Genomic DNA, 43,550 nt, shown 5'->3' with positions numbered 1-43,550 from the left:
GGCAAGACCAATCTGCTCATCGGCACGCAGATGATCAGTAAGGGGCTGGATTTCGACAAAGTAAGTGTCGTAGGCATACTTGACGCCGACTCCATGCTCAATTATCCCGACTTCAGGGCCTACGAGCAGGCCTTCATGATGATGAGTCAGGTGAGTGGAAGGGCAGGGCGGAGAGGCCGCCGCGGGCTGGTCATCCTGCAAACCAAGAGCCCTGACCTGCCCGTAGTGGGGCAGGTGGTGCGCAACGACTACACTTCGTTTTACCAAGAGCTGCTCGAGGAGCGGCAGCTTTTCCACTATCCGCCTTATTATCACTTGGTTTACGTTTACCTGAAACACCGCCATGAGCATGCGGCCGAGGGCGGAAGCACGGAAATGGGGGCGCAGTTGCGTCGTTATTTCGGCGCTCGTGTGCTCGGACCGGACAAGCCTTCCATCGCCCGAGTGAAGTCCATGCACATCAGGAAGATTGTTTTGAAATTGGAAAACGGTATCAACCTGCCCAAGGTAAGGGAGGTTTTGGCCTATGTACAAAAACAAATATTGCAGGACAAGCGTTACGCTGCCCTGCAAATATATTACGATGTAGACCCTTTATAAGTTACAGTTAGGGGATTCTTGTCAGAATTTGATGTCTACACCTGCTCCAAATACATTGTTACTTCTTGTGAAGTCAGCCTTATAGTCAAGCTTTTTGCCGGCCAATTCTTCGGTCTTGTCGCCATTGAAATGACCGTAGAAAGTGTGGAAGTAAGCCAAGTTAAGGTCGACTTTCTTGCTGAGGTGCAAGCAAACACCTGCTGCCACAGAGTTTGAGTTTACCACGAATGACTTGTCATCCATGTATTCCTTGGTCAAGCCATAGCGTGTGTTCTGCCATCCGGCGCTCACGGTGACGAGCTTGCTGGCGTCATATTCCACGCCGGCGTTCCACTCTATCGTACCACGTTTGAGCAACTTCTGACGCTGGTTGTACGCTTCGGCCTGCTTATCGAAGAAGTAGTGGAAGCCCACATTTATCTTCAGCGGGTCGATGGGGTTGTAACCTACGCCCAAAGCGAGGTAAGCCGGGAGGTCGCCCGCAACCTTCTTGCCGTCTGCGTATTCGCCTGTGGCCTCTTCAAGTTTCTGATCGAACTGTCTCTTGATGGCCTGCATGGCGCCTGCTACCTGCGGACTTGACAATACGGCCTTGGCTTGTTCGGCGGTCATACCTTTGCTGATGAACAGCGCACCCAGTGTTTGGGGCAGTGTGCCAATGCTTGGCGCATGGTTGACAGCTTCGTTCTTGAGGCGCATGCGGGTACGGAACTCATACTTGGCAGCGAAGTTCCAGCGGCCCGTTTTGTAGTCAATACCGATAATGGGAGTGAAACCTATGCCGCTCTGGTCGCAGTTCAACTCAATGTCGGCACTGTTTTCCTTCGTCTTATCAATCATGGTGTAGAGGGGAACGTTGCCCACTTTGATGTTGCGAACGTAGCCGTAGTAGTTGCTCATGGCGTAAACGCCACGCACACCGGCGTAAACGCTCAGGTCATCGCGTACCTTATAGGCCGCACCGAGTGAGAGACTGTAGTAATATTGGCGGCCACGCATGTAGCTGTCGTAGCTGTATGAGCCTTGCTTACCAAACATTTGGTCGCTCGAAAGGCCGAGCTTACCGCCTGTAGCTTGGTCTAAAGCGCCTGCCAATGCACTTACGCCGACGCCGGTTTCGCCTACTATCTTCTCGAAAGAGCCGAGACCGTTGTCAAATTCGCACTTGCCACCGCCGCCGGTGATACCGAACATGGCCTGAAAAGAAAAGTTGTTCCAGTTGTAAGCTGCCTGAATAGAAGGCAGTACGGGGGCAAAAGCCTTACCCTTAAAGGTGCGACTTGTGGTGTGGTCGTTCTGATTAGCCGCGAAAAGGGGGAACTCATTCTTGACGGTTCTGGTCTGAGAAATAACTTGCCAGTTGAGAGAAAGATGGAAACCATCGTTCAAAAACGCCACGCCGGCAGGATTAGAATAAACTCCGTCAATGCCAATGGAAGCCTCACGGCTAAGCATTCTGTCAAAAGCAACATTCTGATTGGTGTTTGTCAGCAGGCCACCTGCCCAAGCTGACCGGGTCGCTGTCATTGCAATTGCAATGATTGCGAATTTTAATTTATTCATCTTAAATAGTTTAAATTAATTTGGTTGCAAAGTTATGGGCATTGTTCTAAAATACGGGAAAAATGCTTCTGTATTTAAAATCCATTAACAATTATTGGGCCGTTTCTTGCACGTTTTGGCGTTTTTGTGCAATAATTTTGGCACAATTCTTTGTTTTTTGTGCAATGGGTTAGGGCGGTCGGGGGAGCGAGTTGACGAGTGAACGAGTTGACGGTGTATAGTTGACAAGTGAACGAGTTAACAAGTAGACAAGTTGGTAGTTAAAGTGGACGAGTGGATGGTTGACGAGTTGTTAGTTTAAAGCTAACGAGTGGAGAACTTTTAGTTGCCAAGTTTACGGTTGCCAAGTTAACAAGTTATTGGTCTTTAGTAGGAGAGTAAGCAAGCAGATGGTGCGAATGAATAGGCTCTTAGTGAGGGGTAAATGAGAAAGGGGTACATAAATAAATAGCGAAAGGGCTGCTTTCATCGCTTCATAGTGGGCCTTTGACCTTCTCAAAGTGGCCCTTTTAGGCGATGAAAGCAGCCCTTTTATATGGCAACTCGCACACTCTTGTTATCTATGTGTTAATATATTCTGCATTATCTTGTTGACGCCTATTTACAACTCGTTAATTTGTTTACTTAAAAATAACAACTTGTTAACCATCCACTCGTCCACTATACACCGTAAACTCGTCCACTTCAACTAACAACTTGTTAACTTGTCAACTCGTTCACTTGTCAACTATACACCATCCACTCGTTCACTTGTCAACTAAAAAATGTCCCCTTACTTCTCCGCGTGTCCGCCTTTGAGCTCGGGGTAAGATATGCGTGTGTGGTAAATAGCTTTGAGTCGTTCGGTCAGAATGAGCTTGGCTTGCATGATGTCACGGAACGTTATGGGGCAGTCGGTGAAGTTTCCGTTGGCCACTTGTTCATCGATGAGCTTGTTGACGAGGGCACTGATACTCTCCTCGGTGTACTCGGGGAGTGATCGGGAGGCCGCTTCCACGGTGTCGGCCATCATCAGTATGGCTTGTTCTCGGGTAAAAGGATTGGGTCCGGGATAGCTGAATGCCTCCTTGTCGACCTCTTCATCGGGGTGCTCATTTTGATATTTAATGTAGAAATACTTGGTAAGTCCCAGCCCGTGGTGGGTGAGTATAAAGTCCTTAATGAAGGGAGGAAGGTTGTGTTTCTCGGCCATCTTGACGCCTTCGGTCACGTGGCTGATAATGATGTGTGCGCTTTGGGTGTATGGCATGTTCTGATGCGGGTCCACGCCCACTTGGTTTTCGGTGAAGAAGACGGGATTTTGCATCTTTCCTATGTCGTGGTAGAGGGCGCCGGTACGCACCAGCAGGCTGTTGGCACCAATCTTATTGGCGATTTCGGCGGCCAGATTTCCCACGGTAATGCTGTGCTGGAAAGTGCCCGGAGCTATCTCGCTAAGGTCGCGCATGAGACCTTTGTTGGTATTGGAAAGCTCAAAGAGCGTAACGTTGGATATGAATCCAAAGGCTTTCTCGATAAGGTACATCAGCGGATAGGCCAGCAGGAGCAGCACGCCATTGACCGCAAAATGGTAGTACATGGACTGATCCATCTTCATGAGGTCGTAGTTCTGCATCATCTGAAGGGCAAAGTAAACCAAGCATGAGCTGACAGTCACGAAGAGAGCGGTCTTGAACAACTGCGCACGTTTCGACAACTCACGGAGCGAATAGATGGCCACGAGGCCCGCAACTAGCTGAATGATGATGAATTCGTACTGATATTTCACCGTCGCGGCGCAGATAAGGATGATTACGGCGTGGGCTATGAAGGCCGTTCGGCTATCCATGAACACTCTGATAAAGATGGGTACCATCGCAAAAGGAATGATGTAGACACTGAAGAAGTTGTGAAGCATCATTTCGGAAACGATGATTGGGAAGAATGTTATCATGGAATAGAGCATGAGAATGCTGCGTTGATTATCGAAATACTCCTTTCGGAACAAGGCCAAAAAGAGCGTGAAGAGCGATACGAGAATCGTAACATAGACGATTTGGCCTATCACCGTGTTGGTGATGGTGGTCTTGGTGGCGTTGCGACGCAGCATTTCGCGGTCGAGCGAGTTGAGCACCCGATAGGTGTAATCGCTGATAATCTCGCCCCGGTCAATGATTTTCTGCCCGCTCATCACCATGCCGCTGGCGATGGGAATGCTGCTCATGAGGTCGTTTTCCTCCGTTTCTGACCGGTCCTTGTCGTACGTCAGGTTGGCCGAAATGTAGTTGGTGAGGTTCATTCGTTGCAGGATGTGGCGCTCTTTGGCCAATACCTCGTCGTTGAAAATCATTTCGTAGGCCGACATGGTGGAGTAAATACAGTTGATTTGTTGGCTTGTGGCCTGCTTGCCGTTTACCATTCGTACCATGCTTGTCGAGTCTTTGGATATGTTGTTGTACTCGGGCGTGTTCATGATACCGGCTTGGTAGAGTCTGTGAAGCCTGTCTACGATGACATGCAGATAGGCGGGCGGCAGGTTGGCGAAGCCGTCTTTGAAATCGTTTTTGAACTTGGCGATTTCTTGTTTCTCAATTTTCGGATTATAATTATAATACGGTTGAAACATTTCCATCACCGAGTCTTGCTCGGCTTTGATGGCTTCGTCGGTCTTGTAGATGGGAAAGTCGAAATTGGCAATGAACGAACCATACATCCATGGCTTGCCAATGTCGTATCTGAACTGTTGTTTTTCGTTGCGTGGCATGAACCAAACAATCAACGCGACGGTGATGATAACCAATGAAAGGCGCGTGATGAAATTGCGCCAGTAGTGCTCTTCTTGTCTTATACCCATGTTATTAAAGTGCTCTTGTCACCATATTATATATGCGAAATTACAAAAAATCTGTGCAATAGTCGAAAAATTGTATTAATTTTGCACAAAATATGTCTTATATTAGTGTAATAGGATGGTAGAAAGAAAAGTACGGGTGCGTTTTGCACCCAGCCCAACCGGGGCCTTACACATCGGCGGTGTCCGCACAGCTTTATATAATTATCTGTTCGCTCGCCAGCATGGAGGCGATCTTATCTTCAGAATTGAGGATACAGACTCCAACCGTTTTGTGCCGGGAGCCGAGGAATACATCATTGAAGCATTCCGTTGGTTAGGTATAAAGTTTGATGAGGGTGTGAGCTTTGGCGGAAATCACGGCCCATATAGGCAAAGTGAGCGCCGCGAAATCTATAAACAGTATGTCAATCAGTTGCTTGCTGAGGGCAAAGCTTACATCGCTTTCGACACGCCGGAGGAGCTTGAGGCCAAGCGAAATGAGGTTCAGAACTTTCAATATGACGCCCATACACGTTTGCAAATGCGCAATTCGCTGACGCTTTCCAAGGAAGAAGTCGACAGTTTGGTGGCTGATGGCGTGCAATACACCGTTCGTTTCAAGATAGAACCGGGCCAAGAAGTGCATGTAAACGACATGATTCGTGGCGAAGTGGTGGTCAAGAGCGACATTCTTGACGACAAAGTGCTTTATAAGAGTGCCGACGAATTGCCCACATATCACTTGGCTAACATCGTCGATGACCATCTGATGGAGGTTACCCACGTCATTCGTGGCGAGGAATGGTTGCCCAGCGCGCCGCTCCATGTTTTGCTTTATCAGGCTTTCGGATGGCAAGATACCATGCCGAGCTTTGCCCATTTGCCGCTTCTTTTGAAGCCCGAAGGCAAAGGAAAGCTCAGTAAGCGCGACGGAGATAGGCTCGGTTTCCCGGTATTCCCCTTGGAATGGCATGATCCGAAGACCGGTGAGGTGTCGTCAGGATACCGTGAAAGCGGTTATTTTCCGGAGGCTGTAGTCAATTTCCTTGCGCTTTTGGGATGGAATCCGGGCACGGAGCAGGAGCTCTTTTCTTTGGAAGAACTTGTTAATGCCTTTGATATTAGCAAGTGCTCATTGCACGGTGCCAAGTTCGATTACCAAAAAGGAGCGTGGTTTAATCATGAGTATATCCTGCGAAAGAGCGATGACGAAATCGCCAAACTCTTCGCTCCAATCGTTGCCAATAACGGTATTGACGAATCGATGGAACGCATTACGCTGGTCGTTCACATGATGAAAGACCGCGTGAGCTTCGTTAAGGAGCTGTGGCCGTTGTGCTCTTTCTTCTTCGTTGCGCCCACCGAATATGATGAAAAGACCGTCAAGAAGCGTTGGAAGGAGTTTTCTGCCCAGCAGATGACGGAGCTTGGAGCGGTTTTGGAGGCCATTGACGACTTCTCAATCGAGGGTCAGGAAGCTGTTGTCATGAAGTGGGTAGAAGATAAAGGCTACAAACTTGGCGACGTGATGAATGCTTTCCGCTTGGCCTTGGTTGGCATAGGAAAGGGTCCGGGCATGTTCGACATCACGGCATTCCTTGGTAAGGAAGAGACCTTACGGCGTTTATCTCACGCCATTGAGGTATTAAAATAATTATTCTTATTCAGAAGTTTCCCCTCCAAAGCACGGGAAACTTCTGGATTTTTTGTATTGTCAAAATCGTAAAGCGTGTATCAAATATTCATTTCTCTGTATCTTTTAGGAGTCGCCATAGCAAGTCTTTTTAGCAAGAAAGTCAAGAAGATGTGGGCCGGTGAGCGTCAGGCAATCCGTATTTTGAAGGAAAAAATGGTTCCCGGGGCACGCTATATTTGGTTTCATGCAGCCTCCTTGGGCGAGTTCGAGCAAGGAAGACCGCTGATAGAGCGTATCCGTGAGCAATATCCAGAGTACAAAATACTGCTTACTTTCTTCTCTCCGTCGGGCTATGAGGTACGAAAGAACTACGAAGGAGCTGACATTATATGTTATCTTCCTTTGGATACGATGCGTAACGCACGCCGTTTCTTGCGCACGGTACGGCCCGTTATGGCGTTCTTTATCAAATATGAGTTTTGGTATAACTACCTTCACATCCTCAAACACCGTAACATTCCCACTTACAGTGTGAGCAGTATATTCCGTCCGGAGCAAGTTTTCTTCCGTTGGTATGGCCGCGGTTACGCGCAAGTGTTGAAGTGTTTCACGCATTTCTTCGTACAAAATGAGGAGAGCAAGGTGCTTTTGAGCCGCTTGAACATTCATGATGTCAGCGTGGTTGGTGACACTCGGTTCGACAGGGTGCTGCAAATCAGGGACGCCAGCAGGCAGTTGCCGTTGGTGGAACAGTTCGTTGGTAATGCGACAAAGGTGTTCATAGCCGGTTCTTCATGGCTTCCGGACGAGGAAATCTTCATTCCCTACTTCCAAAAGCATAGCGATTGGAAGCTCATCGTGGCTCCCCACGTCATCGGTGAGGACCATCTGTCGCAGATAAACGGGTTGTTGGAAGGAAAAAAGGTCGTTCGTTACACCATGGCCGACGATCGTCAGGTGGCCGACGCTGATGTCCTGATCATTGATTGCTTCGGTTTGCTGTCATCCATCTACCATTATGCCACGGTAGCTTATGTGGGTGGAGGCTTCGGAGTGGGCATTCACAACGTGTTGGAGGCTGCCGTTTGGAATATCCCCGTGGTCTTCGGACCCAACAACCAACGCTTTCAGGAGGCACAAGGACTGCTGAAAGCCAAGGGCGGATTTGAGATAACAGACCATCAAACCTTTGCCGAATTGATGCAAAAGTTTGAGAATGATTCTGCGTTCACCGCTGTTTCCGGCAACAACGCCGGCGGTTATGTCAGCCGTTGCGCAGGAGCTACATCCCGAATCTTGTCAGATATAAAGTTTTAAATAGGCCGGAAGGTTACTTTCCGGCCGTTTTCCGGTTGAGCCATTGGCGTATCGGAAGGTCAAAGAACTTCAGACAGAGGTAGGCCAAGACGATGTTTCCCGCCATCACTCCCATGGAGAGCCACGGGCAGGAAGCGAAGTTGTAGGCTTCGTGGCGTATCATCCACGCGTAGAAAAGATACATGAAAGGATAGTGGATGATGTAAAGCGGGAAGGAAATGTCGCCCAAGAAGCGGCAAATTCTCGTACTACGGTCGTCCGTTGTCGTGCCCGAGGCGCCCAGCCACACCAAAACGGGAAATACCAAGATGATACATGCAGCCTCGAAAAGTCCGTTCCAACAGAAGGGTTGCGTGCCATTGATATAGGGAACGGCAAACAATAACACCATAACGAGAGAGCAAATCCAAAACGCACCCCGTACTTTCACGGGCTTGAAGATACGTGACAGGAACATGCCCATGGTATATGGGAACATCATTCTTAACATTCCACCCCAAAAGTTCAGCCCATCGAGCGTCCAACCCACGCCAAACGATCCCGTGCCGGCTACGTCTCCCATCGTGAACCACGCCAAGAGAGCACCCAATATGGCCGTAAGCACGCCCAACATCTTGGTCGACAGCCGGTGAAGGAGCAGCGCATAGAGGATATTTCCTATGTATTCAAAGAACAAAGACCACGCTGGACCGTTCAGAGAGAACATCTCCGCGTTGCCCCGCACGTCGTAACTGCTGCCCGGAAAAGCCGGAATCATGAACATGGCGCAGAGCAATGCCAACATCGTTAGTGACAAAGGAACCGACGTCCCGTCCCATTTGACGCCGCCTTGCAGCAGAAACGTAGCCAAACCGATAACCGCTCCCAAGACCACCATGGGATGCAGGCGAATCAATCGACGGCGAAAGAACTCCTTGTTGGTGAATCCTTGTCGCCAGCGGTCGTCATACGCGTAGCCGATAACGAAGCCCGAGAGGATGAAAAAGAAATCAACCGCCAGATAGCCGTGGTTGAAATGGGTGATGGAACCATCGCTGACGCCATTTACATAGCCCGCGAAACCGTAGCCTTCGTTGACATGATACCATAGAACAAGCAGCGCCGCGACGCCCCGAAGGCCATCGAGCAGTTGGTAATGGGGCTTGCTGTCGGCAAACACCGTGGAAGTTTCAGATTGCATATTGTTTAGTTTTGCGGGCAAAGGTACTAATAATAATCTTGAAAAAAGTATAAAAAGAAGCGCTAATTTTAGGCTAAAGTTGGCCGATTGTCTTGATATTCATACTTTTGAAAGTGGTTTTGTGATAAATCGGTATTCAAATGTGTTGTTTTATGAAACATTTTCTTATTCTTTCCTTTTCTTTCTTTTTAGCCCTTGCGGCTCATGCCGATGACGGCCATGGCCTGCGTGTCGTAGAACGGAAGTTGAGCAATGGCATGACCGTATGGCTCAATCCCGACACCACCCAGACCAAAGCCATAGGCTATGTTGTGGTGAAAGCCGGCGCCCGCGACTGTCCCAACACGGGCATAGCCCACTATTTTGAGCATATCATGTTCAAGGGAACGCAGACCATCGGCACCACCGATTACGAGAAAGAAAAGCCCCTTCTTGAGCAAATCAGCCAACAGTATAACGCCCTTTCCCGAACCACCGACCCGTCGGAGCGACTCCGTATTCAGCAAGAAATCAACCGCCTGAACCGTGAGGCGGCCGTTTATGCCATCCCCAACGAGTTTTCAAAGCTCCTCACTCGTTATGGCGGGAGCCGCATCAACGCCTATACCAGTTTGGACGAGACGGTTTATCACAGTGAGTTCGCGCCACAATACCTCCGTCAGTGGTGCGCGTTGAACAGCGAACGCTTCATCAATCCCGTGTTCAGGCTGTTCCAAGGAGAGCTCGAAACGGTGTATGAAGAGAAAAATAGGGCCAGCGACGACTTCGGACGGAGCATTATGGACCATGCCCAACAGCTGATATTCCAAGGCAGCAGCTATGGTTTTCCCATCATAGGAAGCACGGAGAACCTGAAAAATCCACGCCTTTCCGACATGGAGGCTTTCTTTCAGAAATATTATGTGGCCAATAATATGGGCCTGATCATCAGTGGTAACTTCCCGACCGACTCCATTTTGCCGCTCTTGGAGCAAACGTTTGGCCGCATTCGCAGTGGTTCTACCCCCGAACGGCGCCCCGTCGAGCTGCCGGCTTTCAGGAGTGACCGGGTGCTGGGCCTGAAAATCCCCTTTCCTTTCATCAAAGCCACGGCCTTGCTCTTCCGCGGTCCCAAGCCGTTCAGCCCCGATTATGGAGCTGTACAGTTAGCGATGGGATTGCTGACCAACAACAATGGCAGCGGCCTTGTCGACTCCTTGGCCAGCCACCATGCGCTGATGTATTCTATGGCGGCCGCCGATCGCATCACGTTTACAAACGAAGTGGGGCTCATAGGCCTGATGGCGGTGCCCCGTTTGCCTTTTGGCACGAAGCGGAAAGCCGAGAAACTCCTATGGGAGCAAATCAATAAGCTGAGGGCAGGCCGGTTCTCCGACGCCGCTTTGGCCGCTGCCAAGCTGGAATACCTGAACAATCAGACACGAACGCTTGAGAATATCGACAGCCGCATAGCCGTTATGGCCGACGCCTTTTCGGGAGGAAGCAGTTGGAACGACTACTTGGCTGCCGCTGAAAAGCTGCGCCACCTCACCCGTGAGGACGTGATGGCCGTTTGCCGCAAGTATTTCAGCGACGAAAATTACCTGCGGTTGCACAAGAAGTTCGGCTTTTATAAAAAGGATAAGATAGCCAAGCCGCCTTACGCTCCGGTGCGGACGGCCGATGAAAACAGCCGTTCGGCCTATGCACGCCGGTTGGCCGGGCTGCCCACGGCGTCGCTTTCGCCCCGTACCATCGACTTTTCCACCGCCGTGGAGCGTCGCTCTTTGGGCGACAATGCCATGCTTTACGCCGCCGGCAATCCTCTTAACGACCTCTTTGAGCTGACCCTTACGTGGCGGCAGGACCACGTCGGCAAGCCCATTCACCTGATGAATGACCTTTTCGACTACTTGGGTACCGCGTCGGAGACGAAGCAGGAGTTTGCCAAACGCCTGCAATCGCTGGGCGTAACGCTGCAGGGAAACTATACCTATAAAGACATGACGCTGACATTGAGCGGTCCCGACCGCCATCTGACGGCTTCCCTCGACCTCGTGGGCCGTCTGTTGGAAAGTCCGAAGACTGACGATAAGTTCATGCGCATGGCCAAAACGGACGATAAGTTGGGCCAAAAATATTTCGGACGCGACATGAACGACATTCTGCGGGCTATGGTCCAACGCATGGCGATAGGCCATCGGTCGCCCTTGTTGCAAGGTATGGACGCAAAAGAGATAGCCCGCTTGACCGCCACAGACGTGGAACAAACCTTGAAAACGGCGCAGCAGGGCGCCCTTAGCGTAACTTATACGGGACGGTTGTCGGCCGACAGCGTGGCCCAAGCCCTGCGACGAACTTTGCCAAAGGCCGATAGGACGACTTATGAGGGCTATGTCTACGATGTGGAGCGTATTGACCGCCCCACCGTTTATGTGTATGACAAGCCCGACGCCCGCCAAGCCATGGTGGGCACGTGCAGCGTTCTGCCCCCGTTGAGTACCGATGAGGCCGACGCCCGCTTTGCCGTTTGGCGCAGCTATTTCAGCAATGGCGGTCTCAATGCCGTGCTTTTCCGTGAGCTGCGCGACCTTCGTTCGCTCTGCTATTCTACCACCGGCCTCTATATCCGCCACAATCGAAAGGCTTGGAAAACCAAGCCTATTGCCTATTTCACGATGGCCGGCACCCAAACCGATAAGGCTTTGACCACCCTGACGCTCATTGACAGCCTGCTCAACGCCATGCCTTGCGACGAAACGGGAGCGCTTACGGCCCGTCAATCTTGCCTTAACGCCATCAACAACGCCGCGCCCGCCTTTCGTGAACTGCCCGGCTACGTGGCCGAGAGCGAATGGGCTGGCTACGACGCCGACCCCAACATAGCCTTGGCTGAGGCCATCGGACGTGTCAGTCCGCGGGAGGTGTTCAGTTATTATAAGGAAAGCGTACAGTCGGCGCCCCGTGCCTATTTCGTCATCGGCAACCTGAAAGCCATCGACCGTGCCGCCTTGGCCCGCTTGGGGCACATCGTGGAGTGGACGAAAAAGGATTTAACGAAGTGAATAGGGAGTGACAGCGTTTTACTTTTTCGTGAATATCAATATTTAAAGTCTGTTAGTATGTAGTTTCATACCCTTTAAAGCATAGCGTGGTTTGTGATTGTTGTCATAGTATTGACAGTGTAAGAACCTCTTTATTTGTAAAGAAATCGGTAAGAAATTTAACACTTTTCCGGCGTGTCAATTAGCTTCTCGCCCATTTGTTTGGCAGAAGCAAATATGTGCTTTTCGGCCTTCTTTTACGCTTCGGCCCATCGGTTGTCGGGCCAAAGCATGGCTTTTATAGGGCCGAAGGGCTGTTTTGCGTGGATGAAAGGGCTGTGATGAGGCTGCGAAAGGGCCGTTATGATCGGCCGAAAGCTGCCCTTTGGCACGGCGAGAAAAGGCTTGCGTTTCGTTGAATGATTGCAAGTGGTTGATTATGAGACAGATAGCTATATCATGAAAAATGCGTTATTTCCTATTAGAATAGATTTGATGGGAAATAACGCGAGCAGCAACGAGCTTTTGTAAAATAATTTCTGAAAGAGTCAGGCGTGGTTTCAGGCCTTACCGCGGTGCCATGTGCGCAGACCGAACCAGCAGACCACGACGAAGCAAATCAGCGGTAGAATGAACGATACGTTGACGGCCGGCAGCGTGAAAAGCGTGCCTTGGTCGATGAGGGCTGCCTGAACGGGAGGCAGGATGGACCCTCCGAGAATACTCATGATGAGACCTGCCGCTCCGATTTTGGCGTCGTCGCCCAGTCCGGTAAGGCTAATGCCGTAGATGGTGGGGAACATCAGCGACATGCAGGCTGATATGGCGACGAGGCAGTACAGCCCTCTGACATCCTGAAAGAGGATGACGCCCACGGTGAGCAGTGTGGCCACGGCGGCCAAAAGGGCCAGCAACTTGCCCGGATTGATGAACCGCAGCAGGTAGGTACATACGAAACGACTACAGCAGAAGAGCACCATGGCGACAATGTTGTATTGTTGTGACAACACCTCGGCGGCCTTTTCGCTCATGCCTTGGCCCATGAATATGCGGGTACCGTACTGTATGATGAAGGTCCAACACATGATTTGGGCGCCTACATAGAAGAATTGTGCCACCACGCCTTCCCTATATCGCTTGATGGAAGCAATGCGACTGATAGATTGCATGAGGCCGTTGTCCTTTCCGCTGTCGGTGATATGGGGCATGCGGGTGAAGCTGAAGAGCAGCAGCATGCCGAGGATGAGGGCGCCAATGAATACGTAAGGGGCTATGAGGATGGCCAAGTCGGCGTTTTTCATGGCCTCAAACTCCACCTCGGGCAGCAGCGCCCGGTTGGCAGACTCCATGGGGTTGAGGCGCGCTTGTATGAAGTGCATGGCCACATACATGCCCAGCAGCGACCCGATGGGGTTGAACGACTGTGCCAGATTGAGCCTTCGGGTGGCCGTTTCCTCCGGTCCCATCTGCAAAATATAGGGATTTGAGCTGGTCTCAAGGAACGACAGGCCGCAAGTTAGCACGAAGTAAGCCAGCAGGAACGGGTAGTAGCTGCCGCTCATCTTGGCAGGGTAGAACAGCAAAGCGCCGATGGCGTAGAGCGCCAAGCCCAGCATGATACCCGCTTTGTAGGAATGTTTGCGGATAAAGAGGGCCGCCGGCAGGGCCATGGCGAAGTAACCGCCGTAGAAAGCCATCTGAACAAGGGCGCCATCGGTGACACTCATGCGGAAGATTTTGGAAAAAGCTTTCACCATGGGATTGGTAATGTCGTTGGCAAAGCCCCACAAGGCGAAGCAAGTTGTTACGAGAATGAACGGTATCAGATAGCTGACACCGTTGTGGCGGAGTAAAGAATGATTGCTTTCTTTCATCTTGATATGTTCATAAGGCGATTCCTTCGTTGCGTTGAAAAGGGGCTACAACGTCATGATAAAGCGGAATCCTGACTTGTTATTGGCTACAAAAATAGGAAAAATGATTAACAGCCAAGGTGCTTTTACGTATATTAACACCGCCGGAAGGGCGCTTGTTGGCTTTTTTTTACGGCTGCCGATGGGGGAGAAAAGCCTTGGTTACGTTTTAAGGGTAGGCAAATGGCAAGCCCGGTGGGGGTGTTTGCCTGAATGAAAATGGAACAATCGTAAAACAAACTGTATGGAAAAGCATGGTTCTTTCTTGTTGCCGGTGGTGCGCCGCGTGGCGATGTTGTGTGTGTTGGGGCTGGTGGCAGTCAGGGGTATGGCCGTCGATGTCGACTCGTTGATGCGCTCCCGGGAGCAACATGAGCCGCTGTCGCGTTTCAGCGCCTACTTTCAGGCCGGTTTAAACACGGCCGATGATGTGAGTTTGGCTTTCGAGTTGGGCGCGGCTTGGTACCCTTTGCGCTATGCGGGCTTGAGCTTTGGCGTTGAATTTGACGACAATAATGGCAATAAAAGTTTGTTTGAGAGCAGCGATTCGTTCTATGACGACTACGATCCTTCACGCATCATACGACTCAATTTCCATCCTGCGCTGGCCTTTCGCACGCCTCCCGTGTGGCTGGGAAAGCGCCGTAAGGTGGGCTTGTTGTTGCAATGTAACTCGGGATTGGTTATCTCCGTGCCCCGCAACGATACCGAGTGGGTATCGGGACCGGCGCCGATGGACGACCCGCGGACGGGTGTCAGGAGGATAGGCGAGGTGCGTCGGAAACTCAAAAACCGTGATGGCGAGTGGTTGGCATGGCGTGTGCGCACGTCGGTGGGCCTCTGTAACGACGACGGAGCCATCTCCTTGGGCTGGAGTGTCTCCAATTATAACATCGAGTCATGCCGCAACAACCTTTATTATCAGGGCAAGCGGGTAGGTGGCCGCAGCCATTTGTCGATGACCCATTCGCTCTTTATCAATCTTACTTATTTCTTTTAATCGCCCGTTTTCCCTACTCCGGCGAAGGCGTTGATAGTTAAGCACTTTGCCATCAGTGGCGGGCTATCCGCAAAAGTGGTTGAGTTATCTGTAATATGTGTACCTATTGTTTTGAAAGTTTTTTGTACTTTTGCAAGCGATAATGAAAGGTGGCTTTTGTTATTTAAGGTAAATATCAACACAATATGGAGACAATAAAGAATCAGGAGTTTGGGGGTGAGCGCCCGCTTTTCGGCATTCACGATACCCGACTCGAAGAAATTACGATTGTAGACGGGGAGTCAGGTGTAAAATGTTGTAGCAACTTGGAGTGCAACAATTCCAAGTTTTATGGAAAATATCCTTGGTGGCATGTTGACGGTTCGGTCATTACGAACTGCTATTTCGCCCCGGCCAGCCGCTCTGCCATTTGGTATAGCAATGACATGGTGATGAAAGACTGTGTTATCGATGGGCCAAAATTCTTCCGGGAAATGCGTAACTTATCGCTCGAAAACGTGAAAATCAACGACGCCGATGAGACTTTTTGGAAGGTGGACGGCCTGAAACTCAAGAACGTAGAGCTGCATGAGGGCACTTATCCCTTCATGTTCTCAAAGAATATTTATGTAGATGGACTCGTTTCTGACGCCAAATACGTGTTCCAGTATTGCGAGAACGTGGAGGTACACAATGCCCGTATTACGACGAAGGACAGTTTTTGGGAGTGTGAGAACGTCACGGTATATGACTCGGTGCTCGATGGTGAGTATCTGGCATGGCATTCCAAGAACGTGAAACTCGTGCGTTGCCACATCAGTGGTGAGCAACCGTTGTGCTATTTGGACGGAATCACGTTGGAAGACTGCACCTTTGATGAGGCTTGCGACCGTGCTTTTGAGGACAGCCGTAATATTCAGGCTACGATAAAGGGTAAGATTAGCGAGATAAAGAACCCTATCAGCGGTCGTATTGAGGCTGATGAGGTGGGTCAGGTGACCTATGACGCCTACGCCAAGGGCAAGGATTGCGAGATTGTGACACGCTAATGATTTACCGATAGGGGCGGGATTATCCTGCCACCGCAATGATAAACGATTATGGGAAAATACGATTTTGACAAGCAAACGGAGCGTCGCGGCACCAATTCTTACAAGTGGGACACCATGGCCGACGCCGATGTGCTGCCCATGTGGGTAGCCGATATGGACTTCGAGACGGTTCCTGCCATTACGAAAGCCTTGCGGGAGCGGGTGGCACAAGGCATATTTGGCTATACTTACGTGCCCGACAGCTACTATGAGGCCGTGATAGGCTGGTTTAAACGCCGCCACGATTGGACGATAGAGCGTGAGTGGATACTCTATACCAGTGGAGTGGTGCCGGCAATCAGCTGTTCGCTGAAGGCGTTGACGCTGCCCGGCGAGAAAGTTTTGGTGCAAACGCCGGTCTATAATTGCTTTTTCTCATCGATAGCCAACAGTGGTTGTCAGGTGGTAGAGAACGAGTTGGTTTATGAGAATGGTACTTATCGCATTGATTTTGAGGATTTCGAGCGTAAATGTGCCGACGAAAAGACCACGGTTTTCCTGCTTTGCAATCCCCATAACCCCGCTTGTCGGGTGTGGAAGCGTGACGAGTTGGAGCGCATGAATGAGATTTGCGTGCGCCACGGCGTGAAAGTGGTGGCCGATGAGATTCATTGTGAGCTGGTCATGCCGGGCTTTACGTATGTTCCTTTCGCGTCGGTCTCCGATGCATGTCGTGACAATTGCGTGGTGCTTAATTCACCTTCAAAGGCTTTTAACATAGCCGGTTTGCAGATAGCCAACATCATTTGCGCCGATAAGGAGGTGCGCCGACGGATTGATAGGGCTGTCAACATCAATGAGGTGTGCGATGTCAACCCCTTTGGTGTCATCGCCTTGCAGGCCGCTTACAATGAGGGTGGCGAGTGGTTGGACGAACTGAACGCTTATCTTTATGGCAATTATGAGCTTGTAAAGGAGTTTGTCGCCACGGAAATGCCCAAGTTGAATGTGGTCAGATTGGAGGGAACATACTTGGTTTGGATAGATGTATTGGGCTTGGAGTTCTCCTCCGATGAGCTGACTGATAAGCTGTTGAAAGAAGCAAAGGTCATGGTCAATAGCGGAACGATGTATGGTCAGCGGGCCGGTCAGGGATTCATACGCCTGAATATTGCCTGCCCACGGGCTCGTTTGCTGGATGGACTGAAGCGGATGGGCCGTTGTTTGGCCGAATATATGGTGGATGAAGGCTACGGATGTAAGGCTTAGGCCGGTTCATCTTATAGGTAATAAAACATAAAAGGAAAGAGGTTGACAACACGACATTGTACGTTGTCAACCTCTTTCCTTTTATATTGTCAGCCAATAATCAGTTGTTGGCGCCCCAATATTTCACTTTTACGGGATTGCCTTTGGCGTCGAGGACGTTCAGGCGAAGCTGTCCGCCGTTGTGATCGAAGAACTTTACTTCTATGGGATGTCTGCCCGCTTTCATGGCGTGCTGGCCTATGATTTCCCGGGGAGAGTGCTCCTTGTCATTATCCACTACCATCTTGTGGTCTACCGACAGTGTGCTTCCGTCGTCAGACAGCAGGGCGAAGGTGTAGATTCCGTCTGCCGGCACCTCGATATAGCCCGTGATGATAAGTCCGATGTTGCCTTTCACGCTATCGGGAATCATGACATCCTTCACCGTATAGCAGCCATTGACCGGTGCGGCTTCGATACCTGCGCAGTCAATGCCGTCATATTCGTGCCATTCGGCGTTGAGTCCTTCGTTCAGTTCGCCGGTCTCCACGGCCGGGGCTTCGGCTTCCTGAAGGTAAGAGGCTTTGACATAAGCGCCTTTTCGACCATCGGCGGTGAACTTACGGAAGATAAAATCGGTGCTGTTCGTGATGGTGAAGGGGCCCGTATAGCGTGTTGAACGCTCGTTAGGGATAGTTCCGTCGGTGGTATAACGTATGATTGCGTGTGGATCTTGGCAGTTAACGGTCACTGTTCCTTGGCCTCCGGTGAATACGTTGGTGTTGTAGAAGCCGGTCAGGTCGGGCATGCGATAGGTTACTCCCAGTGCTGTCAGGCGTGAGTAGTGGCTGATGAGGCGCTCATTGAATTGGTTGTAATCCATTCTTTCGGGCTTGCTCCATCCTAACTCGGCCACAGCCAGCATGCGGGGGAAGGCCATGTACATCATACGATTGCGTGTTGGCACCCATTCAGTCCACAAGTTGCCTTGTACACCCAGCACAAGTGCCTTCTCCTTTTCGGTAAGATTGTCGGGCTGAGGGTTGAAACGATAGATGTTACCCATTGTTTTGCTGTCCTCATCGTAGTCTAAGTAGAAGGGCGAATTGGGCGTGCAGATAAACTTATTGCCATGGCTGGTGGTCTGCTTCATGGCATTCGGGGCCCATGTGCGCCACCACATGACGGTCGAAGTGGCGCTAAGTCCACCCTCGATAATCTCGTCCCAACCGATCATGGTGCGTCCGTGAGCGTTGAAGAACGCCTCCATTTCGTGGTTGAACCATGATTGCAGTTGTGCCTCCGACTTCAAGTGATGTTCCTGCATGCGGCGTTGGCAGTCGGGACATGCCTTCCAATTCTTCTTATCTACCTCATCGCCACCGATGTGAACATACTCAAAAGGAAAGAGATTGAAGGCTTCCGCCCACACGTCTTTGCAGAACTGAATCATCTTATCCTTACCCGGGCAGAGCGGAGTGGTAAAGAGTTTGCCCCATCCTGTTTGTGGAAAGCAGGACAACCCGTCATAGTTGGCGATGGCGGCGAGGCTGTGTCCGGGCATATCTATCTCAGGAAGAATGTCTATGCCTCGTACTTTGGCATAGTTGACGATGTGCTTAACATCCTCTTGTGTGTAGAAGCCACCGTATAAGTCATTGCCATTCTTGTCGACACGCATGGTGTCTTGTGCGACATTCAAGTCGGGATTGTCTTCCTCAATGGCCCTGCGCATGCAGGTAGAGTCTTGGTTGTTGTAGGTGCGCCATGCTCCTTTTTGGGTGAGGAGTGGGTATTTCTTGATTTCAAGGCGCCATCCTTGGTCATCGGTAAGGTGCCAGTGCAACTTATTTATCTTGTAAAGCGCCAGCACGTCGAGCAGCTCTTTCACCTCTGCTACGGTGAAGAAGTGGCGTGAACAGTCGAGTTCCATGCCGCGCCACTCGAATCGTGGCGCGTCGGTGATGGTGACATAGGGCACGCTCCAGCGGCGATTGCTCACAGCTTTGGTGGATTCGATGGCGTCGGGGAGCAATTGTCGCAACGTGGCGATGGCGTTGATGACGCCCCGGTAGTCGTTGCCGACAATGCCAATGCCCTCCCGGCTGCTGTTAAGTACGTAGCCGGCAGGTGTTCCTTGGCCCGTAATGGAGAGGCGGATATGCCCCTTGCCGTTGTTCTTTACCTTCACTTTGCAGCCCGTAGAGCGGGAGAGAAGGTTTGCCAGATAGTTAGCTGCCGGGCGTAACGAGGCATTGGCGCAGCCGATGGTTATCTGTTTTTTGGGAAGTACGTATGCTCCTTGCCCCCAATTGACGTGGTTGGGGATGGGAATGAGTGCCGGCTGTTGGGCCCACAGTGCCATTCCGATAGTCAGAAGACAGAGCGTGAAGAGGGATTTTAAAGTATTCATGAGGAGTTAAATTGATAGATTATATTGCAAAAGTACGGTTTATTTTGAATTCATCCAACGGATTATGGTGAAAAGAAGCAAAAGTATGACAACGTAGCCGTTGGATTTCTTGGTAACGAAAGAGGGCGTGTCTGTTGAGACACGCCCTCCTATTATTATATAATAAGGTGTATTCCTTAGAGGTTGGGGTTCATTTCCTTCCACTGATCAACGGGAGGAACAATACCCAAGCCTACGATCTCATCGCGCATCTTGCAAAGATGTTCGTAAGACTTCTGCAGTGATGCCAACTCGTCAGCGGTGCCCTGAGGTTCTACAAAGTGAACACCCGTCTTGTCGATAGTGGTAGGCATAGCCATCATAACGTTCTTGAAACCGAGCTTGTCGTTGCTTACATAGCAGCCGGCAGGCAAGGTAAACTCTGCTCCACCCATAGCTGCCTCGATCATCTTAACGGCATTGTAAGCGGGGCTTTGGAATGAACTGCGGCCACGAAGCTTGATAATGTTAGAGCCACCCTGCACAGTGTGATGCTTGATTTCTTCCCAACGCTCGTCAGACAGACCCATTTCAGCCAATGGCTTGCCATCGATCTTCACCTGAGAAGCGAAGACAGCCATCTGCTCTCCATGGCCTCCGAAGGTGTGAGCGCCCGTAACCTTGTCCTGCTGAACGCCGAATTCCTCAGCCAAAGCCTGCTGCAAACGAGTAGAATCGAGAGCGGCGAGTGATGTAAGCTGGTTAGGTTTCAAGCCGGAGTGAATCAATGTGGTGAGCGCTGTTACGTCAGCGGGGTTGAAGATAACGACAACGTGCTCTACCTCAGGGCAGTATTTCTTGATGTTATCACCAAACTCAGCGGCTATTTGACAGTTGCCTTTGAGCAAATCCTCGCGGGTCATGCCTTCCTTACGGGGCGCGCCACCTGAAGAAATGATATATTTGGCACCGGTGAAAGCCTTTTCGGGATCGGTAGTCCAGCAGAGGTTAGCGCCGGGGAAAGCACACTGTGCCATCTCGTCGTAAACACCATGAACGCCCGGTTCAAAGATGTCGTAGAGACAAATATTAGGAGTAAGACCAAGCGTGAGGACGCTCTGTACCATGTTAGAACCGATCATACCGCCTGCACCGACGATGACCAGCTTGTCATTCGTTAAATAATTCATAACTGTAACTTATTATTTATATAATGTATGTAAGTGTTTTTTACAAGTTGTTGGAATGAAAATATCAGGTTTCGTTCCAATGGCAAAGATAGTAAAAAAAGGCAAATGGCGTTTACTTATTTCGTATTTAATTTGTTGTTAATTCTTAAAAAACCTATCTTTGTCAAGTTTATATTACAAAATAAGGATGAAACAACAAATCTTGTCTCGAATAGCGGCCTTGCGGGAATTGATGACCCGTGAGCACATGGCCGCGTTTATTATCCCTGATAGTGACGCGCACAACAGCGAGTACGTAGCCGACCATTGGAAAAGTCGTGAATGGTTATCGGGCTTCGACGGCTCGGCGGGAACCGTGGTGGTCACCATGGAGCAGGCCGCTCTGTGGACTGACTCGCGTTATTTCATAGCGGCCGAGGAACAACTGCAAGGCACCGGCATAGCGCTCATGAAGCAGAAAGTGGCCGGAACGCCAACCATTCCCGAGTGGTTGGGCAGGCAATTGGCCGAGAGTAGCAGCAAGGAAGTGGGCATTGACGGCCGGGTGAGCAGCGCGGCCGTGGTGGATGAATTGGTGGATGAGCTGCGGCGACAAGGCGGACTGACGCTGCGCACCAACTTAGACCCTATGAAAAACCTATGGACCGACCGCCCATCGATACCCCAAAACACCATAACCTTGCAACCATTGGCCCTTGCCGGCGAGGCGACGGCTGACAAGTTGGAGCGCATAAGGTGGGCATTGCGTGAGCAACATTGTGACGGCATGCTGATGTCGGCCCTCGACGACATCGCTTGGACGCTCAACTTGCGGGGCACCGATGTACATTGTAACCCCGTGTTCGTGGCTTATTTGGTGATAGAACCCGAGAAAACCACGCTCTTCGTGCACCCTCGGAAAGTCACCGGGGCCGTGGCCGACTACCTGAAGGCCCAAAACATAGCGGTCAAACCTTACGAAGAAGTGGCCGATTACCTGCGCCGGGACTATTTCGGCTACAATATTTTGATGGATGAGAACGAAACCAGCAGTTTCTTCATGGGCTGTATGAAGGAAAATAGGGCCACGGTGGTGCGCCGACCTTCGCCCGTTCCATCGATGAAAGCCGTAAAGAACGAAGCCGAGATAGCAGGTTTCAGGCGGGCCATGGAGCGTGACGGCGTGGCGATGGTGAAATTTCTGCGCTGGTTGAAGCCGGCTGTTGAGGCCGGAGGGCAGACCGAAATGACGGTGGGAGAGAAGCTCTTGGCCTTGCGAAAGGAGCAACCGCTCTTCAAAGACATATCCTTCGACACGATAGCGGGCTACGAAGCCCACGGCGCCATCGTGCATTACGAGGCTACACCGGCCACGGACGCCGCCTTGGAGCCCCACGGATTGATTCTCATAGATAGCGGGGCGCAATATCAGGACGGCACGACGGACATCACCCGCACCGTAGCGCTGGGCCCGGTGACCGATGAGCAGCGCCATGTTTACACGCTCGTATTGAAAGGACACATACAATTGGAGTTGGCGAAATTCCCCGATGGGGCCAGCGGCACGCAGATAGACGCCTTTGCCCGTGGCCCTCTGTGGCAGGAGGGGCTCAACTATCTCCACGGCACAGGCCATGGCGTAGGGGCTTATCTCAACGTGCACGAGGGGCCACATCAAATCCGTATGGAGTACAAACCAGCCCCCTTGCGGGCCGGAATGACCGTGACAGACGAGCCGGGGCTTTATTTGGCCGGCCGATTTGGCGTGCGTATAGAGAACACTTTGCTGATAAAGCCCTATAAGGAGACTGCTTTCGGTCGCTTTTTACAGATGGAATCGCTCACGTTGTGTCCCATCGACACGGCGCCCATCGACCGCTCGCTCCTTACTTCGGAAGAAATAACGTGGCTCAACGACTACCATCAGTCGGTGTTTGACCGTCTTTCGCCTTTGCTCGATGAGCCTGAGCGTGCATGGTTGGCCGAAGCCACACGGCCGATAGGATAATTTTCGCCTCGTCATAAGGCCGTGGAGACACTTCAAGAATAAAGTTTTTACGTAAGTATTTATTGGGTTTGGGTCCATGATTAGGCCGTGGGAACATGGTCGATAAGTGTTAAAAACTTGTCATTTTTCTTGACATTATCTTTTAAATCATGCCCTTATTTTTCTTCAATCCTGACTTTTGGTGGGTTGAAAGGGAAATAAGGGTGTTTTGTTATCTTGTTGATAATGAGTGGGTTATTATGCTTTTGTGTATTGTGAAGACTTTGATGGCTTCCTCATAGCTATGCTTTGGGCCTGCCATAGCGGTCCTTTAACGTTATTGAAGCGTGCTTTTGGTATTGTGATTAGCGTGTTCTTGTCATCTGAAAGCATGGCTTCGGGGGGATTCATGCGGTTTCTCGCATTTGTAATGGTTGCTTTTTGTGCTTTCAATTCTCTGAAAACGGTTTGCCGGCAGCTGCATGATGATGCGCCGAAGTGTTAAAAAACACTCCGGTTTCTTTACGTTTTGTCGATTTGAAAGTTGAAAAATAAAAGATGTGTTGATAGGTATCGGCGTTGCGTTATCCCAACATTAATTTTATATATGTGAGCGATGGGAGGAAATAATGTTTGTTTTCGGTCTCGTTATTTCTTCCTTATTTTCTGCTTGCATGAGGTGAGAAACGCGAAGCCGAGGGCAAAACCGCAGAGCAGTCCGCCGATGTGGGCGGCGTTGTCTATGCCCGGCAGTATGCCCATCAAGAGGTTGAAGCCAATGAAGATGGCCGTTTCCTTGAGTATGGACTTCGTGTGTTGCTTTGGATATATCCTGCCTAAAAGCAGTGCTATGTAGGCTCCGTAGAGACCGAAGATGGCTCCTGACGCTCCCACGGCTACGACAGGCTCGGCGTGCCACAGCAGACTGACGGCGCTTCCGGCAAGGGCTGAGAGCAGGTAAACGCAGAGGTATTGGCCTCGGCTCATCAGTGTTTCGAGGTGAACGCCCACGTAGAAAAGGCAAAATAGGTTGGCAAGCAGGTGTGTAACGCCGCCATGTAGGAAGGCGGCAGTGAGTATTCGCCACCATTGTCCCTCACTGATGAGAGGGGCGTAGCAGGCGCCCCAAGCGAGCAAGTCGTCGGCCTGAAAGGTGAGAAAGCCTTTCCCGGCAAGGACCATCAAGAGAAACACGGCGGTGTTTAGGTGGATGAGGATGGGCGTGACGAAGTAATTGGGCTGTGGAAGGATGAGGTTGAGCCACTCTTGTCGCTCGGCTTGAGCCATGAGATCGGGCTTTTTGTCCTTTATTCGCTTGATTTCCTTAGGGTTGGCCTTGGGAAGGATGGTGAGCAGAAGCCACACGGCAAGGGTGATGGCGAGGGCAATGGAGAAACGTTGCGGCAAGTCGCCACCCCTCGCTTCGTAAGGAGTGGTCATGCCACGGAGTATGATTGGGGTGGTGGAAGGTTGGTAGAAAAATTCTTGCCCGATGGCATTGGCAAAGCCTTCATAGTCGTCTGACGAGCTGTCTATCCGCTCGAAGCAGCGGTATCGTGTGAAATCGCCATGCTCGGTTTGGATTTGGCTTTGCCTGATGAATGCGTTGTATATCCTTTCTTTCTTCTCATCGCTGCTGTGGTTGCTTATTTCTTTCTCATAAACAACGCCCATCCATGTGGTCGGTTCTTGAGCGAGTGCGTCTTTCCCGATGGCCTGAAGAGGCATGATCGCATAGAGATACATGTTGAAATTGTTGGCGTTTTTGCCCGTTACCTTATAGGTGGCGTAGTAGCGTATGGCGGTGGTGTCGAGGCTGTACGCCCCAAATTCGTAGTATTTCGTAGGCTCGTGATTCCCTATGAGTTCAACAGATGGCAGCGTGGTCAGCCTTCCCGTGCTTACCGTCATGTATTTCTGGGCGAATATGGTCGGTATCAGCAGGCCGAGACAAGCCAAAAACGTATGGTAAAAGTCTATTTTGAGCTTGAGCGCTTTCAGCTTAGGCGCAATATAAAACAAACTTGTTGCTCCCGCAAGTAGTAAGGGGAATACGATTTGCGTCAGGCTTTCTTTCGGATGGAATAGGCCGAGCTTGACGAATAAAAGCCAATTCAGCAGCGTGTAACCCACCGTCAGCCCTGCGAGTGCCAGCACGAATGGCAAGAAAACGAGGCGTAGTTTATCTTTCATTTCATAGGGTTCTTTGCGTAGATAACGTATCTCTGCTCGACTTATTGCGAAAAAACGTTATTGTAATTGCGAAAAGGCGATGGTGTTACGATGTGGCGCAAGACGGCTTGGAAAGGCAGCGTGGGTGCGTAAATCAGGTAATAATAGTTTGTTGAGCTTGCGAAAATAGCAGGAAAGGAACAAGGTGTCGGGTTTGATACTAACGTGTTCGTAACTAAGAAATTAGATAAATAATTTGGTGGTTGGCCAAAAATCATGTAACTTTGCACCCGCTTATGGTGGCATTGTGTCCGAAAAGGATGTAACCACTTGAGTGTTAAATGAATAAACAACAAATTTAAATTCAAAACAAAAAAACATGATTATTGTACCCGTAAAAGATGGTGAGAACATCGAGAGAGCTCTTAAGAAGTTCAAGAGAAAATTCGAAAAGACAGGTGTTGTTAAGGAATTGCGTACTCGTCAGCAGTACAACAAGCCTTCTGTCTTGAAGAGACTCAAGATGGAGCATGCCATTTACGTACAGCAGTTGCGTACTAACGAGGAATAATACATAAATTCCCGTTAAAAGTTTGGTAGTTTAAAATTATTTCCGTATATTCGTTGCCAAAAGAAGTTCTTAGCAACGCATGATGATAATAGCCGATTTTTTGAACTACTTGCAGTATGAGCGCAGCCGCTCATTGCTGACGGTGAAGAGCTATGGCGAAGACTTGGAAGCCTTCGAAGCTTACTTCAAGAAATTGAATTGTCATCTCTCTTGGGAGTCGGTAGACTCTGATATTATCCGTGATTGGGTGGAGAGTATGATGGATAAAGGAAATAGTGCGACCTCAATCAATAGACGACTGAGCGCATTACGTTCCTTTTATCGTTTTGCTCTATCGCGAAATCAGGTAAGGAAAGACCCCGCTCGTGAAGTGCGAGGCCCCAAGAAAGCCAAGCCGCTGCCCCAATTTGTGAAAGAAAAAGAGATGAATGGTCTCTTGGATTCTGAAAATTGGACGGACGATTATAAGATGTTGCGCGCGCGTACCATTATTATGATGTTCTACGAAACCGGAATCCGTTTATCGGAACTTACGGGGTTGGACGATGCTTCGGTGGATTTTGGAGGTCGACAACTGAAAGTGCTGGGCAAGAGAAACAAGCAACGTGTGATTCCTTTTGGCGAAGAGCTGGACGAAACGCTGAAAACTTTTCTACAACTGCGCGATAAGCAGGTAGGGAAACAGTCGGATGCGTTATTTCTTACCGATAAAGGGCAGCGCATGAAGCCTGCTCAAGTGAGGTATGAGGTCGAAAAGTACTTGTCAAAAGTGAGTACGTTGGCGAAGAATACGCCGCACGTGCTAAGACATTCCTTTGCCACGGCGATGTTGAATCATCGGGCCGGGTTGGAAAGCGTGAAGAAACTGCTGGGGCATGAGAGTCTCTCTACGACGGAGATTTATACCCATACCACGTTTGAGCAGTTGAAGCAAGTATATACCGAAGCCCATCCTCGGGCGTAACCTTTTAAAAATTGGAGGTCACTATGGAACTAATGATTAAGTCGATTCATTTCGACACTACCGAAAAGTTACAGGCGTTTATTGAGAAAAAAGTCGCCAAGTTAGAGAAAACTTACGAAGATATACAGAAAGTAGAGGTGCAATTAAAAGTCGTGAAGCCGGCGACTGCCATGAACAAAAGCGTGAGTATCACGGTAGATGTGGCAGGTAAAGCGCTCTTTGCCGAGAAAACATGCGATACTTTTGAAGAAGGAGTAGATCAGACCGTTGATTCTTTGAAAGTACAGCTTACCAAATTCAAGGAAAAAGTGCGCAGTCGGTAAAAAAAAACGGAAAAGTTTTGGAAAATAAAAAATAAGTCGTATCTTTGCAGCCGTTTTACAACACGTCTGTTTTAAGCCGTCTGAGGCGGCTGCAAAGACTTGCCTCTTTAGCTCAGTTGGCCAGAGCACGTGATTTGTAATCTCGGGGTCGTTGGTTCGAATCCGACAAGAGGCTCAAGAAGTCTGTACGCAGATTTTGATGATAACACAAGGGTAGTTTCCAGAGTGGCCAAATGGGGCAGACTGTAAATCTGCTGCTTCTAGCTTCGGTGGTTCGAATCCATCACTACCCACTTCAATAGAAGTAAAGGTTTTCTTACCTTATATATAATATAAAGACGGAAAATCATATAATGCGGAAATAGCTCAGTTGATAGAGCACTAGCCTTCCAAGCTGGGGGTCGCGGGTTTGAGCCCCGTTTTCCGCTCACTTGCTGTAATAGCTCAGTGGTAGAGCACTTCCTTGGTAAGGAAGAGGTCCTGAGTTCAACTCTCAGTTACAGCTCTACTTCGATTCTATATTCTAGACGGAGAAAAACAAGATTATTCAATATAATTACAAATAAAATTTTTAAGCTATGGCTAAAGAGACATTCCAGCGTACCAAGCCGCATGTTAACATTGGTACTATCGGTCACGTAGACCACGGTAAGACAACTTTGACAGCTGCCATTTCTAAGACTCTTCACGATAAGGGTTTCGGTAGCGAAGATGTTAAGTCTTTCGATCAGATTGATAATGCTCCTGAGGAAAAAGAGCGTGGTATTACCATCAACTCTGCCCACATTGAGTATGAAACAGCTAATCGTCACTATGCACACGTAGACTGCCCGGGTCACGCTGACTATGTAAAGAACATGGTTACTGGTGCCGCTCAGATGGATGGTGCTATCTTGGTTGTAGCTGCTACTGACGGTCCTATGCCTCAGACACGTGAGCACGTGCTTCTCGCTCGTCAGGTGAACGTTCCTCGTTTGGTTGTGTTCCTGAACAAGTGCGATATGGTAGAGGATGAGGAAATGCTCGAACTCGTTGAAATGGAAGTTCGTGAAATCCTCGAGCAGTACGAATTTGAAGAGGATACTCCTATCATTCGTGGTTCTGCACTCGGTGCTTTGAACGGCGTTGAAAAGTGGGTAGACCGCGTAATGGAGCTCATGAGCACTGTTGATGAGTGGATCCAAGAGCCTCCTCGTGCTACTGACAAGCCTTTCTTGATGCCTATTGAGGACGTATTCTCAATCACAGGTCGTGGTACTGTAGCAACAGGTCGTATCGAGACTGGTGTTATCCACGTAGGTGATGAAGTAGAATTGCTCGGTCTTGGCGAGGATAAGAAGTCTGTAGTAACAGGCGTTGAAATGTTCCGCAAGATTTTGGACGAAGGTCAGGCTGGTGACAACGTAGGTTTGTTGCTCCGTGGTATCGATAAGGCTGAGATTAAGCGTGGTATGGTTCTCTGCCATCCCGGTCAGATTAAGCCTTTCAAGAAGTTTAAGGCTTCTATCTACGTATTGAAGAAAGAAGAGGGTGGTCGTCATACTCCATTCGGAAACAAGTATCGTCCTCAGTTCTATCTCCGTACAATGGACTGCACAGGTGAAATCTCTTTGCCAGAGGGCGTTGATATGGTAATGCCCGGTGATAACGTTGAGATCACTGTTGAGCTTATCTACGCTGTAGCTTTGAACCAAGGTCTCCGTTTCGCTATCCGCGAAGGTGGTCGTACTGTAGGTTCTGGTCAGATTACAGAAGTTTACGAAGACTAATATCAATTAGCGATATAACGATTCCCGCTACTGCGGTGGCGGGAATCTTTTTTACGGGTTTAGCTCAGTTGGTAGAGCACTGGTCTCCAAAACCAGGTGTCGGGGGTTCGAGCCCTCCAACCCGTGCCAATCAGAAGATAATATGAATAAGATCGTAAATTATTGCAAAGCTTGTTATGATGAGCTTGCTCATAGAACAACATGGCCTTCGCGTGCCGAACTGACCCACAGCGCAATGGTTGTATTATCTGCTTCCCTTGTCATTGCTCTTGTTGTGTTCTGCATGGATAGCTTGTTCAAATTTGTGATGAGCGTGATTTACCCTAATTAAACAAGGAAATGGCAGATGTAAAAAAGAATTGGTATGTTGTAAAAGCCGTTAGTGGCAAGGAGGCTAAACTCAAAGAGTATATTGAGGCCGAAATGAAGCATAACGACTTATTAGCTGCCAATGTATTTCAGGTATTGATTCCTGTGGAGAAGCATGCTTCTCTCAGAAATGGCAAAAGAGTAGTCAAGGAGAAAGTTTCTCTTCCTGGCTATGTTTTTGTTGAGGCAAATCTGATTGGTGATGTGGCGCACACTTTACGCTTCATGCCTAACTGTCTCGGGTTCTTGGGTGGCTTGGATAATCCTTCGCCCGTTCCTCAGTCAGATATTAACCGTATGCTGGGTACAGCAGAAGAAACGGAGATAGAGGATACTGTAGATATTCCTTACGTAGTCGATGAGACAGTGAAGGTTACAGATGGTCCTTTCAGCGGTTTCAGTGGCGTTATCGAGGAGGTGAATGCTGAAAAGCATAAACTGAAGGTAATGGTAAAGATTTTTGGTCGCAAGACTCCGTTGGAACTCGGTTTCATGCAGGTAGAAAAAGAAGGATAAAATTAGATGTTACGTTAGTTTTATCCGAATAAGCTGAAGTAGCTTCCATTCTTTCAGCTGATTATATAAATCAATTAATTATTAACAAAGAAATGGCTAAAGAAGTTGCTGGATTAATCAAATTACAGATTAAAGGTGGCGCTGCGAATCCTTCTCCTCCAGTAGGACCCGCATTGGGTTCTAAGGGTATCAACATTATGGGATTCTGTAAGGAATTCAACGCCCGCACCCAGGATAAGGCAGGTAAGATTCTTCCTGTTGTTATCACTTACTATACCGACAAGTCATTCAGCTTTGAAATCAAGACATCTCCCGCAGCTGTACAGTTGAAGGAGCTTGCCAAGATTAAGAGTGGTTCAGGCGAGCCTAACCGTAAGAAAGTTGCTTCTGTAACTTGGGACGACGTGAAGGTTATCGCTGAGGACAAGCTGAAAGATCTTAACTGTTTCACAGTAGAGTCAGCTATGAAGCTTGTAGCCGGTACAGCCCGTTCAATGGGTATCACTGTAAAAGGGGACTTCCCTGGTAAATAAAAAATAAACTTCAATTAAGAAAATGAGTAAACTGACAAAAAATCAAAAATCAGTAGCTGAGAAGGTTGAAGCAGGGAAGGCATACACATTGGCAGAAGCAGCAGAGTTGGTTAAGGAAATCACTACTACCAAATTTGAAGCTTCGGTTGATATGGATGTACGTCTTGGTGTAGACCCTCGTAAGGCCAACCAGATGGTTCGCGGCGTTGTGTCGTTGCCGAACGGTACTGGTAAGGTTACACGAGTTCTCGCTCTCTGTACTCCTGATCAGGAGGCTGCCGCTAAAGAAGCAGGCGCTGATTATGTTGGTCTTGATGAATATGTCGAAAAGATCAAGGGCGGTTGGACTGATGTTGACGTGATTATCACTATGCCGTCTTGCATGGGTAAACTTGGACCTTTGGGCCGTGTTCTCGGTCCCCGTGGTTTGATGCCTAACCCTAAGAGCGGTACTGTAACAATGGATGTCGCTAAGGCAGTTAAGGAAGTGAAGCAGGGTAAGATTGACTTTAAAGTTGACAAGGCCGGTATTATCCATACCTCAATCGGTAAGGTTAATATGACTGCTGAGCAGATACTTGGTAACGCTAAGGAATTTATTTCTACGGTTATCAAATTGAAGCCTGCTGCTGCTAAAGGTACATATATCAAGAGTATCTTTATTTCGAGCACGATGAGTAAGGGTATCAAGATTGATCCTAAATCAGTTGAATAACTCTAAAAGTTTTGTAAAATGAAGAAAGAAGTAAAAGATACTATTATTGTAGAACTTGGACAAAAGATGAAGGAGTACGCTCACTTCTATCTGGTAGACGTTACCGGATTGAATGCTGAGGCAACCTCTAATCTGCGTCGTAAGTGCTTCCAGAAGGAAATCAAGATGGTCGTTGTGAAGAACAACCTTCTTCACAAGGCTTTCGAGGCTTCTGATGTTGATTATGCACCCATCTACACCGCACTCAAGGGCAACACTGCTGTTTTATTCTCTAATACAGCTAATGACCCTGCCAAGTTGCTGAAAGAATATGTTAAGGAAGGAATTCCCGCATTGAAGGCTGCTTATGCAGAGGAAAGCATCTATGTTGGTGCAGACAAACTTGAAGAGCTTGCAGCTCTCAAGAGCAAGAACGAAGTTATCGCGGATATTGTTGCTTTGCTGCAATCACCTGCCAAGAACGTTGTTTCTGCTCTTCAGTCAGGCGCAAACACCATCCATGGTGTGCTCAAGACTTTAGGCGAGCGTCCTGAATAATAACACACTTAAAGTCAATTAAACCTTTTTTAAGAACAAATTAAATTATAGAATAAAATGGCAGACATAAAAGCTATTGCAGAAGAATTAGTAAATCTTACTGTTAAGGAAGTTAATGAGTTGGCAACAGTCCTGAAGGACGAGTATGGTATTGAGCCTGCTGCTGCAGCTGTTGCTGTAGCTGCTGGTCCTGCTGCTGCAGGTGCAGCCGCTGCTGAGGAAAAGACATCTTTTGATGTAGTCCTCACTGAGGTTGGCGCTACAAAGCTTCAGGTTGTTAAGGCTGTTAAGGAAGCTTGCGGTCTCGGCTTGAAGGAAGCTAAGGATCTCGTAGACGGTGCTCCTGCTACCGTTAAGGAAGGTCTCTCTAAAGAAGAGGCTGAGAACCTGAAGAAGGCTATCGAAGAAGCCGGTGCTAAGGTTGAGCTCAAGTAATTGAACCGAAACTTTTTGAATATGGTTAGGATCTACTAAGTAGGTGGGTCCTAACCTTTTTGTGTCTTTTATCCTAATTAGCTGTTGCGTTTTACCGGCAGCCAATTAAAAAATAATATATGGCTACAAACATTGTTGATAACAGAGTAAATTTCGCCAGCGTGCATAATCCGCTTCCTTATCCGGATTTTCTCGATGTGCAGTTGAAGTCATTTAAGGACTTCTTACAGTTGGATACTCCACCTGAAGAACGCAAGAATGACGGTTTGTATAAGGTGTTCGCAGAGAACTTCCCTATCACCGACACAAGAAATAATTTCGTTCTTGAGTTCTTGGATTACTATATCGATCCGCCTCGCTACACGATTGATGAGTGCTTGGAGCGTGGGTTGACCTATAGCGTACCTCTTAAGGCCAAGATGAAACTGTACTGTACCGATCCTGATCATGAGGATTTCGGCACATTTATCCAAGATGTGTTCTTGGGTACAATCCCTTACATGACTAAGAATGGTACCTTTGTCATTAACGGAGCTGAACGAGTTGTCGTTTCACAGTTGCACCGTTCACCCGGTGTATTCTTCGGACAAGGCGTTCACGCTAATGGCACAGTGTTATACAGTGCCCGTATCATTCCTTTCAAGGGATCATGGATAGAGTTTGCTACAGACATTAACAATGTGATGTATGCTTACATCGACCGTAAGAAGAAGTTACCCGTAACCACTTTGCTCCGTGCCATGGGCTTCGAGCAAGACAAGGATATTCTTCAGATATTCGACTTGGCTGAGGAAGTTAAAGTCAATAAGAAGAATATGAAGGCCGCCGTAGGTCGTAAACTTGCCGCTCGTGTTCTGAAAAGCTGGAATGAAGACTTCGTTGATGAGGATACAGGTGAAGTTGTATCTATCGAGCGTAACGAGGTTATCATGGAACGTGAGACAGAGCTTACAGAGGATAATATCGCAGAAATCCTCGACAGTGGTACTTCAACAGTCCTGCTGCATAAGGACGCGGAGGCTGCCAACAAGTTCACCATTATCTTCAATACACTTTCCAAGGACCCCAGCAACTCAGAGAAGGAAGCTGTTAACTACATCTATCGCCAGTTGCGTAATGCGGATCCTGCCGATGATGCGAGTGCTCGTGAAGTGTTCCAGAACTTGTTCTTCTCCGATAAGCGTTATGATTTAGGAGAAGTAGGTCGCTATCGTATCAATAAGAAATTAGGTCTCGATACCGATATGGACGTTCGTGTTTTGACGAAAGACGACATTATCGAGATTATAAAATACTTGATTCAATTGGTTAACTCCAACGCTACCGTTGATGATATTGACCACTTGAGTAACCGTCGTGTTCGTACGGTAGGTGAGCAGTTGAGCAATCAGTTTGCCATCGGTCTCGCTCGTATGAGCCGTACGATTCGTGAGCGCATGAATGTCCGTGACAACGAAGTGTTCACGCCCACCGACTTGATTAACGCCAAGACCATTTCGAGCGTTATCAATTCTTTCTTTGGAACCAATCCGTTGAGCCAGTTCATGGACCAGACCAACCCACTTGCGGAGGTAACCCACAAGCGTCGTCTCTCCGCTCTTGGTCCCGGTGGTTTGTCTCGTGAGCGTGCCGGCTTTGAAGTACGTGACGTTCACTACACCCACTATGGTCGTTTATGCCCTATCGAGAGCCCTGAAGGACCTAACATCGGTTTGATTTCTTCACTTTGTGTGTATGCTAAGATCAACGACCTTGGCTTTATCGTGACACCTTACCGTTCTGTTCGTTCCTCAAAAGTTGATATGGACAACAAGGATGTTGTTTATCTCACAGCCGAAGAGGAAGAGGAGAAGATTATCGGACAGGGTAACGCGCCTTTGAAAGAAGATGGTTCATTCATCCGTGAGACGGTAAAATGTCGTCAGGATGCTGATTATCCGGTTGTTCCTCCTACAGAAGTTGACTTGGTGGACGTTGCTCCACAGCAGATTGCTTCGGTTTCCGCAGCCTTGATTCCTTTCTTGGAGCATGATGACGGTCACCGTGCGCTGATGGGTTGTAACATGATGCGCCAAGCTGTACCTTTGCTCCACAATGACGCTCCTATTGTAGGAACCGGCTTGGAACGCCAAGTGTGCGAGGATTCTCGTACCATGGTTACTGCCGAGGGTGATGGTGTTATCGAATATGTTGACGCTACTACCATTCGTATTCTCTATGATCGTACAGAGGAGGAAGAGTTTGTCAGCTTTGAGCCGGCCTTGAAGGAATATCGCATTCCTAAGTTCCGCCGCACCAATCAGAATATGACTATCGACCTTCGTCCTATTTGCAACAAGGGTCAGCGTGTGAAAGCAGGCGACATCCTTACCGAAGGTTATGCCACGGAAAATGGTGAGCTGGCTCTCGGTCGCAACCTGATGGTAGCTTACATTCCTTGGAAGGGCTACAACTATGAGGACGCTGTTGTTATCTCCGAGCGCATGGTTCGTGACGATGTTCTTACATCTGTTCATGTTGATGAGTATTCACTCGATGTTCGTGAGACAAAGCGTGGTGTGGAAGAGTTCACTTCCGACATCCCCAATGTAAGCGAAGAAGCCACAAAGGATTTGGATGATAACGGTATCATTCGTGTCGGTGCTCGTGTAGAGCCGGGCGACATCCTTATTGGTAAGATTTCTCCGAAGGGTGAGAGCGATCCTTCACCTGAAGAGAAGTTGCTGCGCGCCATCTTCGGTGATAAGGCCGGCGACGTAAAGGATTCTTCTTTAAAGGCCAATCCCTCGTTGAGTGGTGTTGTTATCGATAAGAAATTGTTCTCTCGTGCCGTGAAGACTCGTGACTCAAAGAAGCAAGACAAGATTATCTTGGCTAAGATTGATGAAGAGTACGAGGCAAAAAATGAGGACTTGAAGGATATACTCGTAGACAAGTTGCTTGAACTTACAGAGGACAAGACTTGCCAAGGCGTGAAAGACTATACCGGAGCTGAGATTGTCACTAAGGGTAGTAAGTTTAGCGCCGCCATCCTGAAGAACCTTGAGTATGACGGTATTCAGAGCAATGACTGGACCGAGGACGAGCATGTTAACAGCCTTATCCAGCAGCTCATCATGAATTATATCCGTAAATATAAGCAGCTTGATGCAGAGTTGAAGCGCCGTAAGTTCGCTATCTCTATCGGTGATGAGTTGCCTTCAGGTATCATTCAGATGGCCAAAGTCTATGTTGCCAAGAAGCGTAAGATTCAGGTGGGTGATAAACTTGCCGGTCGCCATGGTAACAAGGGTATCGTTTCTAAGGTCGTTCGCATGGAAGACATGCCGTTCTTGGATGATGGTCGCCCCGTGGATTTGGTGTTGAACCCGATGGGTGTGCCTTCACGTATGAACCTCGGACAGATTTTTGAAGCCATCTTGGGTGCTGCCGGACGTAAGTTGGGATGCAAGTTCGCTACGCCAATCTTCGACGGTGCCAAGTTGGAAGACCTTTCTGAGTGGACCGACAAAGCAGGTCTGCCTCGTCTGTGCTCTACCTATCTGTATGATGGTGAGACCGGTGAGAAGTTCGACCAGCCCGCAACCGTAGGTGTTACCTACTTCTTGAAACTCGGCCACATGGTTGAAGACAAGATGCACGCCCGCTCTATCGGCCCATACTCACTCATTACGCAACAGCCGTTGGGTGGTAAGGCGCAGTTTGGTGGACAGCGTTTCGGAGAAATGGAAGTTTGGGCCATCGAGGCCTTTGGCGCAAGCCACGTACTTCAGGAAATCCTGACCATCAAGTCCGACGATACCGTTGGCCGTAGTAAGGCTTACGAGGCTATCGTCAAGGGCGATCCAATGCCAACACCGGGAATACCGGAGTCGCTCAACGTATTGCTGCATGAGCTTCGTGGTCTCGGTCTAAGTATTAAACTCGATTAAAGTGAAAGAAACATGGCTTTTAAAAAAGATACAAAGGTAAAAAATAATTTTACGAAGATTACCATCGGTCTTGCTTCTCCCGAAGAGATACTGGAAAATTCGTTTGGTGAGGTTACAAAACCTGAGACCATAAATTATCGTACCTACAAACCTGAGCGCGACGGTCTTTTCTGTGAGCGAATCTTCGGTCCTACCCGTGACTATGAGTGTGCTTGTGGTAAGTACAAGCGCATTCGCTATAAGGGAATTGTCTGCGACCGATGCGGTGTTGAGGTTACTGAGAAGAAAGTTCGCCGTGAGCGTTCCGGCCATATTGAGTTGGTCGTTCCGGTTGCTCACATTTGGTATTTCCGCTCTCTGCCCAATAAGATTGGCTATTTGCTTGGCATGCCCACCAAGAAGCTCGACGCTATCGTGTACTATGAAAAGTACGTGGTAGTAAAGCCCGGTGTGATGGAAGGCCGTAAAGACGCTGAAGGTATTGAGCTGAACGGCTCACATAAGATGGACCTTCTCTCTGAAGAAGAGTACATCGACATCCTCGATAATCAGGTAGCTCCCAATAACGATCAGCTCGATGACAACGATCCTAACAAGTTTGTTGCCAAGATGGGTGCCGAGGCCATTTACGATCTTTTGACCGACTTGGATCTTGACTCTCTGTCTTACGAGTTGCGCGACCGTGCCAACAATGACTCCAGCCAGCAGCGTAAGACTGAGGCTTTGAAGCGTTTGCAGGTGGTAGAGGCCTTCAGGGCTTCTCAGGGAATCAACCGTCCCGAGTGGATGGTGATGAAGATTATCCCCGTAATCCCGCCTGAGCTTCGTCCGTTGGTACCGCTGGATGGTGGCCGTTTTGCCACATCCGACCTCAACGACCTCTATCGTCGTGTCATCATTCGTAACAACCGTTTGAAGCGACTGATGGAAATCAAGGCTCCCGAGGTGATTCTTCGCAACGAGAAGCGTATGCTTCAGGAAGCTGTCGACTCATTGTTCGACAACTCTCGCAAGGCTTCTGCCGTGAAGAGCGAGAGCAACCGTCCTTTGAAGTCGCTTTCCGATTCGCTCAAGGGTAAGCAAGGTCGTTTCCGTCAGAACCTTCTCGGTAAGCGTGTCGACTATTCAGCACGTTCCGTTATCGTTGTAGGTCCTGAGTTGAAGATGGGCGAGTGCGGTCTGCCTAAGTTGATGGCAGCCGAGCTTTACAAGCCGTTCATCATCCGCAAGCTCATCGAGCGCGGTATCGTGAAGACCGTTAAGAGCGCCAAGAAAATTGTTGATCGCCGTGAACCCATTATTTGGGACATCCTCGAGAATGTCATGAAGGGCCATCCGGTTATGCTTAACCGTGCGCCGACACTTCACCGTTTGGGTATTCAGGCTTTCCAACCCAAACTTATTGAGGGCAAAGCTATCCAGCTTCACCCATTGGCTTGTACCGCGTTCAACGCCGACTTCGACGGTGACCAGATGGCTGTTCACCTCCCATTGAGCAATGAGGCGGTACTTGAGGCGCAGATCCTGATGCTTCAGAGCCACAATATCCTCAACCCGGCCAATGGTGCTCCTATCACCGTTCCTTCACAGGACATGGTGCTTGGACTCTATTATATCACCAAGATTCGTCCGGGTGCCAAGGGCGAAGGACTTACGTTCTACGGTCCCGAGGAGGCTCTCATCGCTCATAACGAGGGCCGTTGCGACCTCCATGCGTTGGTTAAGGTAGTTGTCAACGACGTTGTTGATGGCAAGCCCGTCCGCCACATGGTAGAGACTTCTGTCGGTCGTGTCGTTGTCAATCAGATTATTCCCGAGGAAGTAGGCTTCTTCAATGGTATTATTTCCAAGAAGAGTCTTCGCGGACTCATTGCCGACGTTATTAAGGAAGTAGGTATGGCACGTGCCTGCGACTTCCTCGACGGTATCAAGAACCTTGGTTACCACATGTCTTATGTAGCCGGTCTTTCCTTTAACTTGGATGACATCATCATCCCCGAGGAGAAACCTAATATCGTAGGCAAGGGCCAGCGTGAGGTTGAGGAAATCACCAATAACTACAACATGGGTTTCATCACCGATAAGGAGCGCTATAATCAGGTTATCGACGCTTGGACTCACGTTAACAATGAGTTGGGCGATGTCTTGATGAAAGAAATGACCGAAGCCGATCAGGGCTTCAACGCCGTTTATATGATGCTCGATTCCGGAGCCCGTGGTTCTAAGGACCAGATTAAGCAGTTGTCCGGTATGCGTGGTTTGATGGCCAAGCCTCAGAAGGCCGGTGCCGAAGGAGCGCAGATTATCGAGAATCCTATTCTTTCCAACTTTAAGGAAGGTATGTCGGTGCTTGAGTACTTCATTTCGTCTCACGGTGCCCGTAAGGGTTTGGCCGATACCGCTATGAAGACTGCCGACGCCGGTTACCTTACCCGTCGTTTGGTGGATGTCAGCCATGATGTAATCATCAACGAGGAAGACTGTGGTACGTTGCGCGGCCTTGAGTGTCGTGCCTTGAAGAATGGCGATGAGATTATCTCTACTTTGTATGAGCGCATTCTCGGTCGTGTATCCGTACACGATGTAATCCATCCTTCTACGGGCGAGGTGCTTGTTCAGGCCGGTGAGGAAATCACCGAGGCTAAGGCACGCGCTATCGACGCCTCACCTATCGAAATGGTTGAAATCCGTTCTGTGCTCACTTGTGAGAGTAAGCATGGCGTATGTATGAAGTGTTACGGCCGTAACTTGGCCACTGCCCGCATGGTTCAGCAGGGTGAGGCTGTCGGTGTGATTGCCGCTCAGGCCATTGGTGAGCCCGGTACCCAGCTTACTCTTCGTACTTTCCACGCCGGTGGTGTGGCCGGTAATGCGGCGGCCAATGCCAGCATTGTGGCCAAGAACGACAGCCGTCTTGAGTTTGATGAGCTTCGTACCGTTCCATTCGTGGAAGAGGGTGTCAATGGTGATGTCAAGTGTCAGATGGTTGTGAGCCGTTTGGCCGAGGTTCGCTTCGTCGATCCTAACACGAATATCGTGCTCAGTACGCTTAATGTGCCTTATGGTTCATCGCTTTATAATAAGAATGGTGACATCGTTAAGAAGGGCGACCTCATTGCTAAGTGGGACCCGTTCAACGCTGTTATCGTTTCTGAATACGCAGGTCGGTTGAAATTCCACGATGTTGTCGAAGGTTTGACCTATCATGCCGAGACCGACGAAACCACGGGTATGACCGAGAAGATTATCACCGACTCTAAGGACCGTGCCAAGGTGCCGACAGTTGATGTGATCAACGCCGCCGGTGAGGTTGTCGGAACTTACAACTTCCCCGTAGGTGGTCACCTTTCTGTAGAAGATGGTCAAACCATTGAAACGGGTGAAACGCTGATCAAGATACCACGTGCCGTTGGTGGTGCCGGTGACATTACCGGTGGTCTGCCTCGTGTAACCGAACTTTTCGAGGCTCGCAACCCGTCTAATCCCGCGGTCGTTTCTGAAATCGACGGTGAGGTGACGCTGGGCAAGCTCAAGCGTGGTAATCGTGAGATTGTCGTAACATCCAAGACCGGTGATCAGAAGAAATATCTCGTATCGCTGTCTAAGCAGATTCTTGTTCAGGAACACGACGCCGTGCGTGCAGGAACACCGCTTTCCGATGGTGTCATCACGCCGAGTGACATTCTGGCCATTAAGGGTCCAACCGCCGTTCAGGAGTATATCGTGAATGAGGTGCAGGACGTTTACCGTCTGCAAGGTGTGAAGATTAACGACAAACACTTTGAGATTATCGTTCGTCAGATGATGCGTAAGGTTCGTATCGACGACCCGGGTGATACAACATTCCTCGAGCAGGAACTCGTTGACAAGCTCGACTTTGCCGATGAGAACGACCGCATTTGGGGCAAGAAGGTTGTCATTGACGCCGGCGACTCACAGATTTTGAAGAAGGGACAGATTGTTACGGCTCGCAAGTTGCGTGATGAGAACTCTTCACTCAAGCGCCGCGACCTCAATCCGGTTCAGGTGCGTGACGCCGTACCGGCCACTTCTACTCAGATTCTGCAGGGTATCACCCGCGCAGCCTTGGCTACGAAGAGCTTCATGAGTGCTGCTTCGTTCCAAGAGACCACCAAGGTGCTCAACGAAGCTGCCATCCGTGGCAAGGTAGATCACTTGGAAGGCATGAAGGAGAATGTTATTTGCGGTCACCGCATACCTTCAGGTACCGGTCTGCGCCAGTGGGATAAGCTCATCGTTGGCTCTCGTGAGGAGCACGATCGCATTCAGGCTAACCGCAAGAATGTGCTCGATTTCGCCGCACAAGGTGCTGCTGAAGACTAAGTCTTATCAGCATTCAACATATTTAAAAAGGTTGCAGACCGACGTGTCTGCAACCTTTTTTGTTTTTCCGAAGTATATATTTTTCTCTGAAGGGGCATGTCTTTTCCTTTAATAATGTATATATATTATTTTTATAAAGCATGTATTTGGTATTCATGAAATATGTATTTTGCCGCTATAAGCTATGTATTTTTCTTTTAAATATTTCTAAGGAGAAGTCTGAAGTGTAAAGATTTTTCCGTATTTTTGCCTTTGGTAGTAGGTAGGTCTTTGTTTTTAAATCTTTCCTACACATGTTATCATGTTATCCTAACCCCAAAACCATGACGTATAAAAGTACCAAACGCCTATTGGCAGCTGTCTTGTTTTTCCTAAGTATTCTTTTTGTGCCTGCCAATGTCTTGGCGCAGGGCGAGGTCTATAACATCTATGAGATAGGCAAAGGTGAAATTCTGAAAACAAAGTATCGGTACATAGAATATCTGTATGACGGCTTGTTGGCGGCTATTCCCTACATGCCGGGCGTGGAGGACTATGATTGGTCGAACCTGACGGGCGTCATTGACTTTGGTGAGAACTCCATCGTACCGTTTAAGTATAGGAATATCCATGCGTTAAAGGGCAATCCCGACCTTCGGCTTATGACCGTTTCTGATGGCAGGAGTGTTATGTTATATCGGTTGAAAGGATCGCTGTTCGAGCGAGTCACGCCTGTTAGCGGCTGGAAGTTCCATGGTATTCCGGGCAATGACAGCATTGTCTTTACGTCGGGAGGTGTAGAAAACCATATTATTAACATCAAGAATGGAGCGTATACGCCCGTAACGCACAGTTTGCGGGCCACCTTGTACGATCGTTTTTTGGAGTTTAAGGGCGATGGCGGACGCGGGCTATTGAATCTGAAAGGCGAGGTCGTAGTGCCTGCGGCGTATTACCGGATTATGCCTTATGAAGGTTCCTACATCTTTTTGGAGCGAGGAAGCAAGGGCGATACCATCGGTATTTTGAATCGCCATGCCGAAATTATCATTCCTCCCGTCTTTAGGGATGTCATTAAAGGTAGAAATCGGTTCTTTGTCAGGAGCTTTAATAACGGCAGGAAGTTGCGCTTACCCGAAAAGGCGATTGAGGAAGTGAGCGATTGGAAAGCCACTTGGAATAAAAAAGCTCAAAAGTGGTATTCGCTCAATGCTAAGCAAATAAATCAGTTGGGGCTGGTTGGCGCCTTCGATTTGAGCGGAAAGCTCGTTATTCCTTTCGTCTATGACTACTTGCGAACGGGTGTTGACACAGAAATCATCGCCTCAAAGAGCAGTAAGGTAGGAATCATTTCCGAGGATGGAAAGGTGTTGATCAATTTTATGTACCAAAGTATCGAGTCGGCTTTCGATAGCTATTACGTGGCCAAGTTGGGCGCTAAAAAGCGAGTGCTGGGCCGAGGTGGCAAGCCGGTGTTCGGCGAGGTGTTTGACGATGTGTTCTTCCTTTCGGCCGAGAAGGTGTTGTTGCTGCGTCAAGGACAATGGTTCCTCTGCGACCTGCGCAAGCCCGGTGTGCTCACAAAGACCGGACTTACCCGTGAAAGCAGGTTGCAATATCTGTACGAATATCCTTCCTCGAATGAGTATGGGAAGCACAAAACCGATAAATATACCTATTTTGAGTATCGTAAGAATGGGAAATATGGCATTATAGATGACAATCTGAAGGTTGTGGTTTCCTCGATTCATGACCATACGCCCACCTTTTATTTTGGCAAGTTCTTTGAGTTTAATGTACGTCCCGGGGGCAGTGCATACACGCTGAAGGGTAAATTCATGGAGGGACTCGGCACTGTTACTTCGGCAGATTTCGAGTCGTCGCGTATCTCAAATGCCATTATCTGTCATAAGAACAAGAAGTATGGCGTTATTGATTTGGACGGAAACGAGCTCATTCCCTTTGAATATACTTTTATAAGTCATATCGATGGCAAACGGTTTGTCGTCAGCAAGTAAGGCGGTCGCCGGCGTATGGATTTCCCAAAGCTGCGTTTCGGGCCGCTCAAAGGGCAGCTTTTGTCGTGTCGAAAGCCCACTTTGAGCGGCCCGAAACGCAGCTTTGGGAAATCGCTTTTTATGCGGTCAAAAACCGGAGGCTCAATTGTCGTTTTGTCGCAGGTTGCATAATATTACATGAAATATTTGTTATAATTGGTTTTATGTCATGTATTATTTGCGGAATTCAGTTTTTTGTATTTATCTTTGCAGCAGTTATTTAAGACTCGTCATGGGTTGTTAGGCCCCTGACCGAGGCACTTCATTCTATTTTTATATATCCGGTTATATGGACGAAAACAACCAATCTACTGAAATCAATCTCGACATCAACCCCTCCGTGGCCGTCGGTAAGTATAGTAATCTTGCGCTGATAAGCCATTCCCACAGCGATTTCATTCTTGATTTTGCCACCATACTGCCCGGCATGCCTAAGCCCGAGGTAGGTAGTCGTGTCATCATGGCCCCCGAGCACGCCAAGCGTTTGGCCGCCATCTTGCAACAGAACATCATCAAGTACGAACAAGAGTTTGGCAAAATCGACATGGGAATCACCGAAGACCGCATCGCTACCCCCTTCAATGGTGGGCCGCAGGCGTAAGAAAGATAAAAGGAGAGTTAAATAAACATAAAAACTAAATACGCAGACTTAATATTTTGAAATTCAGAATATAAGGGTTATATTTGTTGCATTAATTACGTACATGATATTTTTTATGGAGAAAGCCTGCGTCAGGCGCTCCGTGCTGTATAGGAAGTTATAAAAAGTTTTTATTTAAAGTACCACTATAATGTTAGGATACCTAAACGTTAAATACCGCAAAAGCATACTACTTGTGGCATTTGCGCTGTGCCATTTGAGTTTGTCGGCTCAACAAACATTTGCTGTTAAGAATAATCTTGTTTATGATGCTACCCTTACGCCGAACTTAGGTTTGGAGTTTAAGGTAGATAGCTTGTGGACAGTTGGCCTCAATGCCGGCTATCGTCCTTGGCCCACCGACGACAACGTCACTCGTAAATGGCGCCACCTGCTTGTGGCACCCGAGGTGCGTCGTTGGAAGAGGGCGGCTTTTCACGGCCGTTTTTGGGGTGCCAATGTTATCTACAGCCATTACAATGTAGCCAATCTTAAGTTTCCCTTGGGGCTTTATCCCTCCGTGCGTCACCAGCGCAAGCAAGGTGACTTGATAGCCTTGGGCTTGTTCTATGGTCATTCGTGGCGTCTCTCTTCTCATTGGAATGTTGAGGCCTTTGCCGGTGCGGCCGTGGGTCATACGTGGTATAAGACCCATGAATGCCGTCGTTGCGGCATGCAGATAGAAGATACCCATAAATGGTTTGCCATGCCCCAGTTAGGTCTTAATGTCGTTTATCGCTTTGGTCGTGAGCCCGAGCGTCCGCGCCCGGTGCCTGCGGATAATGTGGTGCCCGATGTGCCGCAGCCCGTTCCTACGCCCGTTACCGAAGAGCCGGCCAAGCCG

The 43,550-nt window shown here is 49.0% G+C and carries 30 protein-coding genes and 5 tRNA genes; 28 read left to right on the top strand and 7 right to left on the bottom strand.

The genetic code is table 11. From position 1 onward, the window contains the following. The coding region (locus VIR50_RS00540) for a helicase-related protein (protein ID WP_331933195.1) at positions 1 to 600 on the top strand (600 nt) is incomplete at its 5' end. Positions 601 to 621: 21 nt separating this feature from the next. Here the strand turns inward: VIR50_RS00540 and VIR50_RS00535 are convergent. Together VIR50_RS00535 and VIR50_RS00530 are read right to left on the bottom strand one after the other, a co-directional pair. Then, complete coding sequence (locus VIR50_RS00535; RefSeq protein WP_331933194.1) at positions 622 to 2,163, bottom strand: OmpP1/FadL family transporter; 1,542 nt, start codon at positions 2,161 to 2,163, stop codon at positions 622 to 624. Positions 2,164 to 2,935: 772 nt separating this feature from the next. Next, positions 2,936 to 4,996, bottom strand: coding sequence for an HD family phosphohydrolase (locus tag VIR50_RS00530; RefSeq protein ID WP_331933193.1), 2,061 nt, complete (start codon positions 4,994 to 4,996; stop codon positions 2,936 to 2,938). Positions 4,997 to 5,111: 115 nt separating this feature from the next. Between VIR50_RS00530 and gltX the strand changes: the two genes are divergently transcribed. Both gltX and VIR50_RS00520 read left to right on the top strand, forming a co-directional pair. After that, the gene (gltX, locus tag VIR50_RS00525) at positions 5,112 to 6,629 is read left to right on the top strand and encodes a glutamate--tRNA ligase (protein ID WP_331933192.1); all 1,518 of its coding nucleotides are present in this window, start codon (positions 5,112 to 5,114) and stop codon (positions 6,627 to 6,629) included. 75 nt (positions 6,630 to 6,704) lie between these two features. Beyond that, positions 6,705 to 7,928, top strand: a complete 1,224-nt coding sequence (locus VIR50_RS00520) for a 3-deoxy-D-manno-octulosonic acid transferase (RefSeq protein ID WP_331933191.1) — start codon at positions 6,705 to 6,707, stop codon at positions 7,926 to 7,928. A 13-nt stretch (positions 7,929 to 7,941) separates the two neighbouring features. Here VIR50_RS00520 and VIR50_RS00515 read toward each other — a convergent pair whose 3' ends face one another. Then, entirely contained in the window at positions 7,942 to 9,108 is a 1,167-nt protein-coding gene (locus VIR50_RS00515) for an acyltransferase family protein (RefSeq protein WP_331933190.1), read from the bottom strand. A 152-nt stretch (positions 9,109 to 9,260) separates the two neighbouring features. Here VIR50_RS00515 and VIR50_RS00510 point away from each other — a divergent pair, with 152 nt between their 5' ends. Next, entirely contained in the window at positions 9,261 to 12,152 is a 2,892-nt protein-coding gene (locus tag VIR50_RS00510) for a M16 family metallopeptidase (RefSeq protein WP_331933189.1), read from the top strand. Positions 12,153 to 12,691: 539 nt separating this feature from the next. Here the strand turns inward: VIR50_RS00510 and fucP are convergent. Continuing rightward, entirely contained in the window at positions 12,692 to 14,005 is a 1,314-nt protein-coding gene (fucP, locus tag VIR50_RS00505) for an L-fucose:H+ symporter permease (protein ID WP_331933188.1), read from the bottom strand. A 283-nt stretch (positions 14,006 to 14,288) separates the two neighbouring features. Between fucP and VIR50_RS00500 the strand changes: the two genes are divergently transcribed. The 3 genes from VIR50_RS00500 to VIR50_RS00490 all read left to right on the top strand — a co-directional run bounded on the left by VIR50_RS00500 (position 14,289) and on the right by VIR50_RS00490 (position 17,323). Further along, complete coding sequence (locus tag VIR50_RS00500) at positions 14,289 to 15,044, top strand: hypothetical protein (protein WP_331933187.1); 756 nt, start codon at positions 14,289 to 14,291, stop codon at positions 15,042 to 15,044. A gap of 185 nt (positions 15,045 to 15,229) precedes the next feature. Further along, a complete protein-coding gene (locus VIR50_RS00495) occupies positions 15,230 to 16,072 on the top strand; it encodes a DUF3737 family protein (RefSeq protein ID WP_331933186.1) in 843 nt (280 codons plus the stop codon). A 51-nt stretch (positions 16,073 to 16,123) separates the two neighbouring features. Then, complete coding sequence (locus tag VIR50_RS00490) at positions 16,124 to 17,323, top strand: MalY/PatB family protein (protein ID WP_331933185.1); 1,200 nt, start codon at positions 16,124 to 16,126, stop codon at positions 17,321 to 17,323. A 100-nt stretch (positions 17,324 to 17,423) separates the two neighbouring features. Here the strand turns inward: VIR50_RS00490 and VIR50_RS00485 are convergent, their stop codons facing one another. Continuing rightward, the gene (locus tag VIR50_RS00485) at positions 17,424 to 19,715 is read right to left on the bottom strand and encodes a family 20 glycosylhydrolase (protein ID WP_331933184.1); all 2,292 of its coding nucleotides are present in this window, start codon (positions 19,713 to 19,715) and stop codon (positions 17,424 to 17,426) included. Positions 19,716 to 19,891: 176 nt separating this feature from the next. Continuing rightward, positions 19,892 to 20,884, bottom strand: coding sequence for a malate dehydrogenase (locus VIR50_RS00480; RefSeq protein WP_331933183.1), 993 nt, complete (start codon positions 20,882 to 20,884; stop codon positions 19,892 to 19,894). Between the two features lie 187 nt (positions 20,885 to 21,071). On the opposite strand from VIR50_RS00480, the gene VIR50_RS00475 reads away from it, so the two are divergent. Continuing rightward, positions 21,072 to 22,871, top strand: coding sequence for an aminopeptidase P family protein (locus VIR50_RS00475; RefSeq protein ID WP_331933182.1), 1,800 nt, complete (start codon positions 21,072 to 21,074; stop codon positions 22,869 to 22,871). Between the two features lie 627 nt (positions 22,872 to 23,498). Here VIR50_RS00475 and VIR50_RS00470 read toward each other — a convergent pair. Continuing rightward, positions 23,499 to 25,043: a rhomboid family intramembrane serine protease gene (locus VIR50_RS00470; RefSeq protein WP_331933181.1), complete on the bottom strand. Its 1,545-nt coding sequence runs from the start codon at positions 25,041 to 25,043 to the stop codon at positions 23,499 to 23,501. Positions 25,044 to 25,401: 358 nt separating this feature from the next. On the opposite strand from VIR50_RS00470, the gene rpsU reads away from it, so the two are divergent. The 20 genes from rpsU to VIR50_RS00370 all read left to right on the top strand — a co-directional run. Further along, entirely contained in the window at positions 25,402 to 25,593 is a 192-nt protein-coding gene (rpsU, locus tag VIR50_RS00465; RefSeq protein WP_331933180.1) for a 30S ribosomal protein S21, read from the top strand. A gap of 82 nt (positions 25,594 to 25,675) precedes the next feature. After that, a complete protein-coding gene (locus VIR50_RS00460; RefSeq protein ID WP_331933196.1) occupies positions 25,676 to 26,557 on the top strand; it encodes a tyrosine recombinase XerC in 882 nt (293 codons plus the stop codon). A 23-nt stretch (positions 26,558 to 26,580) separates the two neighbouring features. Continuing rightward, positions 26,581 to 26,880 (top strand): ribosome hibernation-promoting factor, HPF/YfiA family, encoded by a 300-nt coding sequence (gene hpf / locus VIR50_RS00455; protein ID WP_331933179.1) that lies wholly within the window; start codon positions 26,581 to 26,583, stop codon positions 26,878 to 26,880. Between the two features lie 101 nt (positions 26,881 to 26,981). After that, positions 26,982 to 27,055: transfer RNA gene (locus VIR50_RS00450), tRNA-Thr, on the top strand. 36 nt (positions 27,056 to 27,091) lie between these two features. After that, positions 27,092 to 27,173, top strand: a tRNA-Tyr gene (locus tag VIR50_RS00445). Between the two features lie 62 nt (positions 27,174 to 27,235). After that, positions 27,236 to 27,308 (top strand) — tRNA-Gly (locus tag VIR50_RS00440). Between the two features lie 5 nt (positions 27,309 to 27,313). Beyond that, positions 27,314 to 27,385: transfer RNA gene (locus VIR50_RS00435), tRNA-Thr, on the top strand. 73 nt (positions 27,386 to 27,458) lie between these two features. Then, positions 27,459 to 28,649 carry an elongation factor Tu gene (gene tuf, locus VIR50_RS00430; protein WP_331933178.1) on the top strand — a complete coding sequence of 397 codons (1,191 nt, stop codon included), beginning with the start codon at positions 27,459 to 27,461 and terminating at the stop codon, positions 28,647 to 28,649. A gap of 53 nt (positions 28,650 to 28,702) precedes the next feature. Beyond that, positions 28,703 to 28,778, top strand: a tRNA-Trp gene (locus VIR50_RS00425). Positions 28,779 to 28,791: 13 nt separating this feature from the next. Further along, positions 28,792 to 28,980, top strand: a complete 189-nt coding sequence (gene secE / locus VIR50_RS00420) for a preprotein translocase subunit SecE (protein ID WP_331933177.1) — start codon at positions 28,792 to 28,794, stop codon at positions 28,978 to 28,980. Between the two features lie 8 nt (positions 28,981 to 28,988). Continuing rightward, positions 28,989 to 29,534, top strand: a complete 546-nt coding sequence (gene nusG / locus VIR50_RS00415; protein ID WP_331933176.1) for a transcription termination/antitermination protein NusG — start codon at positions 28,989 to 28,991, stop codon at positions 29,532 to 29,534. 92 nt (positions 29,535 to 29,626) lie between these two features. After that, positions 29,627 to 30,067, top strand: coding sequence for a 50S ribosomal protein L11 (gene rplK, locus VIR50_RS00410; protein ID WP_331933175.1), 441 nt, complete (start codon positions 29,627 to 29,629; stop codon positions 30,065 to 30,067). 22 nt (positions 30,068 to 30,089) lie between these two features. Then, on the top strand, positions 30,090 to 30,782 hold the full coding sequence (rplA, locus tag VIR50_RS00405; protein ID WP_331933174.1) for a 50S ribosomal protein L1: 693 nt from the start codon (positions 30,090 to 30,092) through the stop codon (positions 30,780 to 30,782). 18 nt (positions 30,783 to 30,800) lie between these two features. After that, complete coding sequence (gene rplJ / locus VIR50_RS00400) at positions 30,801 to 31,319, top strand: 50S ribosomal protein L10 (protein WP_331933173.1); 519 nt, start codon at positions 30,801 to 30,803, stop codon at positions 31,317 to 31,319. A 57-nt stretch (positions 31,320 to 31,376) separates the two neighbouring features. Next, entirely contained in the window at positions 31,377 to 31,754 is a 378-nt protein-coding gene (gene rplL, locus VIR50_RS00395; RefSeq protein ID WP_331933172.1) for a 50S ribosomal protein L7/L12, read from the top strand. A gap of 119 nt (positions 31,755 to 31,873) precedes the next feature. Next, on the top strand, positions 31,874 to 35,686 hold the full coding sequence (gene rpoB / locus VIR50_RS00390) for a DNA-directed RNA polymerase subunit beta (RefSeq protein WP_331933171.1): 3,813 nt from the start codon (positions 31,874 to 31,876) through the stop codon (positions 35,684 to 35,686). Between the two features lie 12 nt (positions 35,687 to 35,698). Next, positions 35,699 to 40,030 carry a DNA-directed RNA polymerase subunit beta' gene (rpoC, locus tag VIR50_RS00385; protein WP_331933170.1) on the top strand — a complete coding sequence of 1,444 codons (4,332 nt, stop codon included), beginning with the start codon at positions 35,699 to 35,701 and terminating at the stop codon, positions 40,028 to 40,030. A 323-nt stretch (positions 40,031 to 40,353) separates the two neighbouring features. Continuing rightward, entirely contained in the window at positions 40,354 to 42,027 is a 1,674-nt protein-coding gene (locus tag VIR50_RS00380; protein WP_331933169.1) for a WG repeat-containing protein, read from the top strand. Between the two features lie 328 nt (positions 42,028 to 42,355). Further along, on the top strand, positions 42,356 to 42,667 hold the full coding sequence (locus VIR50_RS00375) for a DUF3467 domain-containing protein (protein WP_331933168.1): 312 nt from the start codon (positions 42,356 to 42,358) through the stop codon (positions 42,665 to 42,667). A gap of 190 nt (positions 42,668 to 42,857) precedes the next feature. Then, on the top strand, positions 42,858 to 43,550 hold a 693-nt coding region (locus VIR50_RS00370), incomplete at its 3' end, for a DUF3575 domain-containing protein (protein WP_331933167.1).

The sequence above is a fragment of the Prevotella sp. genome (genome assembly GCF_036570325.1).
In the GTDB taxonomy this organism is placed as follows: Bacteria; Bacteroidota; Bacteroidia; order Bacteroidales; family Bacteroidaceae; genus Prevotella.
This window is presented reverse-complemented; position numbering and strand designations above follow the sequence as displayed.

What these genes read in the sequence shown, in the direction of transcription:
- VIR50_RS00535 (WP_331933194.1), bottom strand. Translation starts at nt 2,163, where the DNA reads ATGAATAAATTAAAATTCGCAATCATTGCAATTGCAATGACAGCGACC.
- VIR50_RS00530 (WP_331933193.1), bottom strand. Translation starts at nt 4,996, where the DNA reads ATGGGTATAAGACAAGAAGAGCACTACTGGCGCAATTTCATCACGCGC.
- gltX (WP_331933192.1), top strand. Translation starts at nt 5,112, where the DNA reads ATGGTAGAAAGAAAAGTACGGGTGCGTTTTGCACCCAGCCCAACCGGG.
- VIR50_RS00515 (WP_331933190.1), bottom strand. Translation starts at nt 9,108, where the DNA reads ATGCAATCTGAAACTTCCACGGTGTTTGCCGACAGCAAGCCCCATTAC.
- VIR50_RS00510 (WP_331933189.1), top strand. Translation starts at nt 9,261, where the DNA reads ATGAAACATTTTCTTATTCTTTCCTTTTCTTTCTTTTTAGCCCTTGCG.
- fucP (WP_331933188.1), bottom strand. Translation starts at nt 14,005, where the DNA reads ATGAAAGAAAGCAATCATTCTTTACTCCGCCACAACGGTGTCAGCTAT.
- VIR50_RS00500 (WP_331933187.1), top strand. Translation starts at nt 14,289, where the DNA reads ATGGAAAAGCATGGTTCTTTCTTGTTGCCGGTGGTGCGCCGCGTGGCG.
- VIR50_RS00495 (WP_331933186.1), top strand. Translation starts at nt 15,230, where the DNA reads ATGGAGACAATAAAGAATCAGGAGTTTGGGGGTGAGCGCCCGCTTTTC.
- VIR50_RS00490 (WP_331933185.1), top strand. Translation starts at nt 16,124, where the DNA reads ATGGGAAAATACGATTTTGACAAGCAAACGGAGCGTCGCGGCACCAAT.
- VIR50_RS00485 (WP_331933184.1), bottom strand. Translation starts at nt 19,715, where the DNA reads ATGAATACTTTAAAATCCCTCTTCACGCTCTGTCTTCTGACTATCGGA.
- VIR50_RS00480 (WP_331933183.1), bottom strand. Translation starts at nt 20,884, where the DNA reads ATGAATTATTTAACGAATGACAAGCTGGTCATCGTCGGTGCAGGCGGT.
- VIR50_RS00475 (WP_331933182.1), top strand. Translation starts at nt 21,072, where the DNA reads ATGAAACAACAAATCTTGTCTCGAATAGCGGCCTTGCGGGAATTGATG.
- VIR50_RS00470 (WP_331933181.1), bottom strand. Translation starts at nt 25,043, where the DNA reads ATGAAAGATAAACTACGCCTCGTTTTCTTGCCATTCGTGCTGGCACTC.
- rpsU (WP_331933180.1), top strand. Translation starts at nt 25,402, where the DNA reads ATGATTATTGTACCCGTAAAAGATGGTGAGAACATCGAGAGAGCTCTT.
- VIR50_RS00460 (WP_331933196.1), top strand. Translation starts at nt 25,676, where the DNA reads ATGATAATAGCCGATTTTTTGAACTACTTGCAGTATGAGCGCAGCCGC.
- hpf (WP_331933179.1), top strand. Translation starts at nt 26,581, where the DNA reads ATGGAACTAATGATTAAGTCGATTCATTTCGACACTACCGAAAAGTTA.
- tuf (WP_331933178.1), top strand. Translation starts at nt 27,459, where the DNA reads ATGGCTAAAGAGACATTCCAGCGTACCAAGCCGCATGTTAACATTGGT.
- secE (WP_331933177.1), top strand. Translation starts at nt 28,792, where the DNA reads ATGAATAAGATCGTAAATTATTGCAAAGCTTGTTATGATGAGCTTGCT.
- nusG (WP_331933176.1), top strand. Translation starts at nt 28,989, where the DNA reads ATGGCAGATGTAAAAAAGAATTGGTATGTTGTAAAAGCCGTTAGTGGC.
- rplK (WP_331933175.1), top strand. Translation starts at nt 29,627, where the DNA reads ATGGCTAAAGAAGTTGCTGGATTAATCAAATTACAGATTAAAGGTGGC.
- rplA (WP_331933174.1), top strand. Translation starts at nt 30,090, where the DNA reads ATGAGTAAACTGACAAAAAATCAAAAATCAGTAGCTGAGAAGGTTGAA.
- rplJ (WP_331933173.1), top strand. Translation starts at nt 30,801, where the DNA reads ATGAAGAAAGAAGTAAAAGATACTATTATTGTAGAACTTGGACAAAAG.
- rplL (WP_331933172.1), top strand. Translation starts at nt 31,377, where the DNA reads ATGGCAGACATAAAAGCTATTGCAGAAGAATTAGTAAATCTTACTGTT.
- rpoB (WP_331933171.1), top strand. Translation starts at nt 31,874, where the DNA reads ATGGCTACAAACATTGTTGATAACAGAGTAAATTTCGCCAGCGTGCAT.
- rpoC (WP_331933170.1), top strand. Translation starts at nt 35,699, where the DNA reads ATGGCTTTTAAAAAAGATACAAAGGTAAAAAATAATTTTACGAAGATT.
- VIR50_RS00380 (WP_331933169.1), top strand. Translation starts at nt 40,354, where the DNA reads ATGACGTATAAAAGTACCAAACGCCTATTGGCAGCTGTCTTGTTTTTC.
- VIR50_RS00375 (WP_331933168.1), top strand. Translation starts at nt 42,356, where the DNA reads ATGGACGAAAACAACCAATCTACTGAAATCAATCTCGACATCAACCCC.